Origin of the sequence: Paraburkholderia caledonica NBRC 102488 (genome assembly GCF_000685095.1) — a bacterium.
GTDB classification, from domain to species: Bacteria; Pseudomonadota; Gammaproteobacteria; order Burkholderiales; family Burkholderiaceae; genus Paraburkholderia; species Paraburkholderia caledonica.
Genome location: NZ_BAYE01000001.1, coordinates 170,090 through 227,760 on the forward strand (window position 1 = coordinate 170,090; position 57,671 = coordinate 227,760).

The window sequence follows — 57,671 nt, forward strand, 5'->3', positions numbered from 1 at the left end:
CACGCGAGCCCGATCAACGCAATGCCAAACGCCTGGCCGACCAGCGCCGGCTGCGTTTGCACCAGCAGCAGCGCGTTGTACAACGAAGTCCACGGCGTCAGCAGGAACAGCAGGCCGAACGCGAGCAGCAACAACGCGTCGACGATCAGTACAGCGCGCAGCAATGGCTTCATTGGCGTTTAGTCCACGTGGTAGTTGGGCGCTTCCTTGGTGATTTGCACGTCGTGCACATGCGACTCGCGCAAGCCCGCGCCCGTGATCTGCACGAACTCGGCCTTGTCGTTCATCTCGGCAATCGTGCGGCAACCGCAGTAGCCCATGCTGGCACGCACGCCGCCGATCAGCTGGAACAGGATCGCGTTGACCGAGCCCTTGTAGGCGACGCGGCCTTCGATACCTTCCGGCACCAGCTTGTCGATGTTTGCCGAGTTGTCCTGGAAGTAGCGGTCCGCCGCGCCGTCCTTCATCGCGCCGACCGAACCCATGCCACGGTAGGACTTGTACTGGCGGCCCTGATACAGGAACACGTCGCCCGGTGCTTCTTCGGTGCCGGCGAACATGCTGCCCATCATCACGGCATTTGCGCCCGCTGCGAGCGCCTTGCTGACGTCGCCCGAAAAACGCACGCCGCCGTCTGCGATAACCGGCACGCCGGTGCCCTTCAGCGCTTCGGACACGTTCGAGATCGCCGTGACCTGCGGCACCCCGACGCCCGCGACGATCCGCGTCGTGCAGATCGAGCCTGGGCCGATACCGACCTTCACGCCGTCTGCGCCGTATTCGACGAGCGCCTTGGCTGCCGCCGCGGTGGCGATGTTGCCGCCGATCACCTCGACGTGCGGGAAGTTCTGCTTGACCCAGCGCACGCGCTCGAGCACGCCCTTGCTGTGACCGTGCGCGGTGTCGACGACGATCACATCTACGCCCGCCTGAACCAGCAGTTCGACGCGCTCTTCGTTGTCCGCGCCGACGCCGACCGCCGCGCCCGCGCGCAACTTGCCGTGTTCGTCTTTACAGGCGTCCGGGTGCTCGGTCTGCTTGGTGATGTCTTTCACCGTCATCAGGCCGCGCAGTTCGAATGCGTCGTTGATGACCAACACGCGCTCCAGCCGGTGGCTGTGCATCAGCGCCTTGGCCTCGGCGAGCGAGGTGCCTTCCTTGACGGTCACGAGCCGCTCACGCGGCGTCATGATGTTGCGCACCGGCTCGTCCAGACGCTCTTCGAAGCGCAGGTCGCGATTGGTGACGATGCCGATCAGTTGCGCGCCTTCCACGACCGGGAAACCGGAGATGCCATGCTGTTGCGACAGTGCAATGACGTCGCGCACCTTCATTTGCGGCGGCACCGTGATCGGATCGCGGACGACGCCCGACTCGAAGCGCTTGACCTTGGCCACTTCACGCGCCTGCTCGGCCGCCGTGAGGTTCTTGTGGATGATGCCGACTCCGCCCATTTGCGCCATGGCGATAGCGAGGCGGGCTTCGGTGACCGTGTCCATAGCTGCGGACACGAGCGGCATATTCAGGGAAATATTGCGGGTCAGCCGGGTCTTGAGGCTGGTGTCGCGCGGCAGAACATCGGAGAAGGCCGGGACGAGGAGCACGTCATCGAACGTGAGTGCTGTTTGGATCAGACGCATGGCAAATCCTATAGGCGCAAAAGCGAATTATACGCGATACCTCCCCGCTTTTCACTGCGCGAACAGCAGCTTAGCGAATTTCGGGGGCTTTTTTTCGTGGCTTCGTGCCCGCTATTTCGCTTCGTCTTTCGCCTCGGGTTCGATCGCGTTTCGTTTGCTCGCCTCGAATGCAGAATCAAACAAGACGCGCGCGGCGCCCAACGGCTAATCTGCGGACCATCCCGGTTTTCTTGCAGGAGTAGTCGATGCAGCGCGGTGTCGCATATGGAGTGATAGCTGGAGCCTTGTGGGGCATGGTTTTTCTGGTCCCGCGGGTGCTGCCGGACTTTTCACCGCTTCTGCTGTCCGCCGGCCGGTACACCATGTACGGCGTCGTCTCGCTGGCAGCGGCGCTGCCAATGGCGCGCTCGCTCGTCAAACGCCTGACTCGGGAGGACCTGGTCGCGCTCGTCAAGCTCGCGCTGGCTGGCAATCTGCTGTATTACCTGCTGCTGACTGCCGCTGTGCATCTGGTCGGCATTGCGCCGGCGTCGCTGATTGTCGGCGTGCTGCCCGTCACGGTGACGCTCATGGGCCGCGGCGACCACGGCGCGGTGCCGCTCTCCCGCCTCGGCTGGCCGCTCGCGATGGTGATGGCCGGCATCGCCTGCATCAATATCGACGTCTTCACGGTCGCCGAAGGCACGCCGGTCAGCGCTCTCACCAAAGTGCTCGGACTCGCCTGCGCGGTCGGGGCGCTCGGCTGCTGGACATGGTTCGCGGTCGAAAACGCTCGCTACCTTCAGCGGCAGACGCGTTTCAGCGGCAACGAGTGGTCCGTGTTGTGGGGCGTGGTGACGGGCATGCTCGGCGCCGCGCTCTGGCTTGCGGCCGCCGCGCTGCCGCCGGGCGGCCCGCAAGGCGAACTTGCGTCAGGCCGCTGGCACAGCTTCTGGATGCTCAACCTCGGTCTCGCGATTGGCGCGTCGTGGCTCGGCAACGGGCTGTGGAACGCGGCGTCGAAGCGGCTGCCCCTCACGCTTTCCGGCCAGTTGATCGTATTCGAAACGCTGTTCGCACTGCTCTACGCGTTCATTTACGACGAACGGCTGCCGCGGCCGCTGGAGATCGCCGCGATCCTGTTACTGGTGGCGGGCGTGTGCTGGTCTGTGCGTCAACATGCGGATGACGATTCCGGGGGCGCCACGCCTATCGGGGAAAAGGCGCACGGCTCGGCGCCCTGAAGTGGGCTGTGTGCCTGCGATCCGGCGCCTACCGCGAATCCCTGTTCTGCCAGCGGCGCCCTTCAATGGAGCCCGCCTTTCGGGTTTTTTCGACGCGGCGTTGGCGAGAAACCTTCGGGTCCACCAGCAGCGGCCGGTAGATCTCGACGCGGTCGTGATCGGCCAGCGCCGTATCGAGTGGCTTGAGCTTGCCGAACACGCCGGCCTTCTGCGTGCTCAGATCGATCTGAGGATAACGCTGCAAGATGCCGCTCGCCTCGATTGCCTGCATGAGTGTGGCGCCCGCGGGCAGTTCGACGTCGATCAGCACCTGCTCGGTGGCGAGCGCATAACAGACCTGAACGGACAGACGTTCGCTCATGCCTTGCCGTAGCGCTGATCGGCGCGCTTCACGAACGATTCGACGAAAGTATTGGCGATGTGATTGAACACCGGCCCAATGATCTTCTCGAGAATGATGTTGGTGAATTCGTAGTGCAGCGCGAATTCGATCTTGCAGGCGTCCGCGCGCAACGGCGTGAAGCGCCAGAAACCGGTGAATTTGCGGAACGGGCCGTCAGCGAACTCCATGTCGATACGCGTGGGCCGCTCCATGTTGTTGCGCGTGGCAAAGTGCTGCTTGATACCCTTGAAGTTGATGTCGATCTTCGCCTCCATGCTGGTGTCGTCCCGATGGCGGACCTCCACTCCTCCGCACCAGGGCAGGAAGTTGGGGTAATCGGCGACGTCGGTGACGAGGTCGAACATCTGTTCCGCCGAATGGCGGATCAACACGGTTTTTTGGACATCTGCCATAAATTGAACAGCGCGCGGCGAGGGTGGACGAGCGTGGCGGGCTTTCCTTGCCCCGCTTTGCTAAAATCGTGATTTTAAACGAGTTGGGCACTTTCCATTCATGAGCATTATCGACAACAGAAAAGCCTTCTACGACTATTCGGTCGAAGAACGCTACGAAGCAGGGCTCGTGCTCGAAGGATGGGAGGTCAAGGCCTTGCGCGCCGGCCGTGGGCAGATCAAGGAAGGTTACGTCGTGATCCGTAACAACGAACTGTTCCTGATCGGCACGCATATCAGCCCGCTGCCCGAGGCCTCGACCCACATCACGCCCGATCCGGTCCGCACGCGCAAACTCCTCCTGCATAGCGAGGAAATCAGCAAACTGATCGGCAAGGTCGAGCAGCGCGGCTATACGCTCGTGCCGCTGAACTTCCATTACAAGGGCGGCCGCGTCAAATGCGAAATCGGTCTCGCCAAGGGCAAGAAGCAGCACGACAAGCGCGAAACCGAGAAAAAGCGCGATTGGGAGCGCGAAAAGGCGCGTCTGATGCGCTCGCCGGGCTGAGCTCTTGCACGGTCTGCGTCGTTCGCTTTACGCGACGCGAAAGAACTATCGCGCGGATATGCCGCATCTTACCCCCGAGGCCGCCGCATCTTTTTTCACCTGATCTAACAAAAATGGCCCGCACTGATGCGGGCCATTGTTTTTGCTATGCCATGATCGGAAGGCGCTCACGGCCGACTCGCCCATGCGTCGCTCGGCCCGCTCAGCGCGCGTCCGCCACACCCTTGCCTTTATTCACGATGGCGAGCGCCGACGCGATCATCGAACTCATGTCCGACAGATTGCCCGGCACGATCAACGTGGTTCCCTGCTTCGCCAGATTGCCGAACGCGTTCACGTATTGCTCGGCGACCTTCAGGTTCACCGCCTCCATGCCGCCGTTCGACTGAATCGCAGCGGCAATCTTCTGAATGGCCTGCGAATTTGCGTCCGCAACGGCAAGAATCGCCGCGGCCTGACCTTGCGCCTGGTTGATCGCCGCCTGCCGCTCGCCTTCCGATTTCTGGATCGCCGCTTCGCGCCCGCCCGATGCGATATTGATCTGCTCCTGCTTGCGCCCTTCGGACGCCGCGATCAGCGCGCGCTTCTCACGCTCGGCGGTGATCTGCGCCTGCATCGCGTGAAGAATTTCCTTTGGCGGCGTCAGATCTTTAATCTCGTAGCGTAAGACCTTGACGCCCCAGTTGGCCGCCGCTTCGTCGAGCGCGGAAACAATGCTGTGATTGATGAAATCGCGCTCCTCGAAAGTCTTGTCGAGTTCGAGCTTGCCGATCACCGAGCGCAGCGTGGTCTGCGATAACTGCGTGATCGCAAACACGAAGTTGCTCGACCCATACGACGCCTTCATCGGATCCGTGACCTGGAAATACAGCACGCCATCTACCTGCAACTGCGTATTGTCGCGCGTGATACAGACCTGGCTCGGCACTTCGAGCGGGATCTCCTTGAGAATGTGCTTGTACGCGATCCGGTCGACGAAAGGAAACACGAAGCTCAAACCCGGCGTCAACGTGCTGTGATAGCGGCCAAGGCGCTCGAGCACCCACGCGTGCTGCTGCGGCACGATCTTGATGGTCTGCGCCGCCAGCACGATCACGATGACCAGGAACACCGCCCCGATGATGGTCGAATCCATATCTGCACTCCCGAACCGTTAGTTGGTTTAATTAATTGCTGCGAGCCTACCGGTCAACGTCAAAGATGCGCCGCATTGGGCCGTGCGTGCTGCGCCGCGGCCACCACGAGGCAACTGCCGCGCAACTCTTTGATCTCGTAAATGCGCGCATCGTCCGGCTCTCCGGGCGCGAGTTCGATATCCCATTCCGCGCCGCGATAGCTCACTCGCGCACGACGCTCGTGCCATGCCGGCACGCTCACCGTCTGACCAATGTCGAGATTGACGTCCGGATTCCTGGACGCCTCCTTGCGCGTTCTGCGGCCGAAACGCGAACGCTTCAGCACGAGCACCGCGGCGAGCGCGACGATCGCGGCGACCGCGAACTGCATGTCTGCTGCAGCGCCCGCGATATGCGCGATGGCCGCAGCGACGCAACCGAGCGCGATCATCAGCAAATAGAAAGTGCCGCTGAGCAACTCCAGCACGACCAGCACACCGGCCCCGACCCACCAGAACAGTCCACCTGGCGCCACGTCGACCTCCACAAAACAAAACACCCCGGATCTACCGGGGTGTTTATAGCACGAAGCGGATGCGGATTACCGGCATCGAACGTGCGGTTGAGCCTGCCTTCGCTATGCCTTCGCTGTGCGTTTGATCCGCCGCGCCTTTCGTCATGCGTGCCGCTTACGACGCGGCACGCGCAACGCTTACTTCGTCGACGTTTTTGCCAGCTGTTGCCAGGTCTCGATGATCGTGTCCGGGTTCAGCGAGATCGACTTGATGCCTTCGTCCGTCAGCCATTGAGCAAAGTCCGGATGATCCGAAGGACCCTGACCGCAGATACCGACGTACTTGTCGAGGCGCAGGCATGTTTCGATCGCGCGCTTGAGCATGAACTTGACCGCCGGGTCGCGCTCGTCGAAATCGACGGCCAGCAACTCCATGCCGGAGTCGCGGTCGAGGCCGAGCGTGAGTTGCGTCAGGTCGTTCGAGCCAATCGAGAAACCGTCGAAGAACTGAAGGAATTCCTCCGCCAGAATCGCGTTCGACGGTACTTCGCACATCATGATGAGACGCAAGCCATTCTCGCCGCGCTTCAGGCCGAACTTTTCGAGCAGCCCGACCACGCGCTCGGCCTGCTTGAGCGTACGCACGAACGGCACCATGATCTCGACGTTGTCGAGGCCCATCTCTTCACGCACCTTCTTCAGCGCGACGCATTCCATCTGGAACGCTTCGGCGAAGTCGTCAGCGATGTAGCGCGACGCGCCGCGGAAGCCCAGCATCGGGTTCTCTTCGTCCGGCTCGTAACGCGAACCGCCGATCAGCTTCTTGTACTCGTTCGACTTGAAGTCCGACAGACGCACGATCACGGGCTTCGGATAGAACGCTGCAGCGATCGTCGCGATACCTTCGGTCAGCTTGTCGACGTAGAACGCGCGCGGCGATGCGTGACCGCGAGCGACGCTTTCCACGGCCTTCTTCAGGTCCTGATCGATGTTCGGATATTCGAGAATCGCCTTCGGGTGAACGCCGATGTTGTTGTTGATGATGAACTCGAGCCGCGCGAGACCCACGCCGGCATTCGGCAGTTGCGAGAAGTCGAAAGCCAGTTGCGGGTTGCCGACGTTCATCATGATCTTCACCGGAATTGGCGGCAGGTCGCCGCGCTGCACTTCGGTGATTTCGGTTTCGAGCAGACCGTCGTAGATCTTGCCTTCGTCGCCTTCAGCACACGAGACGGTGACGAGCGAGCCCTCCTTCAGCACGTCGGTCGCGTCGCCGCAGCCCACCACGGCCGGCACGCCCAGTTCGCGCGCGATGATCGCCGCGTGGCAGGTGCGCCCACCCCGGTTCGTAACGATCGCGGATGCGCGCTTCATCACCGGCTCCCAGTTCGGGTCGGTCATGTCGGCGACCAGCACGTCGCCCGGCTGCACACGGTCCATTTCCGACGGATCGTGAATCACGCGCACCGGACCCGCGCCGATCTTCTGGCCGATCGCCCGGCCGGTGGCCAGCACGTTCGATTGTCCCTTCAGCTTGAAGCGCTGCTCCGCCTTGCCGGTCGCCTGGCTCTTCACCGTTTCGGGACGTGCCTGCAGGATAAAGATCTTGCCGTCGCGGCCGTCTTTGCCCCACTCGATGTCCATCGGACGCTCGTAATGCTTTTCGATGATGACCGCGTACTTGGCGAGCTCGATCACGTCTTCGTCGGTAATCGAGAAGCGGTTGCGCTGTTCGTGCGGCACGTCGACAGTCTTCACGCGGCCTTCTTCGCCGGCCTTCGTGAATTCCATCTTGATCAGCTTAGAGCCGATCGAACGGCGGATGATCGGATATTTGCCTTGCGCGAGCGTGGTCTTGTAGACGTAGAACTCGTCCGGATTTACCGCGCCTTGCACGACGGTTTCGCCCAGACCATAGCTCGACGTGATGAAGACCGCGTCTTTGAAGCCGGACTCGGTATCGAGCGTGAACATCACGCCGGCCGCGCCGACGTCCGAGCGCACCATGCGCTGCACACCAGCCGACAACGCGACTTCAGCGTGCGTGAAGCCCTTGTGTACGCGATAGGAAATAGCGCGGTCGTTGTACAGCGACGCGAACACGTGCTTCATGCGATCGAGCACTTCTTCGATGCCGACCACGTTGAGGTAGCTTTCCTGCTGACCCGCGAACGATGCGTCCGGCAAGTCTTCCGCCGTTGCCGACGAACGCACGGCAAAGGAAAGCTCTTCAGGCGAGCTGTTTTGCAAGGTCTCGAAACCTGCGCGAATGTCAGCCTCGAGTTGCGGCTGCAACGGCGCTTCGACGATCCATTGACGGATCTCCTTGCCCGCTTCGGCGAGCGCCTTCACGTCGTCGACGTCGAGCGTCTCGAGACGTTTGGCGATGCGTTCGGTCAGGTTGTTGTGATGCAGGAAGTCGCGGAAAGCCAGCGCCGTCGTGGCGAAACCGGTCGGCACGCGCACGCCTGCTTCAGCGAGCTGACTGATCATCTCGCCTAGCGACGCGTTCTTGCCGCCGACAATCTCCACATCGGTCATCCGCAACTGCTCGAACGGAACTACATATGCCCTATCCTTTGCGACGGTAACTGCGTTAGTCATACAAGCCCCTAAGTGTGAAAGAAATTCACGGCTGTGCAAGTGGGCTCGAACGCGAGACGCCCATTGGAAGCGTGACCTCGCGTCTTGCACAACCTGTTGGAGAAGCAATCGCTTACGGCGCTTGCGTACGGCGCCGATGCAATGCGCTTGTGCAGTGCATCACGCCGGCAACGAAGCCAACGAAGGCGACGAAGAGCGCGAATGCCCGGATTTAGCGATCGATGCGCCGCTTTCCGTGACGTTTGAGGTCCGATAGCGGGGCGTTGAACGACCGTTCGCGGCGAGTTAGGCGCCAATCGCCTGCAATTGCTTATCCAACAGGTTGCCGCTATTCTACCGTGCCGACTCTCGAAATGTGACTGTCGGACGAGAATTGCGCCTCCAACCGCGCCCGGACCGCCTGCGCTGCTCTTTCAATACTCTTCGAAGAGTCTGCAGGTGCGTCCCGGCGCAGTAGCGGTGCCCACGGCGCGTTGTTTGACGCCGCTGCTTTGCGGTCAGCCACCGCGCAGCGAAATCAACGCAGCGATGTTCCATTCGAGCGCTTTTTGCCGCTCACGTTCCCTGCCCCACTGATGCCGCCCACCGTATTCATCGTCTCCGACGGTACCGGGATCACTGCCGAAACCTTCGCGCATTCGATCCTCTCCCAGTTCGACCAGAAATTTCGCCTGGTTCGTGTGCCTTTCGTCGATTCGACGGAAAAGGCGTACGCCACGCTCGAAAAGATCAACGAAGCGATCCAGCAGGACGGCCGCCGTCCGATCGTGTTCACGACGCTTGTAGACAGCGCCTCGAATCAGATCGTCAAGGGCTCGAATGCGCTCGTGCTGGACATGTTCCAGACGTTCGTCGAGCCGCTGGAACAGGAACTGGAACTGAAGTCGAGCCACGCGATGGGGCGCGGCCACCAGAATGCAGACACCGAGGAATACAAGAACCGGATCGAGGCGATCAACTTCTCGCTTGCGCACGACGACGGCCAGTCGAACCGCAATCTCGCCGATGCGGACGTGATACTGGTTGGCGTGTCGCGCAGCGGCAAAACGCCGACAAGCCTGTATCTGGCCATGCAGTACGGCGTGAAAGCGGCCAACTATCCGCTGATTCCGGAAGATTTCGAGCGAGGCAAATTGCCTACGCCGTTATTGGCGCATCGGCAGAAAATGTTTGGATTGTCGATCGATCCTCAGCGGTTATCGGAGATCCGTAACGAGCGCCGGCCGGGCAGCAAATACGCCGCGCCGGAGAATTGCCGTTACGAGATCAACGAAGCCGAGGCGATGATGCGTCGCGAAGGGATCAAGTGGCTGTCGTCCACGCACAAGTCGATCGAAGAGATCGCGACCACGATCCTGCAGGAGATCAAGCTGGATCGTCCGTCTTATTGAGCACGGAAACGCGCAGACGAACGCGCATCGCTGTGCATGTTCGCGGCGCGCTGTTGTCTGCATTGCTCGAAGACGCATACAGCGGCCGCGGCCGCGACATTGAGCGACTCCATGCCGCCGGGCTGCGGAATCGTCACCCGCAATGAGACGGCCTCACGCCAAATTTGCGATACGCCGGCTCCTTCGTTGCCGAAGACCCACGCAAGTTGTCCGCTCAGGTCACAGTCGTAGATCGCCGCCGCGCCGTGCGAGTCGGTGATCACGACAGGCACCGCGAGGCGATCTATCAACGTCTGGGCTTCGACGTCTTCGTGAATCCGCAGCACGAAGTGTGCGCCCATGCCGGAGCGCAACACCTTGGATGACCACGCGTAGGCGGTACCCGGCGCACAGAACACGTGCTGGATACCCGCCGCGGCTGCGCTGCGCAAGATCGAGCCGACGTTGCCTGCGTCCTGCACGCCGTCGAGCACGACGCATGTCTGCGCGACCGTCTCCGGCAGGGGCATGGCGAGCTTTTCCACGAGCAGCAGAATCCCGACGCCGTGCACAACATTCGACAATTGTCCGAACAGCGCGTCCGGCAACGTGACGATGCGCTGTTCGTCGATGCGCGAAACGATCGCCTGAGCTTCGTCGTGACGCAGTGCGCCGTCGGTGACGACGCACATTTCCGGCTGTCCGGCCACATCGAGATAAGCGCTCGAGAGATGGAAACCTTCCAGCAGCGCATGGCCGCTTCGGCGCTGTTGATGCGTCGAACCGGCGAGCGCCTTCAGGCGTTTATAGAGCGGATTGTCCCGCGAGGTGATGGCTTTCACAGGCAGCGAAGACGGTGAGGGTAAGGAAAAAGGTTAGCGGGGGCAAAGCATTACGCTGGATGCAATCCCGCACCGGATGTGGATCGAGCCGCCCGCCAAATCCGCGCGATATTCACGCGCCGCTGTGTTCGCCGAACGCGTCGCGGTCGAGCATTGCGTCGTCCAGCATGCCGTTCGCCAGCATATCCGGCACGACGATGACTTCGCCCGCGGGCAGCGGCACGCCAGTGCCGAATCGCAAATGCGCCTCGCGCACGGGCGCGAACGAGCGCCGGTGATGTTCGCAGGGACCGTGCTCCCGCAACGCCGCGAGGTGTTGCGGCGTGCCGTAGCCCGCATGCGCATTGAAGCCGTACAGGGGATACGTCTGGTGCAATTCCAGCAGCATCCGGTCACGCGTAACCTTGGCAAGAATCGACGCCGCCGAAATGCTTTTCACGAGCGCGTCGCCACCAATCACGGCTTCGCTACGTACGCTCAATGTGGGGCAGCGATTACCGTCGATCTTGACCAGCGTGGGCGTGACGGACAGCCCTTCCACCGCGCGCTTCATCGCCAGCATGGTTGCATGGAGGATGTTTAGCGAATCGATTTCTTCGACGGTTGCCGATGCAATGCAGTATGCAAGCGCGCGGTCGACGATCTTGTCGTACAGCTCGTCACGCTTTTTGGCGCTCAGCGCTTTGGAATCGTCGAGGCCGCGAATCATCGGCTTCGACGGATCGAAAATCACCGCCGCAGCCACGACCGGACCGGCCAGCGGTCCGCGCCCTGCTTCGTCGACGCCGCAAACAATGTCGTCGGGCGTCTCGAAGTTCAAGCCGACCTGCCTCCCGGCCGATCCCGCCGCGCCTGCGACGGCCGCGGTCTTGCGGCGTGGCGCGGGTGCGTCGGTGCGTCCGCTGGTGCGTCCGCTGGTGCGTCCGCTGGTACGTCCGTTCGTCACGGCCGCGCCTTGCGTTTTTCGACAACGCTCGCGACGACTTCCGCCGCACGCTGCGCAGTGTTCTGCTTCAGCACGTGGTGCATCTCCGTAAAGATTTCCGTCAGCGTGCGCCGGTTGGCTTCATCGCGCAACTGTTTCAGCGTGGCTTCGGCCAGCGCCTGCGGTGTCGCGAAATGCTGGAGAATTTCCGGTACCACGAAGCGCCCCGCCAGAATGTTCGGCAAACCGACATACGGCAGATAGCCCTGCCGGCGCATGATCTGGCCGGTCAGCCAAGGCACCTTGTACGAGATGACCATCGGCTTTTTCAGCAGCGCCGCCTCGAGCGTGACGGTGCCGCTTTTCACGAGGATCGCGTCGGCGGCCGTCATGGCGAGTTGCGACTGGCCGTCGGTGATGGTCAGCGCGAGGCCGGGGTGCGAGTCGACCAGCGGGCGCAGCATCTCTCGCAGCGCGGGCGTCGCCGCCGGCATCACGAAGCGAAGACCGGGCTCCTGATGCTGCATCATTTCCATCGCCGCGAAGAACGTCGGCCCGATCAGGTCGATCTCCGAGCGGCGGCTACCCGGCAGCACCGCGATGACAGGACCGCTTTCCGCGATACCGAGCGTCCGGCGCGCGCCGAGCGTGTCGGGTTCGAGCGGAATTTCGTCGGCAAGCGGATGACCCACGTATGAAGCCGCGACGCCCGCTTTTTCAAGCAGCGCTGTTTCGAACGGGAACACGCACAGCATATGGTCGACGGCCTTCGCGATCTTTTTGATGCGCCCGCCGCGCCACGCCCAGATCGACGGGCACACGAAGTGAATCGTCGGAATGCCCGCCTCGCGCAACGGATGCTCGAGCCCGAAGTTGAAGTCAGGCGCGTCGACGCCCACGAACACCGCGGGCGGCTCGGCCAGCAGTTGGCGCTTCAGGTCGTTGCGAACACGCAGGATTTCGGGAATGTGCCGCAGCGCTTCGACATAGCCGCGCACGGACAGCTTTTCCATTGGCCAGTGCGCGTCGAAACCGGTGGCGATCATGCGCGGGCCGCCGATTCCGTAATAGTGCGTGGCGGCGGGCAGGCGGCTCGCGAGGCCGTTCAGCAGCGACGACGCCAGCAGGTCGCCGGACGGCTCGCCGGCCACCATCGCGATGCGTAGCGGACTGGGTTGCAATGCCATCGCTTAGCGGATGATGCCGCGCTGCGACGCTTCGACAAATGCCAGCAGCGTTCGCACCGGCTCATCGCCGTCGCCGCCGGCCGACGCCAGTTCACGCAACTGCACTTTCGCTTCTTCGAGCGACAGGCTGTTCTTGTACAGCAGGCGGTACGCGGAGCGCAGCGCCGAAATTGCGTCCGGCGAGAAACCGCGGCGACGCAGACCTTCGACGTTGATGCCGTGCGGCTCGGCCTTGTTGCCGGCCGCGATCACGAACGGCGGAATGTCCTGCACGAGCGCGGAAGCGCCGCCCAACATGGAATGAGCGCCGATGCGCACGAACTGATGCACGCCCGACATGCCCCCGACGATCGCATGGTCGCCGATCGTCACGTGGCCCGCCATTTGTGCGTTGCTCGACAGAATCACGTTGTTGCCGACGTGGCAGTCGTGCCCGATGTGCACGTACGCCATGATCCAGTTGTCGTCGCCGAGCGTAGTCACGCCCGCGTCCTGCACCGTGCCGGTGTGGATCGTGGTGAACTCGCGGATCGTGTTGCGGTTGCCGATTTCGAGCCGGGTGGGCTCGTCTTTGTACTTCATGTCCTGCGGACGGCCGCCGACCGATGCGTAGTGGCCGATCCGGTTGTCTTCGCCGATCGTGGTGTGGCCTTCGACCACGCTATGCGAACCGACGGTGGTCCGGGCGCCGATCGTCACATGGGCGCCGATCACCGCATACGGTCCGACTTCGACGGATTCGTCGAGTTGAGCGCCCGGTTCGACGATCGCAGTGGGATGAATCCTGCTCATGCGTCCTCGCTTCTGATTCTGTTGCGTTGTCTGGATGGGCTGGGTCGCGCCGGCTGCGTCATGAGGCGCCGGGTGCCCGAACATTGACTCAGGCGTCCTTGTCGGTGTGACGCACCGCGCACATCAGGTCTGCTTCCGCCGCCACCGCGCCGTCCACTTCGGCACGCGCCTTGAACTTCCAGATGCCGCGCATATGCCGCTCGAACGTGCAGTTCAGGATGAGCTGATCGCCAGGCTCCACTACGCGCTTGAAGCGCGCGTTGTCGATACCGACGAACAGGTACAGCGTGTTCGACGGGTCGCTTGGCTCTTCCGAGAACGTGAGGAGCGCCGCCGTTTGTGCGAGCGCTTCGAGGATCAGCACGCCAGGCATGACGGGACGCGTCGGGAAGTGCCCCTGGAAATACGGCTCATTGATCGACACGTTCTTCAACGCTTTGATGCTCTTGTGCGGCTCGAGTTCGAGCACCCGGTCGACCAGCAGGATCGGGTAACGATGTGGCAGCAGCGTGAGAATCTTATGAATGTCGAGATTGATTTTTTCGGTGCTCATGGTGTTTCTGCTCACGCATTGACTGCGCGATGATGACTGCGGATGCTGGTGCAGGTGGGTTGGTAACGCGTGCTGCCGGCGCTCGCCGTGACCTGATTGCCGTGCCACCGGGTCACGGCAACCGTCTTCGCTTCCTGATATTCGCCCGCCATTTTACGCGGTACTGGCGGGCCGCCCGGAAATCTAGCTTTTGTCGCTCTGTGAATTGACCGTCGCGCCCGATGCCAAAGATGCTGGCGTGTTGGCCGGCTTCGCGTCCGGCCGGTCAGCCGAGGCAGTTTCCAGCGCCTTGATACGGTCGCGGAGCTTGTCGATATTGCGCAGCAAAGCCGCACTTTTGTTCCAGTCAGCGTGGTTCACGGCCGGGAATGCGCTCGTGTACATGCCGGGCTTGAGCAGCGACTTCGACACGCCGGACTTTGCAGTGACGATGACATAATCGGCGAGCGTCACGTGCCCGGCAATCCCGACCGCGCCGCCGATCATGCAATGACGGCCGATCGTGGTGCTGCCCGCAATTCCCGCGCAACCGGCGATTACCGTGTAGGCGCCGACCTTGCAGTTGTGGCCGATCTGCACGAGGTTGTCGATCTTCACGCACTCTTCAATGATCGTATCGGCCATTGCGCCACGATCGATCGTGGTGTTCGCGCCGATTTCGACATCCGCTGCAATCGATACGCCGCCAACTTGCGGAATTTTCACCCAGCTACCGGTACGCGCTTCGCCCTCGCCGACGAAATCGGGCGCGAATCCGAACCCGTCGGAGCCGATCACCGCGCCCGCGTGCACGATCACGCGCTCGGCGAGCTTGCAGCCGTGATACACGGCCACATTCGGATACAGATGCGAACCTGCGCCGATGCGCGTACCGCGGCCAATGACGACATTCGCGTCGAGCCGCACGTTTTCGCCGATGACGGCGCCGGCTTCGACCGTAACGTGCGGTCCGATCACCGCGCTCGCGGCGATCTGCGCAGACGGGTCGATCGTCGCGCTCGGATGAATACCGGGCGCGACTTTTGGCGTAGCGAGGTCGATGAAGGTTTGCGCGACGCGCGCGAAGTAAGCGTAAGGATTCGGCGTGACGATGAAGTTACGGGCGCTGCGGGACGTGAGCTTCGCCAGGTCGTCGGCATTGATCAGCACGGCGCCAGCCTGGGTCGTTTCCACTTGCGACAGGTACTTGGGGTTGGCGAGGAACGCCAGCTGGTCCGGACCTGCCTGGTCGAGCGGCGCAAGGCTGCCGACGCGCTGCGAACCGTCTCCTACTACTTCACCGCCGAACCGCTGGACGATGTCCTCGAGCGTAAATGCCATGCCTGTCCTGTCTCCTGCTGTTCAGTGCGTCTTGTCTGAGTCGCCGGTGAGAGCCCCGCCCCGGCTCGCCTTTCGCTGTTCAAGCGCGGCGGCGTACTTCGGTTAGCGTAAAGCTGATCTGCAGCTCACCAGACGGCGCGCGTCGTGCGCGGCGTTTGCATTCAACGCCCCGGCCGAGGCCGCCCTTCAACCGCTGTTTGCAACGCTCCGGCCTGTGCTCTCAGTTGCCCGAGGCCGCGAGAGCCTTAAGCACCTGATCCGTGATGTCGATGCGCGGGCTCACATACACCGCTTCCTGAACGATCAGGTCGTAATGCTGCGCCTCGGCGATCTGCTTGATCACCTTGTTCGCGCGGTCCAGCACCGCCGCCAGTTCCTCATTGCGGCGCTGGTTCAGGTCCTCGCGAAACTCGCGTTGCTTGCGCTGAAAGTCCGTGTCGAGTTGTGACAGATCGCGCTGCTTTTGCGCGCGATCCGCCGACGACATCGACGCACCGCTCTTGTCGAGCGAATCGGACATCGACTTCAGCTTCTGGGCCATGTCCGCGAGATCCTTGTCGCGCTTCGCGAACTCGGCCTCGAGCTTGACCTGGGCCGCCTTTGCCGCAGCCGATTCCCGCAGAATCCGGTCCGAATTCACCGCGGCAATCCTGGCTTCCTGCGCGTGCGCTACGCCGACGCCCAGCGTCATTACCAGCGCCAGCGCGCAAGCCACACGTTTCGAAAACATACCGGTTAGCAAAGTGATCCTCTCGATACTGTTGTTTGGCGAGCTGTCCGCAACGCGGATCAGAACGCCGTTCCGATCTGGAACTGAAACTTCTGATACTGGTCGCCCGTATGCTTGGTAAGCGGGAAGCCCAGGCTCAGCTTGAGCGGTCCGATCGGCGAAATCCATGCGAGGCCGACACCGTAGCCATAACGCAGACCGTTTGCGCCATTCGACGTGGCGGCAGTGCTCGCGTCCGCCCACACGTTACCCGCGTCCAGGAACGTGAATACGCGCAGGGTTCGATCATAGCCGGTGCCCGGCAACGGGAACGTCAACTCGATATTGCCGACGAGCAGCTTCGAGCCGCCGATCGGGTCGCCCGTGCTAGCGTCGCGAGGGCCAAGCGAACTCGGCTCGTAGCCGCGGACTGAACCGATACCGCCCGCGTAGTAGTTCTTGAAAATCGGGTACGGCTTGCCGCCCATGCCCTTGCCGTAGCCGCCCTGGAAGTTGAAACCCAGCACGAAGCCGCGCGAAAACGAGTAATAGTACTGCGCGTTGATGTCGGCCTTGTAATACTGGGTGCCGCCGATCGGCGTGCCGTATTCGGCGTTTGCCTGCGTGAAGTAGCCACGGCTCGGCACCAGCGCGCTATCGCGCGCATCGCGCGACCAGCCGACAGTAAGCGGTACGTTGTTCGACACGCGGCCAAAGTCCTGAACGTATTGCTTATACGACGCAGGCGTGTTCGCGTCGACGTCCAACTGGTTCTGCTCGAGACCCGCGCCGAAGTACACCGTATCCACTTCGGAGAACGGAATACCGAACTTCAGGTCGCCACCAATCGTAACGATCTTGAAGCTCGAATCGGTCGAGTAGTACAGCGGCTGATAGGTACGGTAATAGACGTCGGTAATACGCTTGATGCCGTCGACCGTGAAGTACGGATCGACCTGCGTAACCGTCAACGTCCGGTAGGTTTTCGCGGTATTGACGTTCACCGCGAGGCTCGTGCCCGAGCCGAACACGTTGTCTTGCGAGACGCCGGCCGACAGCACCACCTTGTCGGTCGACGAAAAGCCCGCGCCCAGCGTGATCGCGCCCGTCGGCTTTTCAGCGACCTTGACGTCCACATCGACCTGGTCAGGCGTGCCTTCCACAGGAATGGTGGTCACGTCGACGTCGGTGAAATAGCCGAGACGGTTGATACGGTCTTTCGACAGTGCGAGGCGGTTCGAGTCGAACCACGAGCTTTCGAGCTGACGCATTTCGCGACGCACCACTTCGTCGCGCGTGCGTGTATTTCCGACCACATTGATACGGCGCACATAAACGCGGCGGCTCGGGTCCACCTGCAGCGTCAGGTCGACCTTGTGATTCGACTGGTCGATCTGCGGCTGCGCGTTGACGGTCGCGAACGCGTAACCATATTCGCCCAGTTTGTCGACGATCGACTTCGTGGTGGCCTGCAGCTTTTCGGCCGAAAAGCGATCGCCCGCTTTGATCTTGATGAGCTTGGCGAGTTCCGGCTCGCGGTCGAGCAGATTGCCGGCCAGCTTGATGCTCGAGATCGTGTACGGCTCGCCTTCATGCAGCGTGACCGTCAGATACATGTCCTTCTTGTCCGGCGTGATCGACACCTGTGTCGACTCGATATTGAACTCGAGGTAGCCGCGGTTCAGGTAATACGAGCGGACATTTTCGAGGTCGCCGGTGAGCTTGTCTTTCGCGTACAGGTCGTTCTTCGTGTACCACGAGAACCAGTTCGGCGTGGACAGCTGCATTTCGTCGCGCAACGTGCCCGTGCTGAACGCCTTGTTGCCGATGAAGTTGATCTGGCGAATCTTGGCGCTCGGCCCTTCGGCCACCGAGAACAGCACCGAGACGCGATTGCGGTCGATCGGCGTGATCGTGGTCGTGACCTCGGCTGCATAGTAGCCGCGCGTCAGGTACTGACGCTTCAGTTCCTGTTCGGCCTTGTCGACGAGTGCCTTGTCGTAGTAACGGCCTTGCGACAACCCCACGGCGCGCAGCGCCTTGGTCAGGTTTTCCTTGTCGAATTCGTGAATGCCCGCGAAGTCGATCGTGCCAATGGCCGGACGCTCCAGCACTTGCACGATGACCACATTGCCTTCGGTCGCGATCTTGACGTCGTTGAAGAAGCCCGTTGCGTACAGTGCGCGAATGGCTTCCGATGCCTTGTCGTCGCTGAACGTGTCGCCCTGCTTGATAGGCAGATAGGCGAACACGGTACCAGGTTCGACGCGTTGCAATCCCTCGATCCGGATGTCTTGCACCACGAAGGGCGTGGTTGCGTGGGCGACCAGCCCATGCGCGGCGAATGCCGCGGTTATAACCGTCTTCGGAACAAAGCGATGAGGTTTAAACAACGTGCTTCCCCAGTGTGTATAGCTGCATCAGGTCGGACGGTCGCCATTGTTAGCGCCGCCGGACACTTTAAAAGTGGATTAAACGAGCGAGATCGTTGAACAGTGCAATCGCCGACAAAGCGACGATGCAGGCGAGACCCGCCCTCTGAAAAACGAGTTGCCAGCGATCGGAGACAACTTTACCGGTCACAGCTTCAACCAAATAATATAACAGATGACCCCCGTCCAATACCGGAATTGGTAGCAGGTTCAGTACACCGAGGCTAATACTGACGAGGGCCAGGAACGACAGGAATGCAGAAGGACCGAGACGTGCGCTCTTTCCTGCGTAATCGGCGATCGTCACCGGACCCGACAGATTTTTCAGCGAAGCGTCGCCGACGATCATGCGGCCGAACATCCGCACCGAATAAACCGCCAGGTCCCACGTGCGGCGCGCGCCCAGTTGAAGGCTTTCGAAAGGTCCATAGCGCACGTTGATCGACGGCACCTGGGTCGCCAGTTCGGCCCCGATGCGGCCGACCTGCTGTCCCGTTGCCGAGTCGCGCTGTGCCTGCGGAACAATGGTGATGTCTTCAAGCTTGCCCTGCGCCTCGCCCTGCGTTTGATCCTGCACTTTGCCGCCGGCCGCGCGCTCCACTTGCAGCGTCAAAGGCTTGCCGGCGTGCGATTTTACATACGCGATGAAGGCCGTGGCGTTGTCGGTTGCCATGCCGTTGATCGCGCGCAAACGGTCGCCTGGAACAAGCCCGGCTTTCTGCGCCGCGCTGCCCGGCTGCACACCCGCAACGGTCAGCTTGCCGCCGCCGGGCTCGAAGCCGAGCCGCGACATGAAGTCGTCGTCTACGTCCTTTTCACCGACACCGCGCAGATCGAGTTGGAAGTCCGACGTGCCGCCCGGGCCTTTCGCGCTCAGCACGACACGCTTGTGATCGAAAGCCGCGCCTAGCAACTTCCAGCGCAAGTCCGACCAGGACCGCACCGGCTCCGAGTCGGCAGCGTTCTCCGTGCGCACCGCCACCACCGTCTCGCCACCTTCGAACCCGGCGACGGCAGCCGCCGTGTTCGGCGCGGGCACGGCCAGAATGGCCGCAGGCTCTGTGACGCCGGTGGCGAACACGAGGCCGAACAGCACGACGGCCAGCAGAAAATTGGCGACCGGCCCGGCCGCCACGATCGCGATACGCCGCCACACCGACTGCCGGTTGAACGCATGCGGCAACGCTTCGGCAGGAATCGGCGCGCTGCCGGTCTCACGCTCGTCGAGCATCTTCACATAGCCGCCGAGCGGCAGCGCGGCCACGGTCCACTCGGTGCCGCTCTTAGGACTGACCCACTGGAAGAGCGGCTTGCCGAAGCCGATCGAAAAGCGCAGCACCTTGACGCCGCACAGCCGCGCCACGCTGTAATGCCCATATTCGTGGACGACCACGAGCACGCCAATCGCAACCGCGAAGGCGAGCACTTCGATCAGCAGATTCATAAGCGCCTCACTGGACGGCGCGTTCCGTGCGGCGGGCGGCGTCAGGCAGACGCGCGATGAATTCGGCAGCGGCGCGACGCGCTGCGGCGTCTGCTTCGATCACGTCTTCGAGCGCGTGCGCGCTGCCGTTCGGCAACCCGTTGAGCACCGAGTCGACCACTTGCGCGATCGCCATGAAACCGATCTGGCGCGACAGGAACGCTTCAACAGCAATTTCGTTAGCGGCGTTGAGCGCCGCACTGGCGAGGCCGCCTTCGGCAAGTGCCTTCATCGCGAGAGCCAGACAGGGGAAACGCGCGTAGTCCGGTTTTTCGAACGACAGCGACGCGATTTCCGCGAGGTCCAGTTGCGCGACGCCCGAATCGACACGATCCGGAAAGGCGAGCGCATGAGCGATGGGCGTACGCATGTCCGGGTTGCCGAGTTGCGCGAGCACCGAGCCGTCGGCATACGAAACCAGCGAATGGATCACGCTTTGCGGATGGATCAGCACGTCGATGCGCTCGCCCGGCAAGCCGAACAGCCAATGAGCCTCGATCACTTCGAGGCCTTTGTTCATCATCGTGGCGGAGTCGACCGAAATCTTGCGGCCCATGACCCAGTTAGGGTGCTTGCAGGCTTCTTCGGGCGTGACGCCAGCAAGCGTGGCCGGTTCGCGCGTACGGAACGGGCCGCCCGACGCGGTCAGAATGATCTTGGACACGCCGCCATGCAGCGCGGCTTCGCGCGGCAAGCACTGGAAAATAGCGTTGTGTTCGCTGTCGACCGGCAGCAGAACCGCGCCGTTGTCGTGGACCGCGTCCATGAAGATCGCGCCCGACATGACCAGCGCTTCCTTGTTGGCAAGCAGAATCCGTTTGCCGGCGCGCGCGGCGGCGAGGCTCGGCGCGAGGCCCGCCGCGCCCACGATGGCCGCCACGACCGTGTCGCAGCCACTGGACTTCGACACGTCGACGAGCGCCTGAGCGCCATAAGTCACTTCGGTCTTGCAGCCCGCCTCGCGCAACTTGGCCGCGACGCGCGCTGCCGTGTCGGCGTCGCCGACCACCGCGACTTCCGGCCGAAAACGCAGGCATTGCTCGACGAGTTTGTCGCCGTTGCGGTGTGCGGTGAGCGCATAAACCGAAAAACGCTCCGGATGACGCGCGACGACGTCGAGCGTGCTGTCTCCAATCGAGCCCGTGGAACCGAGCAATGTCAGACGTTTTTGCATATCTCTTTCTCTAGCCGAGCAGCAGCATGGCAAGCGGCAGCACCGGCAACAATGCGTCGATGCGGTCGAGCACGCCACCGTGCCCCGGCAACAGGCCGCTCGAATCTTTCACGCCGGCCTGGCGCTTCATCATGGATTCAAAAAGGTCGCCTACCACGCTGAACACCACCAGCAGGGTCAGCGCAAGCAGCGCACGCAGGGCGCCCCAATGCGCCCACAAGCCGGAATACAGGGTCGGCTCGAACGCATGCAGAACGACCGCCGCCAGCGCGACAATCATGACGACGAGCCAGCCGCCGATCGCGCCCTCCCACGTCTTGCCCGGGCTGATGGCGGGCGCGAGCTTGTGCTTGCCGAACGCCTTCCCCGAGAAGTATGCGCCGATATCGGCGAGCCATACCAATAGCAGCAGCGACAGCACGAACGGCACACCCTGCATGCGCGCGGCGACGAGAGCATGCCAGCACGCGACGAATATCACAATCCCGGCAAGAAACAGGAAGTTACGCCACGCGCCCTGCGCGAGCGTCGGTTTGCGCAGCAGCACGAATGGGCCGGCGATCACCCAGAAAATGGCGGCCGCTTTGTAAAACGGCCGTGCATCGTCGACGCCGATGCCGAGACGCGTGCTGGCCACTAGCGCTACTGCGGCGACCAGCGCGTAAATGACGGGGCCCGCGCCGCCCAGCTTGAGCAGGCGCGCCCACTCCCATGCAGCGAACACGACGACGAACGCAATCAGTGCGCCGAACGCGCCGACCGGCGCGAACAACGTGACGGGCAGGAACACCGCCAGGAGGACGACCGCCGTGATGACACGGGTTTTTAGCATGGAAGCGAATCGACGTTTTGCGATTGCGGCTCGAGTTGAGCACTGGTGCGGCCGAAACGGCGCTCGCGCTCCGCATAAGACGCGATTGCGTGGCCGAGGGCGTCGGCGTCGAAATCCGGCCAGAAGATGTCGGTGAAGTAGAACTCGGTGTAAGCGAGCTGCCACAGCAGGAAATTGCTGACGCGCCGCTCGCCGCCCGTGCGGATGAACAGATCGGGCTCGGGCGCATATGCCATGGACAGATGTTCTGCGAACGATTCCTCGTTCACCTCGACCGCCTTGCCCGCCAGCGCCGACTGCTCGGCCAGCTTGCGGGTGGCCTGCATGATGTCCCAGCGACCGCCGTAATTGGCTGCGATGGTCAGCGTGAGGCGGGTATTGCGCGCGGTCTTGGTCTCGGCGCGCTTGATCAGATCGCGGATGCGCGTATCGAAACGTTCGAGATCGCCGACCACCCGCAAACGGATGCCGTTCGCGTGGAGCTTGCCGATCTCGCGCTCGAGCGCGGTGACGAACAGGCGCATGAGGAACGACACTTCCTCGTTCGGCCGGCGCCAGTTTTCTGAACTGAAGGCAAACAGCGTCAGATATTCGACGCCCTGACGGGCGCACGCCTCGACGGCTGCACGCACAGCGTCGACGCCGCGCGTATGACCGGCCACGCGCGGCAAGCGGCGTTGGGTGGCCCAACGGCCATTGCCGTCCATGATGATCGCGATGTGTCGCGGCACCGCGGCGACATCAGGCACGCGCACGGTTGAACTGGTGTAGGTCATGGCCGTCGGGACAATAACTGCAAATGAAGAAGTGCAAACCTTGGATTTGGTGAGTCCTCCCAGACCTGGCGCTGCATGACCAACATTTAGCGCCAGCCCCTGAAGGGGCAGGAAAACCCGTGCCGGCTCCGTGTCTGGACGGAGCCGAGCAGCATCACACCGTCATGATCTCTGCTTCTTTGGTCACGACGAGCTTGTCGATTTCAGCGACGAATTTGTCCGTCAGCTTCTGAATGTCGTCACCTGCACGGCGCTCGTCGTCTTCCGAAATTTCTTTGTCTTTCACGAGCTTCTTCAGTTGCTCGTTAGCGTCGCGGCGCAAATTGCGGACAGCGATCTTGGCCGTTTCGGCTTCGCTCTTGACCACTTTCGTCAGCTCGCGGCGGCGTTCTTCGGTCAGCGCGGGCATCGGTACGCGAATCACATCGCCCTGCGTGGCCGGGTTCAGACCGAGGTCCGACTCGCGGATCGCCTTTTCGACGACCTGGACCATCTTCTTTTCCCACGGCTGAACGCCGATCGTGCGTGCGTCGATCAGCGTCAGGTTCGCAACCTGAGAAATAGGCACCGGCGAGCCGTAGTAGTCGCACTGGATGTGATCGAGCAGGCCCGTGTGCGCACGACCCGTACGGATTTTCGACAGATCGTTCTTGAACGCGTCGATGGAACGCTGCATCTTTTGCTCAGCGCCCTTCCTGATATCAGCCACAGACATTTTTAAACCTCCGAACCTTCAAAACTGTGCGAGCCGGCCAGCACGCGCGATATGCGGCGGCCCGGGCCCGCGTCGAAGCCCACGTTATGTGAACGAGAGTTTACACGTGGACGAGGGTGCCCTCGTCCTCGCCGAGCACGATACGCTTGAGCGCGCCCGGTTTGACGATCGAAAACACGCGGATCGGCAGCTTCTGGTCGCGGCACAGCGCGAACGCGGTGGCGTCCATGACCTGCAGATTGCGGCCGATTGCCTCGTCGAAGCTGATCGTCGTGTAGCGCGTCGCGCTCGGATCTTTCTTCGGGTCGGCGGAGTAGACGCCGTCCACTTTGGTGGCTTTCAGCACGACTTCAGCGCCGATTTCCGAGCCGCGCAGCGCAGCGGCCGTGTCGGTCGTGAAGAACGGGTTGCCGGTTCCGGCCGCGAAAATCACGACTTTACCTTCTTCGAGCTGGCGAATCGCGCGCGGGCGGATATACGGCTCGACCACCTGGTCCATACGCAGCGCGGACTGCACACGCGCTTCGATGCCTGCATGCCGCATGGCGTCCTGCAGTGCCAGCGCGTTCATCATGGTGGCCAGCATGCCCATGTAGTCGGCCGTGGCGCGGTCCATGCCGGCCGCGCCGCCTGCTACGCCGCGAAAAATGTTGCCGCCGCCGATCACCACGGCCAACTGCGTTCCGAGACGGACCACTTCGGCCACGTCCGCCACCATTCGTTCGATGGTCGCGCGATTGATGCCAAAGGCATCGTCGCCCATCAGAGCTTCACCGGAGAGTTTGAGCAGAACGCGTTTGTAGGCAGTGGGCATAGGGGTATCCAGATCGCGCAGAACAGGGCAACAACAAGGGACTAATGTAGGGGTGAAATGCTGATTCGGGCAAGCGCCGCCAAATTGATCAACACGTGAGGCTCGTCAATGGCGGCTGCACAGCGGGGGTCGACCCGCGCGCAGCCTTGTGGCGCTGCCGACCGCGGCACAGTCTTGCTCTGCCGCGGGGACAACGGTACTAGCTGAAGCTTAGGTGAAGCTTATTGTTGCTTTGCAGCAGCCACTTGAGCGGCGACTTCAGCAGCGAAGTCATCCTGCTTCTTCTCGATGCCTTCGCCGACCACGAACAGCGCGAACTTCTGGACGCTCGCGTTGCCAGCCTTCAGCATCTGTTCGATCGTCTGCTTGTCGTTCTTAACGAACGTCTGGTTCAGCAGCGACACTTCCTTCAGGTACTTCTGCACGCTGCCGTCGACCATCTTCGTGACGATTTCAGCCGGCTTGCCCGATTCCGCGGCCTTCTGCTCAGCGATGCTGCGTTCCTTGGCGATCAGATCCGCCGGCACGTCGTCCGACGACAGCGAGACCGGCTTCATGGCGGCGATGTGCATAGCGACGTCCTTGCCGACCTGCTCGTCTGCGCCCGTGTACTCGACCAGCACGCCGATGCGCGTGCCGTGCAGATACGCAGCCAGCTTGTTCGACGTCTCGAAACGCACGAAACGGCGGATCGACAGGTTTTCACCGATCTTGCCGACCAGCGCGAGACGCACTGCATCGACCGTCTGGCCGTCGAGCGGCAAAGCGGACAGCGCGGCGACGTCAGCCGGGTTTTGCGTTGCGACCAGCTCGGCGATCTTCTTCGAGAAAGCGAGGAAGTCGTCGTTCTTCGAAACGAAGTCGGTTTCGCAGTTCAGTTCGACCAGCGAACCCGCATTGCCGCCAATGAACGAGGCAACCACGCCTTCAGCCGTGACGCGCGATGCAGCCTTGCTCGCCTTGTTGCCCAGCTTCACGCGCAGCAGCTCTTCAGCGCGCGCCATGTCGCCGTCGGCTTCCGTCAGCGCTTTTTTGCATTCCATCATCGGCGCGTCGGTCTTTGCGCGCAGTTCTGCAACCATGCTTGCGGTAATTGCCGCCATCATTTGCTCCTTGAGTTCGATCTGTCACACGCCGCCCGGACTTCGATACCGGCGGCAAGAATTCGTTTCAGCGTTATGCGCGTTTTTTACGGATAACGCGTCGGACACAGCCCCAGCCGGAGACAGCGCCCCACTACGACGTCGCGGCTTAAAAAAAGGGGGCCTGTAGAAAGCCCCCTTTTTTGCCGGACACAGGGCAGCTTTACGCTTCCGCGTTGACCTCGACGAACTCGTCGCCGTCGTCGCCGCGTGCAGCCTGCACCACTTCGTTGACCGCATTGGCGCGGCCTTCGAGGATCGCGTCGGCCACGCCAGCCGCGTACAGAGCGACGGCCTTGCTGGCGTCGTCGTTACCCGGGATCACGTAGTCGATGCCTTCCGGCGAGTGGTTCGTATCGACCACTGCGATGACCGGCACGCCGAGCTTGTTAGCCTCGGTGACGGCGATCTTGTGGTAGCCGACGTCGACCACGAAAATCGCGTCCGGAATGCCGCCCATGTCCTTCACGCCGCCAATCGACTTTTGCAGCTTGGCCATTTCGCGTTCGAACAGCAGCGCTTCCTTCTTGCTCATGCGCTCCGTTTCGCCTGCTTCCAGCGCTGCTTCCATGTCCTTCAGGCGCTTGATCGAAACCTTCAGCGTCTTGAAGTTGGTCAGCATGCCGCCAAGCCAGCGTGCGTTGACGTACGGCATACCCGCGCGCTGCGCTTCCTGAGCGATCGTGTCGCGCGATTGACGCTTCGTGCCGACGAACAGGATTGTGCCGCGGTTCGCTGCCAGTTGACGCGCGTACTTCAGCGCGTCGTTGTACATCGGCAGCGTCTTTTCGAGGTTGATGATGTGAATCTTGTTGCGATGACCGAAAATGAAGGGAGCCATCTTCGGGTTCCAGAAGCGCGTTTGGTGACCGAAGTGGACACCGGCTTCCAGCATTTGACGCATGGTAACTGCCATGAAAATCTCCGCGAGGGTTGGGTCTTAAGCCGGCTGCCGTATCCGCCGCGCTGCCAGGTCAAGTCTTGCCTGGCTACGCGCCGCGGACACCCTGGGTGCGCCGGCTTGCGAATCTGCTGCCCGGTACAACTTTTCCCGTGACTCGGGCAGCCAGCGCCACGGGAAGCGTCGCTCACATCTGGTTGACACTGCTGACTGCCCAGACGGGTAACCAGCAGCGGCAAGAGAAGGACCGACCTAGCCAAAAATTATAGCATGCGACTATCGGCCGACTCAACCTGCCCGGTTGCTCGTCTTCGCTGCCGCCGGTTGCACCCGAACGCTTTCCGCCGCATCGCGCTCCGCCGCAAGGCTATGGATGGCGGGACACCGGTCCCGGCGCAAAAGCCGTCTGGCGACCGCCAAAACGCTGCGGCACCGGGAATATGGTGCGATAATCCCGGGATAAATCGCATTTCAGGCCCGACTCATGGCTATCACGCTAAAAAACGAACACGATATCGCGCAAATGCGCGTCGCCTGCAAGCTGGCGAGCGAAGTGCTCGATTACATCACGCCGTTCGTCACCGCTGGCGTCACCACCGGCGAACTCGACCGCCTGTGTCACGAATACATGCTGAAGGAACAGGGCACGGTCCCCGCGCCGCTGAACTATCAGCCGCCCGGCTATCCGCCCTACCCCAAGGCCACCTGCATTTCTGTCAACGACGTGATCTGCCACGGCATTCCCGGCGATAAGACGCTCAAGAATGGCGACGCGCTGAACATCGACATCACGGTGATCAAGAACGGCTATTTTGGCGATACGAGCCGGATGTTCATCGTGGGCGAGGGTTCGATTCTTGCCAAACGGCTCGTTCAGACCACCTTCGAGTGCATGTGGCTCGGCATCGACCAGGTGCGCCCGGGTGCGCATCTGGGTGACATCGGCTACGCGATCCAGAAGCACGCCGAGGCGCAGGGCTACAGCGTGGTGCGCGAGTATTGCGGCCACGGCATCGGCACGGTGTTCCATGAAGATCCGCAGATTCTCCACTATGGCCGCCCCGGCACGGGGCTCGAACTGCAAGCGGGCATGATTTTCACGATCGAGCCGATGATCAACGCCGGGCGCCGCGACATCCGCACCATGCCTGATCAGTGGACGGTCAAGACTAAAGACCGCAGCCTCTCGGCGCAATGGGAGCACACGGTGCTCGTGACGGAAACCGGCTATGACGTCCTGACCGTCTCCGCCGGCACGCCCGCGCGCCCGCCGGTGGTCGCCGCCACGGCCTGACCGATTTCGCTCCCCGACCTTCAGCCGCCCATGAGTAGTGTTCCAGCCGTCGCCCCGTCCCATGCCAAGTCGCTCAAGGCGGACTACAAAGTGGCCAAAGCCCAGTTGCTGGAACGCTTCAAGACCGCCACCAACGTGGAAGCGTTGATGGCGGCGCTTTCGCGCACCACCGACGACTCGCTGCGCGCCGCCTGGAATACCTGTGAACTGCCCTCGGACCTTGCGCTCCTCGCAGTGGGCGGTTATGGCCGTGGCGAGCTCGCGCCGCACTCCGACATCGACATTCTGGTGCTGCTGCCCGATGCGCCGCTTGAACACCTGGAAGCGCGTATCGAGCGTTTCATCAGCCTTGCGTGGGATCTGGGGCTGGAACTCGGCAGCAGCGTGCGCAGCGTTTCGCAGTGTCTCGAAGAAGCCGCGAACGACGTGACCGTGCGCACGTCGCTGTTGGAAGCGCGGCGCATCACGGGCAGCGCGGCGCTGTTCGACGACTTCGCGAAGCGTTATCGCGAGGCGCTGGATCCGAAAGCGTTTTTCCAGGCCAAAGTGCTGGAAATGCGCCAGCGCCACGCCAAGTTCCAGGACACGCCTTACGCGCTCGAGCCGAACATCAAGGAAAGCCCGGGCGGGCTGCGGGATCTCCAGCTGATCCTATGGATCACGCAGGCGGCCGGTTTTGGCAGCAGTTGGCGCGAACTCGAAGCACGCGGTCTCATTACAGAGCGCGAAGCGCAGGAACTGCGGCGCAACGAAGGTTTCCTGAAGTCGCTGCGCGCCCGGTTGCACGTCACCGCCGGCCGTCGTCAGGATATTCTGGTGTTCGATCTGCAAACGCCGGTGGCGGAAAGTTTCGGCTACAAGCCCACCGCAACCAAGCGCGCAAGCGAACAGCTGATGCGCCGTTATTACTGGGCCGCCAAGGCGGTCACGCAGCTGGCCACCATCCTGATCCAGAACATCGAGGCGCAGCTTTTCCCGAGCACGAGCGGCATTACGCGGGTGCTGTCGGACCGCTTCGTCGAAAAGCAGGGCATGCTCGAGATTGCGAGCGACGATGTGTTTCAGCGCGAGCCGAACGCGATCCTCGAAGCGTTCCTGCTGTACGAACAGACGCCGGGCGTGAAGGGCCTGTCGGCGCGCACGCTGCGCGCCATCTACAACGCGCGCGAGGTGATGGACCAGCACTGGCGGCGCGATCCGGAAAACCGGCGCCTCTTCATGGACATCCTGAAGCAGCCGGCCGGCATCACGCACGCGTTGCGCCTGATGAACCAGACGAGCGTGCTCGGGCGCTATCTGCTCAACTTCCGGCGCATCGTCGGACAGATGCAGCACGACCTGTATCACGTCTACACGGTCGACCAGCACATCCTGATGGTGCTGCGCAATCTGCGGCGCTTCGCGGTCGCCGAACACGCGCATGAGTATCCGTTCTGCAGCCAGTTGATCGTGGGCTTCGACCGGCCATGGGTGCTGTACGTCGCGGCGCTGTTTCACGATATCGCCAAGGGCCGCGGGGGCGACCACTCGACACTCGGCATGGCCGACGCGCGGCGCTTCTGCCGCAATCACGGCATCGAGGGCGAAGATGGCGACCTGGTGGTCTGGCTCGTGCAGCAGCACCTGACCATGAGCCAGGTCGCGCAGAAGCAGGACACGAGCGACCCGGAGGTCATCAAGCGTTTTGCCGAGCTGGTCGGCAACGAGCGCCGTTTGACCGCGCTGTATCTGCTGACCGTGGCCGACATCCGCGGGACCAGTCCAAAAGTCTGGAACACGTGGAAGGGCAAGCTGCTGGAAGACCTGTACCGCGCGACGCTCGCAGTGCTCGGCGGCGCGCGTCCGGACGCACATTCAGAGCTAGAGTCGCGTCAGGAAGAGGCGCTAGCGCTCCTCCGCCTCGAGACGGTGCCGGAAGGCGCGCAGAAAGCGCTGTGGGACAAGCTCGACGTCGGCTACTTTCTACGCCACGACGCGGCGGACATCGCATGGCAAACGCGCGTGCTCTACCGCTACGTCGAGACGCCCACGCCGATCGTTCGCGCCCGCCCTTCGCCGATCGGCGAAGCGCTTCAGGTACTCGTGTATGTGAAGGACCAGCCGGATCTGTTCGCCGGCATTTGTGCGTATTTCGACCGCAACGGCCTGTCGGTGCTCGATGCCCGGGTCAGCACCACGCGTCACGGCTATGCGCTGGATAATTTCCTGGTCGCGCATACCGAAGAAGACGTGCATTATCGCGACATTGCCAATCTCGTCGAGCAGGAACTGACCGCGCGCCTAACTGGCGACGGCACTTGGCTCCCGGGGCCGTCGAAAGGCCGCTTGTCGCGGCTTTCGCGAACTTTCCCTGTTACACCGCGCGTCGATCTTCGGGCCGACGAGCGCGGCCAGTACTACATCCTGTCCGTGTCGGCGAACGACCGGCCAGGCCTTCTTTATTCGATCGCGCGCGTGCTGGCCGAACATCGGGTCGGCGTCGCGTCGGCGCGGATCAACACGCTCGGCGAACGCGTCGAGGACGTGTTTCTGCTGGACGGACACGGTCTGTCGGACAACCGCCTGCAAATTCAGGTCGAGACGGAACTGCTGCGCGCGATTGCAGTGTGAGATTTCATGCGAGACAAATTAACAGCCAAGCACCCGCGGCCGGCTTCGTCCGAACGCGCCCCTGTCCGTAGCGGCAGCACGTCGGGACGTAAGCCGACACGGCCGGCAGGACCGAAATCGTCGATGGCGGACCCGAGCGGCCCGCGAGGCGAAGGCGCGGGCACGTCGTCCGGTGGCAAGCGTCCGGCTGGCGCAGGCGCGCGCGGACCGCGCGCTCCCCGCGCGGAAGGCTCATTCTCGCGCGAACGCGAAGCGGGCGGAGCCGGCGGCGCACGACGTGCGACGTCTGACCGGCCGCCGCGCAGCGAGAGCGCGGGCGCGCCTGCGCGGCGTTTCGAAGGAAGCGGCGAGCGTGGTCCGCGGCGTGAGGGTGGTGAGCGCGCGCCGCGCCGGTTTGAAAATCGCGCGGCTGGCGACGAGCGGGCGCCTCGTGGCGCGGGCGGCGAGCGCAGCGAACGCGCACCGCGTCGGTTTGAAGATCGGACGGGTGGAGGCCAGCGTGCGCCCGGTGGCGCAGGCGGTGAACGCGCACCGCGCCGTTTTGAGGATCGCGCGGGCAGCACCGACCGTGCGCCCCGCCGCTTCGAAGACCGTGCTGGTAACAGCGAGCGGTCGCCCCGTGGCCCGAGTGCCGAACGTGGTGAACGCGCACCGCGCCGTTTCGAAGATCGCACGGGCAGCACTGACCGCCCGCCCCGCCGCTTCGAAGACCGTGCTGGTAACAGCGAGCGGTCGCCCCGTGGCCCGAGTGCCGAACGCGGCGAACGCGCACCGCGCCGTTTCGAAGAACGCACGGGCGGCACTGACCGCCCGCCCCGCCGCTTCGAAGGCAATGCAGACCGCGGCGCCTCGCGCAGCTTCGACGGCGAACGCCGTCCGACCAGCGGCCCGCGGACGGGAGCAGGCCGTCCCGCGGAAGGCGGCCAGCGTGTCGAGCGTCCGACGCGCGGTGAACGCGAGGCTTCCGACCGCCCCCGCTTCGGCGCAGACCGCGGCGCCTCGCAAGACCGCCGCGGCGGCGAGCGCGGACCGCGCAGCGACAGCTCACCTCGACGCACAGAAAGCGAGCGCAGCTTTGCAAAGCCCGTCAAGAGCGGCTACGGCGACCGCGCCGATCGTCCGGCCCGCGCACCTGGTGACGCACGAGTCGAAAGAGGCGAACGCGCACCGGCTCGCCGCGAATTCGGCGACCGCGCCGCCCCGCGCACCGACCATGCGGAACGCCCGGCACGCGGCTTCGACAAAACACCGGCGGCCGAACGACGTTTCACCGACGACCGCCCCGCGCGAGCCAGCAAGTCGCGCGGTGCCGCTCCGGCCGAACATCGCCCGAACGCGGAGGCTGCCCCGCGCACGCCGCGTCGCGATATCGAGGACGCGCCCGGCACCCTGCGCCTCTCCAAGCTCATGTCCGAACTGGGCCTGTGCTCGCGCCGCGAAGCCGACGAATGGATCGAGAAAGGCTGGGTGCTCGTCGACGGCGAGCGGATCGACACGTTAGGCACGAAGGTTCGCCCGGATCAGCGGATCGAGATCGATCCCGCTGCCGAGGCCGTGCAAGCAAGCCAGGTCACGGTGCTGATCCATAAGACTGTCGGCTACGTGTCGGGCCAGGCAGAAGACGGCTACCAGCCGGCCATCACGCTCGTCACGCCGGAGAATCGCTGGGAAGGCGACCGCTCGGACATCCGCTTCTCCGTCGCGCATCTGCGGCAGCTCGCGCCGGCCGGGCGTCTGGACATCGATTCGACAGGCTTGCTGGTGTTGACGCAGGACGGCCGCATCGCCAAGCAGCTGATCGGCGGCCATTCCGACATCGACAAGGAATATCTGGTGCGCGTCGCCTACGGCGAACACACGGTCGACGTCGAAAGTCACTTCCCGCCGGAAAGCCTCGCGCTCTTGTGCCACGGTCTCTCGCTCGACGACGTGCCGCTCAAGCCGGCGCAAGTCAACTGGCAAAACGGCGAGCAGTTGCGCTTCGTGCTGCGCGAAGGAAAGAAGCGCCAGATTCGCCGGATGTGCGAACTGGTCGGCCTCGAGGTGCTTGGCCTGAAACGCGTGCGGATGGGCCGCGTGATGCTTGGCGCGCTACCGCCGGGGCAGTGGCGCTACCTCGCACCGGACGAGTCGTTCTGACGCCATCTGGCAAGCTCAGAGGCTGCGCGGCCGACCGCTTCGTGCGATCTTGAAGCGCATCGAGCGCCGCAGCAGCCCAATAAAAAACCCACGCAGTTGCGTGGGTTTTTTATTATCACCGCGCGGCACCCGCCAACGGTCGCCTCAATCGTCGCTATTCGGATCCATGTCCGGAAACAGCACTTCTGTAAAGCCAAACTTGGCGAAGTCTGTAATCCGCATTGGATACAGCTTGCCGATCAGATGATCGCATTCGTGCTGTACGACGCGCGCATGAAAACCTTCGGCGACGCGGTCGATCGGCGTGCCGTACTGGTCGAAGCCGTGATACTTGATCATCGAAAAGCGGCTGACCGCGCCGCGCAGGCCCGGAACAGACAGGCAACCCTCCCAGCCCTCTTCCATATCCAGCGAAACCGGCGTGATGGTCGGATTGATCAGCACCGTTTCCGGCACCGGCGGCGCGTCCGGATACCGTTCGTTGCTGCCGAACCCGAAGATCACCACCTGCAGGTTGACGCCGATCTGCGGCGCGGCGAGCCCCGCTCCGTTCGCATGGTGCATGGTCTCGAACATGTCTTTCACGAGTTCATGCAATTGCGGCGTGCCGAAGTGATCGACCGGATCGGCAATGCGCAGCAGGCGCGGATCGCCCATCTTGAGAATTTCGCGGATCATAACTGCCCCTCCAGGAGCTTACGCATACCATCTTCGTCGAGTACGGGAATGCCGAGTTCCTCGGCCTTCGCTAACTTGCTGCCTGCTTCGGCCCCCGCCACCACATAGTCTGTTTTCTTGGACACCGAGCCGGCCACTTTCGCGCCGGCCGCTTCGAGCATTTCCTTCGCCTCCTCGCGAGCCAGACTCGGCAAGGTGCCCGTCAATACAACGGTCTTGCCGGCCAGCACGCCCTGCGGCGCCTTCGGCGCGGGCGGCCCTTCAGGCCACGTGACCTTGCCAGGCGCGCGCAGCTGCTCGATCACCGTGCGGTTATGCTCTTCGGCGAAAAACTGGTGAATGGATTCGGCGACGACCGGCCCGACGTCGTTGACCTCCAGCAATGCTTCCACCGAGGCCTCCATGATCGGATCAAGCGAGCCGAAATGCTTCGCCAGATCTTTCGCCGTGGATTCGCCGACATGGCGAATGCCGAGCGCGTAAATAAAACGGGCAAGCGTAGTGTGCTTGGCCTTCTCGAGCGAGTCGAGCAGGTTCTGCGCGGACTTGTCGGCGAAACGGTCGAGCTCTGCGAGCGTCGAGAAGCCCAGGTAGAACAGATCGGCGGGCGTACGCACCAGGTTCTGTTCTACCAGTTGGTCGATGATCTTCTCGCCCAGCCCGTCTATGTCCAATGCGCGCCGTTGCGCGAAATGCCACAGCGCCTGCTTGCGTTGGGCCGGACAGAACAGGCCGCCGGTGCAACGCGCAATCGCCTCGTCGGGCAGCCGCTCGATGTTCGAGCCGCACACCGGACAATGCGTGGGCATCACAAATTCGTGCGCGTCATCCGGGCGACGGTCGATGAGCGCGCTCACCACTTCCGGAATGACATCGCCCGCGCGCCGAACGATCACCGTGTCGCCGATACGGATGTCCTTGCGACGCACTTCGTCTTCGTTATGCAGCGTGGCGTTCGTGACAGTCGCGCCGCCGACGAACACGGGCTCGAGGCGCGCCACTGGCGTGATCGCGCCGGTGCGCCCCACTTGCACGTCGATCGCGACCAGTTTCGTCAACGCTTCCTGCGCCGGGAATTTGTGCGCGAGTGCGAAACGGGGCGCACGCGACACGAAGCCGAGCGCGTCCTGCTCGTCGCGCCGGTTGACCTTGTACACGACGCCGTCGATGTCGTACGGCAGCTTGTCGCGCTTCTCGCCGACCGCATGGAAAAACGCGAGCAGACCTTCGGCGCCCTTCACGACCGCGCGCTCCGCATTGACGGGCAAGCCGAGTTCCTTGTACCAGTCGAGCAGTTCGCTATGTGTGGCCGGCATCTCGACGCCTTCGAGCACGCCGATGCCATACGCGAAGAACGACAGCGGCCTTTGCGCGGTGATTTTCGAATCGAGCTGACGCAAGCTGCCCGCCGCGGCGTTGCGCGGATTGGCAAACTCCTTGTGACCCGCGGCGCGCTGACGTTCGTTCAGACGCTCGAAGTCTCGCTTGAACATCAGCACTTCGCCGCGCACGTCGAGTATGTGCGGCACGCGCTTGCCCTTGAGCTTGAGCGGAATCGAGCGGATCGTGCGGACGTTCTCCGTGACGTTCTCGCCAGTCGTGCCGTCGCCGCGCGTGGCGGCCTGCACAAACACACCGTCGACATAGCGCAGCGAGATCGCGAGGCCGTCGAACTTCAACTCGGCCGCGTAGTCGACCGGCACCGGCGGCTCTTTCGCATTGTTGCCGAGTGCGTCGCCGACGCGCTTGTCGAACGCGAGAATGTCTTCGTCTGCGAAACCGTTGTTCAGTGACAGCATGGGCTGGTCGTGGACGACCGGCTCGAACCCGCTTGCCGCCTCGCCACCGACGCGCTGAGTGGGCGAATCAGGGACGATCAGGTCGGGATGCTGCGCCTCGATGCTCTCCAGTTCCTTGAACAGTTTGTCGTACTCCGCGTCCGGCAAGTCGGGCTGGTCGAGCACGTAGTAGGCGTAATTGGCGCGTTCGAGTTCCGCGCGCAGCCACGCGGCCCGCTCGGCCGGAGCGCTGGTTGCTGGATCTGAGGCGGGAGTTCGAGCCATGCTGTAGGGCGCTTCTTCAGTGAAATTGGACACTGGATTATCGCAGGAAGCGTGCCCCTTTACATCGGCCGAATGGCCAGCTTGCAGACCTGAGCGCGAGTATGCGGAAGTCGGCGGCGTTACTCTTCAAAACGACAACGGCCGCGCATTGCGCGGCCGTTCGAGGCGTTTTTTAAACTCGGCGGGTTATTGACTGAACAGTCGCCGAGTGGCGGGCGATCCTGCCGGAATGCCGGCCTGTTCCAGCTTCGCGTAAAGCGTCATCAACTGCTTTTCGATGGCGAGCAGCGCGGTCTCCGGCAACGGGCGGCGGCCGTCGTCCACCACCCGCCCGCCGATGCGCTCGGCCAGCGACTTCGCGTAGTCGCACATCAGACGGAACGGCAAGATGTCTTCGTCGGCCACCGGCACGTCGAGCACCAGCGTGATCATCTGACCGCCCTTGTACGTGAGGTCGTCGCGCAGGAAGTTCGTGTCGCCGAACTGCAGCATGAACACCGGGCTCTGGCGCGCGTCCAGCTTGACGAAACGCGTGCCGTCGCGCGAAAGCAGCAAGCCGTCTTGCGACGCCACGGCTTGCACGTAGTTGGCCGACCAGGGCGCGCCGTCGGAGAGCACGTTGATCGACAACTGCGCGTCGCACTGCGCGGCGAAACCGTCGAGTTCACGCGCCATCGCGACTGTTTCGAGCATGTCGGGAAATTCCGGCGACGCGTCGATTGCGTCGGCAAACTGCTGTACGCCCGTCACGAACTCGGAGAATTCAAGTTCGTTCAACGCACCGCTGCGATTGGCCAGCTGCGCGGCCGCGCGCAACTCTTCATAACGCGCGCCGTTTTGCAACAACTCCCACGCGCCGCCCTCGAGTTTGCCTTCGATATGTACCGGCTTGCTGCCGGCCCGGCGCAAACGCTGCGCAAGTGGAATCACCTTGTCGCCCGCAACCGGTCCGTTCAGACGAATCGGCACGATGCAGTCGATGCGGCGATCGACGATAGCCGGCGGCGCGGACGAGATCGTCGTGGCAGCGGGCAAAATCGGCTCGATCTGTTCGTCGGCTTCGCGCGACGCGTTGCTCGCGGGTTGTTGACCAGCCGCCGCCGCGTCCTTGCCGGCGTCGGCACCGAGGCTCCCCTTTGCGCCGCCCTCAGCCTCGGCATCATCGCCGTCTGACAGATAGCCGTTCGGTGTGGTCGTCTCTGCCTGAATGTCGGCCGGCGTATCAAGCGGTGCGGCGCCTACCGGCGCGCCAAAAGTCGGTTCGACGCGGGCCGACGCCGTGTCGGCGGATGCCTCTGCGCCCACTACCGGCTCGCGGCGCGTAGTGGGCCGAGCCGGTTCAATGAACGGGCTCTGTTCCTGATGGTCGTCGCGCGCAAAATTTTCCGCGGCGTCCGCGGGCATGGGCCGCGGCATCTTGCGGCGCACCTTGGCGCTCTGCCACGCGTTGTACACCACCACGCCCCCGACCACCACGGCACCCGCGCCGATCAAACCGAGTGTCAACTCGTCCATGCATGCTCCATCAGCAATTCTTTATCTGCGCGTCCTGACGCCCGCCCCACGTATCGCGCGGCGAGTGCCGCAGCGCTGAACGCGGGCGCCCGCGCTTCCTTGATTCAAACGAAAACTTAAACGATATTCTGGGCGAAACCCGCAGCCGTTTCCATGTCGACGGCAACGATGCGCGACACGCCCTGCTCCTGCATCGTCACGCCGATCAGTTGCTGCGCCATTTCCATCGCGATCTTGTTGTGCGAAATGAAAAGGAACTGGGTTTTGTCCGACATCGCGCGTACCAGATTGGCGAAACGTTCGGTGTTGGCGTCGTCTAGTGGCGCATCCACTTCGTCGAGCAGACAGAACGGCGCCGGGTTCAACTGGAACATCGCGAACACGAGCGCGGTTGCAGTCAGCGCTTTTTCGCCGCCCGACAGCAGGTGAATCGTCGAGTTTTTCTTGCCCGGAGGCTGCGCCATCACCTGTACGCCGGCGTCCAGAATCTCGTCGCCCGTCATGATCAGCTTCGCCTGGCCGCCGCCAAAGAGACGCGGGAACAGTTCGCCGAAATGACGGTTCACTTCGTCGAACGTGCCTTGCAAGAGCGTGCGCGTTTCCGCGTCGATCTTGCGGATTGCGTCTTCGAGCGTCTCGATCGCGCTCGTCAAATCGGCCGATTGCGAGTCGAGGAACGACTTGCGCTCGGTGGCCGCCTTGAGTTCGTCGAGCGCGGCCATGTTGACCGGACCGAGCGCGGTGATCGCGTTGTTGATGCGCGTGACTTCGCCCTGCAGATACGACGGCTTCATGTCCGGCGTGAGCTTGGCCTGCAGTTCCGCCTCGTCGACGCCCGCTGCCGCCAGTTGCTCGATGAACTGCTCGCCGTTCAGCCGCGCGGCCTGTTCCTTCAGTTGCAATTCGTTGATGCGGTCGCGCAGCGGTTGCAGCGCGCGCTCGGCGGTGAGACGCGTTTCGTCCGCGGCGCGCAGCTTCGCAGTCAGGTCGTCCAGTTCGAGACGCGCAGCGTGCAGCGCCTCTTCCTTGACCGCGCGAATGTCGAGCGCGTCCTGCAAGCCCGTGTGAGCGGTCTGCTCGTTGATGGTTTCGAGTTCGGCGCGCGCGTCTTCGAGCGACGCCGCGACGCGCTCGCTCTGCTCGTGCGCGACCTGAATGCTGCGCTTCAATTCGTCGATGCGGTTCGCCATGTTGCGCGCGGCGAAGCGTGCGTCGGTCGCGGCGCGGTCAAGGTCGCGTGCCTCGCCGCGTGCAGCGGTAAGCGCTTCGTCGAGCGCCTCGAAAGCCAGTTGATGATCTTCGAAACGCGCCTGCAATTCGGCGAGTTCACCGTCGTAACGCTCGAAGTTCGCTTCGGATTCCGCACGCATCGCGCGCTGCTCTTCGATCTGTGCGTTGATCTCCTCGAGCTCTTCACGAATCTGCGTGCTGCGCTGCGTGTAACGCTCGTGCGCCTGCGTGAGCTTGAGCACGTCGAGTTGCAACGCGTGCACGCGCTGGGTCGCGCGCTCGGCCTGCTGACGCACGTCGGTCAGCGCCTGCGCCGCTTGCGTGTGCGCGGCTTCGGCGCGGATCGCGGCAGCCTTTGCTTCGTCGGCGAGCAGGGCTTGTGCGCGCACCTGACGCGCGAGATTTTCGATTTCCTGCTGACGGGCCAGCATGCCGGCCTGTTCGGAATCGGCCGCATATAGTTGCACGCCGACGCGCGTCACCACGTGCCCGGCCTTCACGACGAACGAGCCGCCCTCGGGCAATTGCGAGCGCATGCTGAGCGCCTGCTGCAGATCGTCGGCGACGAACGCAAGGCCGAGCCAGTCGTTCAACACCGCGCGGATGCCCGCGTCGTCGATACGAACCAGCGACAGCAGCGGCCGAAGCGCGGGCGACGCCGCAACCGGCTGACCGGCGACGGGCGGTGCGTAGAACGCGAGCTTGGCGGGCGGCGCGTCGGTAGCGAACGCCTTGACCCAGTCGAGATTCGATACTTCGAGCGCGGCGAGCCGCTCGCGCAGCACGGCTTCGAGCGCGGCTTCCCAACCGGACTCGACGTGCAGCTTCTTCCACAGTCGCGGCAGGCCGCCGAGCTCGTGCTTTTCGAGCCACGGCTGAATCTTGCCTTCGGTCTGGACGCTTTCCTGCAACTGCTTGAGCGCCGCAAGGCGTGCGTCAAGCTGATGAATCTGCGCGCTTTCCGCCTGCACGCGCTCCTGCGCGGCACGCCTTTCGGCGTCCAGACGCGGCAGGGTTTCTTGCGCATCGGCAAGACGCGTTTGCGCGTCGTGCAGAATCTCTTCGTGTTCCGCGAGTTGCATGCGCAACTCTTCGAGCTGTGCTTCGTCGGGTGCGTCGAGGCCGCCGGCTTCTGCCTTCAGCCGCTCGTGACGCTGTTGCAACTGCTGCAATTGCTGATCGGCATTGCGCTGATGCGCCGCTTCCAGCTTGAGCGCCTGTTCGGTCTGCGCAATGCCGCCGCGCTCCGCATTCAGTTCGGCTTGCGCATCGCGCCAGCGCGCTTCGAGCGCAGGCATTGCGTCGTGCTTCGCGGCGGCTTCTTCTTCGGCGAGCGCGGCCTTTTCTTCGGCGACGGCGAGTTGCTTCTCGGCGTCTTCGAGATCGCCTTGCGCTTTTTCAGCCTGCGATTGCCACTGTTCACGCTGCGCGGTCAGCGCAGCGATTTGCGCCTGGACGCGGTTGCGCGATTCGACGATGAACTTGATTTCGGCTTCGAGCCGGCTCACTTCGGCGTTCGCTTCGTACAGCGCGCCTTGTGCGCCCTGCATCGCGTCGCTCGCCGAGTAATGCGCGACGCGCAGCGTTTCGAGTTGCGCTTCGACTTCGCGCAGCCTGGCGGTTTGCGCTTCGAGGTCGATTTGCGCCTGTTCGATGGCGCGCTGCTGACGTTCCTGCTCGCTGCCCGCCTCGTTCTTGCGCAACAGCCATAACAGGCGTTGCTTCTCTTCGCCGTCGGTTTGCAGTTCCTTGTAGCGCGTGGCGACGACAGCTTGCGCTTCGAGCTTCTCGAGGTTCGTGCCCAGTTCGCGGACGATGTCCTCGACCCGCGTCAGATTCTCACGCGTGTCGTGCAGGCGGTTCTCCGTCTCGCGGCGGCGCTCCTTGTACTTGGAAACGCCCGCGGCTTCTTCGAGAAAGACGCGCAGTTCTTCGGGCTTCGCTTCGATCAGGCGCGCGATCATGCCTTGCCCGATGATCGCGTAGGCGCGCGGGCCGAGACCGGTGCCGAGGAAAATGTCCTGAATGTCGCGGCGACGCGCCGGCAGGTTGTTGATGTAGTAGCTCGACGTGCCGTCGCGCGTGAGCACGCGCTTCACGGCGATCTCGGCATACTGGCCCCACTGTCCGGCGGCACGCCCGTCGGCGTTGTCGAACACGAGTTCGACGCTGGCGCGGCTGCCCGGTTTGCGCGCAGTCGAGCCGTTGAAGATCACGTCCTGCATCGACTCGCCGCGCAGCTCAGAGGCGCGCGATTCGCCGAGCACCCATCGCACGGCGTCGATAATGTTGGACTTGCCGCATCCATTGGGTCCGACCACGCCGACTAGCTGGCCCGGAACCTGGAAATGCGTGGGATCGACGAATGACTTGAATCCAGCGAGTTTGATCGAGGTCAGACGCACGGCGATTTCGCTGTTTGAAAGGGAGAAAAAATAAGTGGCTCACGAAGGCCGCATGAGCCGTCCGCCGCTGCAGCGATGCGGCCCGCGCTCCTTGCCAGCCCTCGAGACATGGGCGCCGGCTGCACGCGCATCGCGCATGCGCCGGCTAATGAGGGGCAATCATACCATCGCGCGTGGGCGGTTCTTGCCGTCCTTATGGTCGTCGCACTCGTGGATGTCGGCCGAGCATGTGCTCGTGGCGCTCGCGGCGCCCGGGTCGTCGCTCGGCTCCTCGCCCGCGTCCTGATTGGCGGGATCGGGCGGCATTGCCTTCGTCCGATGCATCCAGCTCGACAGCGCCGAAGCAAGCACGATGCACACGCCGCCCGCCCATTCGCGCGGGCCGGGCGTCTCGCCGGCAAAGAGCCACGCGGACAGGGCCGTGACCACGAGTTCGAACAGCATGATGATCGACGCCCGGTTGGCCGGCACGCGCGACAGCCCGTATTGCACGAGCATGTTGTTCGATGCGAGCAGGAAACCGAGGCCGAGCACCAGCCAGGCGGCAGTAGCGAGATGTGCGCCGGTGGGCGGCGCGGGCATCGCTTCGAATAGCGACGCGCAAGCGCCAAAAATCGCCGCGCCGCCGAAGATGGTCGCGGTGCGCATCTCCGGCTTCATCTGCGGCAATACACGGCTTGTCTTCAGGATCAGGACGTTGCTCATCGCGAAGCCCATGCCACCCGCGAGGCCCGCCCATTCCGCGAGATTGCCCGGCAGCGGAAGGCCGAGCTGCGGCGACCACAGCATCGTCATTGCGCCGGCCAGCGACAGCGCGGCGAGCCCCGCGCCGGCCCACGTCAGGCGTTCATGCAGGATGAAGTGCGCGAAGACCGCGGTCCATGCAGGTGTCAGATAGAAGAGCAGAAGCACGCGCATCACCTGCCCGTGGATCGATCCCCACACGAAGCCGAGATTCGTGATGCCCGCGGCGAGCGCGAGCGCCGGCAGCAGCCAGTGCCAGCGCACGGTTTTCAGCGCCCGATGGCGCACCAGCAGGACGAACAGGCAACCGGCGCCGCTCGTGAGCGCGCTCGCGGCCGTGCCGGTCACGCCGAGCGATGCGAGCATTCGCAACGGATACCAGATCATTCCCCACACCGACGCGCCCAGCATGATCGCGAGCGTCGGCCAGCCTGTGCGAAGCCAGTTGGTCATGGCGACGCTCTCCGCGAGACGGTGCCAAGGTCGATGCGGGTGACGGTGCTGTTCGTGTCACGGACTGCGGCGTTTTCGCACGTTCGTCGTTCGGACGTCTCCTCGATTGCTGCGTACATTGCTGCTCCTGCCTTGTTTCTGCGCGGACTGTTACGTTCCGCGTCGTTCCCGCTGCAGCGCATTAGCTGCGCCGCCTGGCGGGTGGTGGTGCCTTGGTAATGCCTTGTCTAATGCCAGGCTTGTGCTGATTGATGACTCCTTGGCGCCAGGCCGGCCTCGCCGATGCCCGCTTGCCGCAAGTTTGACCGTGGCCTACGCCCACCCGCGACCCAACGCCAGCCCCCACGCACGCTATAATCCCATGCTCGCCGCCGCTGCCGTTTTCGCGCGGCGCGGCCCAGCGCATGCGCCGTCGTGCATCTTTCCGCGCCCTCTTCGATCAGGCTCGATCCGCCCAGTGAATCCGCTACTCGACTCCCTCCAGCCCTATCCGTTCGAAAAGCTGCGCGCGCTTTTCAAAGACGTCGCGCCGGCCGCCGGCTTCCCGCATATCAGCTTCGGCATTGGCGAGCCGAAACATCCGACGCCCACGTTGATAACCGACGCCGTGATCGCCTCGCTCGGCGGTCTGTCCGCGTATCCGGCCACCGTAGGGTCGCTGCCGTTGCGCGAGTCGATCGCGAAGTGGGTTACGCAGCGCTACGGCCTGCCGCCGGTGGATCCCGCGACCCAGGTGCTGCCGGTCTCGGGTTCGCGCGAGGCGCTGTTTGCGCTCGCACAAACGGTCATCGACCCGAAGCGCAACGCGAAAGGCGAGCCTGCGATCGTACTCTGTCCGAACCCGTTCTACCAAATCTACGAAGGCGCGGCGATTCTCGCGGGCGCAGAGCCCTATTTCGTCAATAGCGACCCGGCGCGCAACTTCGCGTGCGATTACTCGGCGGTGCCGGCCGACGTCTGGGCTCGCACGCAACTGCTGTATGTCTGCTCGCCGGGCAACCCGACCGGCGCGGTGCTGACGCTCGAAGACTGGCGCGAACTCTTCGCGCTGTCGGACCGCCACGGCTTCGTGATCGCCTCCGACGAGTGCTACTCCGAGATCTATTTCGACGAAGCCAACGCGCCGCTCGGCGGCCTCGAAGCGGCGCACAAGCTCGGCCGCGGTTATGACAGACTCATCATGCTGTCGAGCCTGTCGAAGCGCTCGAATGTGCCCGGCATGCGCTCGGGCTTCGTCGCGGGCGACGCGGCGATTCTCAAAGACTTCCTGTTGTACCGGACGTACCACGGCGCGGCGTTGTCGACGGTGTTTCAAAGCGCGAGCATCGCAGCCTGGAACGACGAAGCGCACGTGCGCGAGAACCGCGCGAAATACGTGCAGAAGTTTTCCACCGTCACGCCGATGCTTGCGGCGGTGCTCGACGTGCGCCTGCCCGACGCCGCGTTCTATCTGTGGGCCGACGTCTCGCGCACCGGCCTCACGGACACGGAGTTCGCCCAGCGTCTTTACGCCGACTATAATGTGACGGTTCTGCCGGGCTCGTTCCTCGCGCGCACCGCGCACGGCGTCAATCCCGGCCGCAATTTCGTGCGCCTCGCGCTTGTCGCCGACGTCGACGAATGCACGCAGGGCGCGCAACGCATCGTCGATTTTTGCCGCGGGCTTGCGGGCTGAGTTTGCCGGGTTCCAGGCCGGCTCGTCGTCAGATTCGTCGCGTGGCCTGCCGCTGATTGTTCCTGTTCCGTTTTCCCGGCGAACGCCTTGCGCACCGCCTCCCTTCTTCAGACTTCAACTCTTCAGAAAGCACGCATATGTCGCAACAACTTCAGCAAATCATCGACACCGCCTGGGACAACCGCGCCGAGCTGTCGCCCAAGGCCGCGCCGGCCGACGTGCGTGAAGCCGTCGCCCACGCCATCGAGCAACTGGACAAGGGCGCGCTGCGCGTCGCCGAGAAGAAGGACGGCGACTGGGTCGTCAATCAATGGCTGAAGAAAGCCGTGCTGCTGTCGTTCCGCCTCGAAGACAACGCGCCGATGCCGGCAGGCGGCTACAGCCAGTTCTACGACAAGGTGCCCTCGAAGTTCGCCAACTACACCGCTGAAGACTTCGCCGCCGGCGGCTTTCGCGTCGTGCCGCCCGCCATCGCGCGCCGCGGCTCGTTCATCGCGAAGAACGTCGTGCTGATGCCGTCGTACACCAACATCGGCGCCTATGTCGACGAAGGCTCGATGGTCGACACGTGGGCCACCGTCGGTTCCTGCGCGCAGATCGGCAAGAACGTGCACCTGTCGGGCGGCGTGGGCATCGGCGGCGTGCTGGAGCCGCTGCAGGCAAACCCGGTCATCATCGAAGACAACTGCTTCATCGGCGCGCGTTCGGAAGTGGTGGAAGGCGTGATCGTCGAAGAAAATTCGGTGATTTCGATGGGCGTGTACCTCGGCCAGAGCACCAAGATCTACGACCGCGAAACCGGCGAAGTCACATACGGTCGCATTCCGGCGGGCTCGGTCGTGGTGGCGGGCAACCTGCCGTCAAAGGACGGTTCGCACAGCCTCTATTGCGCCGTGATCGTCAAGAAGGTCGACGCAAAGACACGTGCGAAGGTCGGCTTGAATGAGCTTCTGCGAGGCGACTAATGGCGCGCGGCACCAAGACTGTCGTCTACGGAATTCCGAACTGCGACACCGTGAAGAAGGCGCGTGTGTGGCTCGAAGAGCACGGCGTGGAGTTCGAGTTTCATGACTTCAAGAAAGCCGGCGTGACCGAGCCGCTCGTGCAGGACTGGCTGAAAGACGTCAAGCTCGACGCATTGCTGAACCGCCGCGGCACGACGTGGCGCGGTCTGTCCGACGACATGAAGGCGGCGGCGGACACGCAGCCGGGCGCGATCGCGTTGATGATCCACAAGCCGTCGGTCATCAAGCGGCCCGTGCTGGTGATCAACGGGCGCGTGAAGTCGCTTGGTTTTTCGCCCGAAGAATATGCGGCGCTGTTTGCGTGAGCATGGCGGCGTTCGCGTGAGCGCTGCGCCGCTTGCGCTGCCGCTGCATTGTGTTGCTTGAACGCGGCGTCCCCGCGTTGCGTCAAAGCTGTTGCCGGCTGCGGTGCGTCACCGCCAGCCGGCATTTTTTCATCCCAAAGTGGCTTGTATCGAATCCATGTCCGGCACCCTCGCCCTTACCGAACAACTGATCGCGCGCGCCTCCGTCACGCCCGACGATCAGCATTGCCAGCGCCTCCTGATCGAACGCCTGTCCGCGCTCGGCTTCGAGCACGAAACCATTGAATCCAACGGCGTAACGAACCTGTGGGCCGTCAAACGCGGCGTTGACGGCCGCGCGGGCAAGCTGCTTGCCTTTGCCGGCCACACGGACGTGGTGCCCACCGGCCCGCTGGAGCAATGGCAGTCCGCGCCGTTCGAACCGACGCATCGCGACGGCAAGCTGTACGGTCGCGGCGCAGCCGACATGAAAACCTCGATCGCCGGCTTCGTGGTCGCGAGCGAGGAGTTCGTCGCGGCGCACCCGCGGCATCGCGGCTCGATCGCGTTCCTGATCACGAGCGACGAAGAAGGCCCCGCCACCGACGGCACCGTCAAAGTCGTCGAGGCGCTGCAAGCGCGCGGCGAGCGCATGGACTATTGCATCGTCGGCGAACCGACTTCGAGCACGCAGTTCGGCGACACGGTGAAAAACGGCCGGCGCGGTTCGATGTCGGGCAAGCTCGTCGTCAAGGGCGTGCAAGGCCATATCGCTTATCCGCATCTGGCGAAAAATCCGGTGCATCTGCTCGCGCCCGCGCTGGCGGAACTCGTCGCCGAGCGCTGGGACGACGGCAATGAATACTTCCCTCCCACCACGTGGCAGGTGTCGAATATCCATAGCGGCACCGGCGCCACCAACGTGATTCCCGGCCACGCGGACGTGATGTTCAACTTCCGCTTCTCGACAGCCAGCACCGTGCAAGGCTTGCAGCAACGCGTGCATGCAATCCTGGACCGGCATGGTCTCGAATACGACCTGCAGTGGACCGTGAGCGGCTTGCCATTCCTCACGCCCCACGGCGATCTGTCGAACGCGCTGGCCAAAGCGATCAAGGACGAAACCGGCGTGAGCACCGAACTGTCGACCACCGGCGGCACCTCGGACGGCCGCTTCATCGCGCGGATCTGCCAACAGGTGGTCGAGTTCGGCCCGCTGAACGCCAGCATTCACAAGATCGACGAACATATCGACGTCGCCCACATCGAGCCGCTTAAAAACGTGTACCGCCGCGTGCTCGAACAACTGATCGCTTAACCGGGATATATCCAAGGACTATTGCGATGACGCTGCCCTTTTCCACTGTCCGCGACCTGCTGCGTTTCGCGGTGTCGCGCTTTAACCAGTCCGGGCTCTCGTTCGGGCACGGCTCGGCCAATGCGTACGACGAAGCCGCCTATCTGGTGCTGCACACGCTGCATCTACCGCTCGACCTGCTAGATCCGTTCATGGACGCACGCTTGAGCGCGGCCGAGATCGACGCGGTTCTCAACGTGATCGAGCGTCGCGCCACCGAGCGGGTGCCGGCTGCGTACATTACCCAGGAAGCATGGATGCACGGCTTTCGCTTCTACGTCGACGAACGCGCGATCGTGCCGCGTTCGTTCATCGGCGAGTTGCTGCAGGACGGGCTGCAACCTTACGTTGAAGATCCCGAACAGGTCAGCGCCGTGCTCGAACTTTGCACGGGCTCAGGCTGCCTCGCGATTCTTGCGGCGCACGCGTTTCCGAATGCCGATATCGACGCGGTCGACCTCTCCGCGCCGGCTCTCGAAGTCGCCGCGCGCAACGTGGACGACTACAAGCTCGAAGAGCGCATCGCTCTCTTCGAGGGCGACCTGTATGCGCCGCTCGCCGAGCGCCGCTACGACGTGATCATCAGCAACCCTCCGTATGTAAACGCCGCGTCGATGCAGGAGTTGCCCGCCGAATATAAGCACGAGCCGGAAATGGCACTCGCGGGCGGCAGCGACGGCATGGACATCGTGCGGCGGATCATCGCCGACGCGCGCAACTGGTTGACCGAAGACGGCGTGCTCGTAATCGAAATCGGCAACGAACGTCAGCATGTGGAAGCGGCATTCGGCGGGTTGAATCTCGTGTGGCTGTCGACGAGCGCCGGCGACGACAACGTGTTTCTGATCCAGGCCGCCGACCTGCCAGTCTGAACCGGCAGACACCGGGCCGGAGTCGAGGCTTGGTTGTGAGTCGCAGTGAGTGGTTCCGCTGCTCACTGCGAGTTCATGCAAAGCGGTTGCTTTGATCCTGTAAAACGCTCGACCACAGCGGATGCATGAGCCGTCGGTCACGGTTAGGTCCTCGCTGTGGTTGCGACGCCGTGCAAACGCTTGCCGTAGTTTCAGGCAAACCCAACCCGCCCCCAACCCGCGCGCGTTCGGTAAGATGGGCGCCGTTATCTGGTTAGTTCCTTAGCTTGTTAGCTTAGCTGCCCGTGTTCGTCCAGCGAGCCGTGCAGCGCTTCGCCCATCCCTTCGCTCGCCTATGCAATTCGACCTGCTTCACGTCGGCACGCTGGTGGCCCTCGCCCACATACTCGGCGTGGTCGCGGCATGTCACGCGATTCTCAATACCCGCACGTCACAAGGCGCAATTGCGTGGGCCGTGTCGCTGGTCGCGATGCCGTATCTCACGCTCGTCCCATACCTCTTTCTCGGGCGCAGCAAGTTTGCGGGTTACGCCGACGCCCGCCGCGTCGAAAACGAATTGCTGCGCGCGCACGCGCATCCTCCAGAGTGGGACAGGCTTGCTTCCTCGGCGCAACTCCCCGCGCATGCACTTGGCGGCAGGCTCGTCCACTCGCTCACACGGCTGGGCGGCATGCCGTTTCTGCCGGGCAATTCCGTGCGCACGCTGGTGAACGGCACCGCGACATTCGAAGCGATTTTCCAGGCCATCGAAAACGCACGCCATTACGTGATCGTGCAGTTCTTCATCGTGCGCGACGATGCGCTCGGCGAAATGTTCAAAGACGCACTGATAGCGAAAGCGCAGCAAGGCGTGCGCGTGTATTTCCTCTACGACAGCATCGGCAGCTTCGATCTGCCGCACCGCTATGTCGCGTCGCTGCGCGCGGGCGGCGTGGACACGCATTCGTTCGCCACCAATCGCCGGTTCGTCAACCGGCTGCAACTGAACTTCCGCAACCATCGCAAGATCGTTTCGGTCGACGGCGAACGCGCGTTTGTCGGCGGCCACAATGTCGGCGTGGAATACCTGGGCGGCAAGCCGCCGCTCTCGCCGTGGCGCGACACTCATATCGAGGTGCGCGGCCCGGCAGTCGCCAGCATCCAGTTCGTGTTCACCGAAGACTGGTACTGGGCAACGCAGCAGTTGCCTCAACTCGATCTACCGACGGCGCCGTCCGACCCGGCCAACTCCGCAGATCCGGCAACGGGCCACGACATGCACTGCCTCGTCGTGCCGAGCGGCCCGGCCGACAAGCAGGAAACCTGCTCGCTCTTCTTCGTCGAAGCGATCAATGCCGCGCGCGAGCGCATCTGGATTACGACGCCCTACCTGGTGCCCGACGAAGCCGTGTTCTCGGCGCTGCGGCTTGCAGCGCTGCGCGGTGTGGATGTCCGCATTCTGATTCCCAGCCGGCGCGATCACGTAGTGGTGTTCGAAGCGTCGAAACTGTATGCGTACGATTCGCTGCGCGCGGGCATTCGCATTTTTCGCTACCAGCCGGGTTTTCTGCACCAGAAGGTCGTGCTGATCGACAGCGTGGCCGCGGCGGTCGGCAGCGCCAATCTCGACAACCGTTCGTTTCGCCTGAACTTCGAGATCATGGTGATGACGGTCGACCGCAATTTTGCGAAAGAAGTCGAGACAATGCTGCTCGCCGATTTCACCGAATCTCGAGAGATAGATCGCAACGAGTACCGCCACGCGAGCGCATTACGGCGCGTGCTGATGCATGTGGCCCGACTGTTTTCGCCAATTCTGTGAGCCGTCGCGGCACGCGTCGCGCGGTTACAGCAGTTTTTCGATGTCCTCGACAATCGCCTCGGGCTTGGTCAAAGGCGCGTAGCGCTTGACCACGTTGCCGTCACGGCCGATAAGAAACTTCGTGAAGTTCCACTTGATCGCTTCGAGACCCAGCAGGCCGGGCGCCTCGCCTGTCAAATAGCGGAACAGCGGATGCGCGTTGGCACCGTTCACGTCTACCTTGTCGAACATCGGGAAAGTGACGCCGTAGTTCTTTTCGCAGAAGCTGCCGATTTGCGCCGCGTCGCCCGGCTCCTGCTTGCCGAACTGATTGCATGGGAAGCCCAGCACCGCAAGCCCGCGTGCCGCATAGCCCTCATACAGCTTCTGCAAGCCCGCATATTGCGGCGTGAATCCGCATTCGCTCGCCGTATTGACGATCAGCAAGACCTTGCCTTCGTACTGCCCGAGGCTCACTTCCTCGCCGCCTAGCGTGCGGGCCGAAAAAGAATAAATCGATGTCATGTGCTCTCCCCAGGAAAGCCGTCAGTCTATGCCAAAAGCGCGGCGGATACAGTCGGCCGAATGGCTGATGCCGGCTGAGCGCCCGGTGTCATCCCCGGCAGTCTAAAATAGCGTTTTTCTCAAGCCGGCCTCTTCGTGATCCGCTTTAACCAGTTCAGCCTCGCCCGCGGCACCAAGCCGCTCTTCGACAACACCACGTTCACCCTGAATCCCGGCGAAAAGGCGGGCCTCGTGGGAGCAAACGGCGCTGGCAAGTCGACACTGTTTGCCGTGCTGCTCGGCGAACTGCACGCGGACGGCGGCGATTTTTCGATCCCGCCGACGTGGCAGATCGCGCACGTCGCGCAGGAAACACCCGCTGCGGACAAGACCGCCCTCGCCTATACGCTCGACGGCGACGCGGCGTTGCGTGCAATCGAAGCGCAGATCGCGGCCGCCTCCGCCGCGCACGACGGCGCGGCCGAAGCCAACGCGCATGCAGCCTTTGCGGACGCGGACGGCTACACCGCCCCCGCGCGCGCCGAAGCGCTGCTGCTCGGCCTCGGTTTCACGCTCGACCAGACCCGTGAACCGGTGAGCAGCTTCTCGGGCGGCTGGCGCATGCGGCTCAATCTCGCCCAGGCGCTCATGTGCCGTTCGGATCTGCTGCTGCTCGACGAACCGACCAACCACCTGGATCTCGACGCAATCGTCTGGCTCGAAGACTGGTTGCACCGTTATCCGGGCACCTTGATCGTGATCTCGCACGACCGCGAATTTCTCGATTCGGTCTGCAACGTCACGCTGCATCTCGAACAGCAGCAGATCAAGCGTTACGGCGGCAACTACTCGCAGTTCGAAGTACTGCGCGCGCAGCAGATCGCGTTGCAACAGAGCGCATACGAAAAGCAGCAGCGCACGGTGGAGCATCTGCAGAGCTACATCAACCGCTTCAAGGCACAGGCCACCAAGGCCCGCCAGGCGCAAAGCCGCGTGAAGGCGCTCGAGAAGATGGAACTGATAGCGCCGGCGCACGCCGCGTCGCCGTTCACCTTCGAATTTCGCACGCCCGATTCCGCGCCGAACCCGATGATGGTGATGGAAGACGTGCGCTGCGGCTATCACAGCGAAGAAGGCGTCGAAATTCCGATCGTCGAGCGCGTGATGCTGTCTATTCAGAACGGCCAGCGCATCGGGCTGCTCGGCGCAAACGGCCAGGGCAAGTCCACGCTGATCAAGACGCTGGCCGGCACGCTCGCGCCGCTCGGCGGCCACGTGCGCGAAGGCAAGGGCCTGCGCATCGGCTACTTCGCGCAGCATCAGCTCGAAACGCTGCGCGCGGACGACTCGCCCTTGCAGCACCTCGCGCGCCTTGCGCCGGATACGCGTGAGCAGGAATTGCGCGACTTCCTCGGCAGCTTCAACTTTTCCGGCGAAATGGCGACGTCGAAGATCGCCCCCTTCTCCGGCGGCGAAAAGGCGCGGCTCGCACTCGCGCTGATCATCTGGCAGAAGCCGAACCTGCTCCTGCTCGACGAGCCGACCAACCACCTGGATCTCGAAACACGGCACGCGCTGACCATGGCGCTCGCGCAGTTCGAAGGCACGCTGATCCTCGTGTCGCACGACCGGCATTTGCTGCGCGCCACGACAGATCAGTTCATGCTGGTCGCGAAGCACCGCTTGCAGGAATTCGACGGCGATCTCGACGATTATCGCGACTGGCTGCTGCAACATGCGGCCGAGCAGCGCGCGGCGCTGAAAGCGGGCAATGCGGCGAACGGCGCGTTCAATGGCGACAACGGCGCGGACGGCGGCGTGAATCGCAAGGAACAGCGCCGGCTGGAAGCGGAAACCCGTCAGAAGCTAGCGCACCTGAAAAAGCCGCTGCAAAGCCGTATCACGAAGATCGAGAAAGAGATGGACGCGCTCAACGCGGAAAAGGCGACGCTCGACGCATTCGTCGCCGATCCTGCCAGCTACGAGCCGGCTCAAAAGAGCAAACTGACGGACGCAATTCGCCGTCAGGCAGACGTGAACGCGCGCCTTGAAGCACTCGAAGCCGAATGGCTCGAGACACACGAGGAACTCGAACAAATCGGCTAGCGGGACGCTGTCCGCGATCCGCGCCGGCATCGACGAGAGGTTGGCTTTGTCATCTGCGATGTCCTCCGCTGCATCTTCCGTTTCAGCCGCCGACTCCGCTTCAGACGCGGCGTCCGCCCCGCCGCCGTTAAGAGGTCTGCGCGTGCTCGACCTCACGCGCCTGTTGCCAGGCCCGGTCGCCGCGCTACGGCTTGCCGAACTCGGCGCCGAAGTGCTGAAAATCGAAGCGCCCGGCGCCGGTGACCCGACGCGAACAATGATGCAGTCGTCGAGCGACCGCGTGGCCGGACGGCCCGGCGCGTTTTACCGGCTGGTGAATCGCGGTAAGCGCGAGACGCGGCTCGACCTCAAGTCGGAAGCAGGACGCAATGTGCTGCGAGCGCTCGCGGCGGAAGCGGACGTGTTGATCGAAAGCTTCCGGCCGGGGGTGATGGATCGGCTCGGCGTGGGCTACGCGACGCTACGCGCGGCCAATCCGCGGCTTGTGTACTGCGCGATCAGCGGCTACGGCGCACGCGGCCCGTTCGCCGATCATGCCGGACACGATCTGAATTACATCGGCTACGCGGGCGTTCTCGACCAACTCACCGACCGCGACGGCGCGCCAATCGTGCCGAATTTCCAGATAGCCGATCTGCTCGGCGGCGCGCTCAGCGCGGTCACGCAGATCCTCGCCGCGTTATGGCATGTGTCGCGCGGCGGCGAAGGCCGTTTCGTCGACGTTTCGATGACACACGCCACTCATGCGCACAACGTGATCGCGCAGGTCGCGCTCGCTAATGGCGATTCCGCGGGAAATGCCGCGAGAGATAGCGCGGCCCGCGCCGCCGCGAACACGGCGCGAAACGCAACGGAACAAACAGCGCCAGGCGCGGGCCTGCTGAACGGCGGCGTGCCCTGCTACAACTTGTACCGTACGTTGGACGGCCGCTGGCTCGCGGTGGGCGCGCTGGAGCTGAAGTTCTGGGAAAGCTTGTGCATGGCGCTCGATCGCCCTGAATGGGCCACGCGCCACTGGAGTCTCGGCCAGGCGATCGGCGGGCCGGACGCCGTTGCGCTCACACGGGAACTCGCCGACGTCATCGGAACACGTGCGCTCGATGAATGGGTTGCGTTGCTGGAGCCGCTCGATTGCTGCGTCTCGCCAGTCTTGACGGCGGCCGAAGCGGCCCAGCATCCGCTGTTCACTCCGCAAGCGCACGAAGAGTATGACGAGCATGACGAGCCGGATGAACTCACAAACGGATTCGAAGGCCGGAGCGACGCGCGCCCTAAATCGCGACCGGAGCACGATTGAACCGCAATTCGACACCGGCGCGAAACGCGACTCGAGCGCCGGCAAAGCGCAATCGAAGCCCGAGCCAGGCGCAACGCTCTTCAACACCTCGCGCCAGCCGGCAGCGTCACCGGCGCGCCACCGTCTGCCGCGGCAACGTCTGACGCGGCGTCTTTTCGTCGTCGTAGAGCAGATGTTTGCGGCCTTCCACGTGGCGATTGATGGTGGCGCGCACCTCGGCGGCAGTCGCGTCGCCGGCTACGACGCGGCGCGAAATCTGCCCCGTTCTGTCGATCCACTCGACGATCCGGCAAGTGCCGCCCCACGGCTGGTGAATGGGCGCTGAGACCCGGCAGCCACGCACCTGTATCGGCCCTTCGGCTATGGTTTCATGTGAGTGTTTCAAGGCGCGATCCTTTTTCGGGCATCGGAAGGGATGCAATAGCTTTGCAGCTTAAGGAAAAAGGAAGGGCTTGTTGGTTACAACCAACCTGGAGATATTTACGGCGCATTACGGCGCGCGCGTGGCACACCACGCGCGCTATAGGCGTCTATTCGAGGGTGCGGACCCGGTCGATAGCCTGTTCGATACGTTCGACCGCAACGACCTGTAAGCCTTCTATCGGCTGCTTGGGCGCGTTGGCCTTTGGAATGACGGCGACCGAAAAGCCGAGCTTGGCGGCTTCCTTCAAGCGCTCCTGGCCGCGCGGCGACGGCCGGATTTCGCCGGCAAGACCTACTTCGCCGAATACCACGAGCCCCTTCGGCAACGGCTTGTTGCGCATCGAAGAATGAATCGCGAGCAGCACCGCGAGGTCCGCGGCAGGCTCGGTGATCTTCACGCCGCCCACCGCGTTCAGGAACACATCCTGATCGAAACATGCGATGCCCGCGTGCCGATGCAGCACGGCGAGCAGCATCGCCAGCCGGTTCTGCTCCAGGCCGACGGCGAGGCGCCGTGGATTCGGTGCATTGGCGGAATCCACCAGCGCTTGAACTTCGACCAGCAGCGGCCGCGTGCCTTCCTGCGTGACCAGCACGCACGAGCCCGGCACCGACTGCTCGTGCTGCGACAGAAAGAGCGCCGACGGGTTCGCGACGCCGCGCAAGCCGCGCTCGGTCATTGCGAACACGCCGAGTTCGTTGACCGCGCCAAAGCGGTTCTTGATCGCGCGCACGAGGCGAAACGACGAGTGCGTGTCGCCCTCGAAGTACAACACCGTATCGACTATGTGTTCCAGCACGCGCGGTCCCGCGAGGGCGCCTTCCTTGGTCACGTGGCCAACCATGATGATCGTGGTGCCCGACTGCTTCGCGATGCGTGTCAATTGCGCCGCGCACTCTCGCACTTGCGCGACCGAGCCCGGCGCCGACGTGAGCGCATCGGAATAGACGGTCTGGATCGAGTCGATGACCGCGACGTCGGGCTGCTGCTCCGCAATCGTCGCCTGAATTTTCTCAAGCTGGATTTCGGCAAGCAATTGCAGTTCGCTCGCTTTGGAACCGGACTCCAGCAGCGACAACCGTTGCGCGCGCAACGCAATCTGCGCGGCCGACTCTTCACCGCTGATGTAAAGCGCACGCTTGTCGGCGGCAATTTCGGCGAGCGACTGCAGCAACAGCGTCGATTTGCCGATGCCCGGATCGCCGCCGATCAGCACCACGCCGCCGGGCACGAGGCCGCCGCCGAGCACCCGGTCGAACTCGCCAACGCCAGTGGAAAAGCGCGGCACGTCGGAGGCTTCGATATCGGCGAGACGCCGCACCGGCGCACTCTTCGCGAGCGACTGGAAACGATGGGTGGAAGGTGTTTCGGCGACCGATTCGACGAGTGTGTTCCAGGCCTGACAGGACGGGCACTGGCCCGCCCACTTTGGCGTTTGACCGCCGCATTCACTGCATACGTACAACGTTTTTGCTTTTGCCACGCGTTCTTGCCTGGTTACTGTTGTTTGGCGTACCTGTATCGAGCGCGCCGTTCGATGAAACAGCGCGCTCCGCTATTGCCTCGCGTCAATACGCGTTGCCGGACATTACTCGGCACGCACCGGCACGCGTGGCGCGACTGCGCACATCAGCTCGTAGCCGATCGTGCCGCAGGCGCGCGCAACGTCGTCGATTGGCAGCGACGCGCCCCACAACTCGACGCGCGAGCCCACGTTCGCAGTGGGCACCGGCGTGAGGTCGACGGTGAGCATGTCCATGGACACGCGTCCCACGACCCGCGTGCGCACGCCCTCGACGATCACCGGCGTGCCTTCCGGCGCGACGCGTGGATAACCGTCCGCGTAACCGCACGCCACCACGCCGATGCGCATCGGCCCACGCGCTTTGAAAAGCGAACCGTAGCCGACCGTCTGGCCTTCCGCGATTGTCTGCACGGCGATCAGTTCGGACGTGAGCGTCATGGCGGGCTGCAAGCCGGTGCCTTGGATTGCCGCGGACATGCCCGAAGGCGACGCGCCGTACAGAATGATGCCCGGGCGTACCCAGTCGAAGTGCGATTGCGGATGCCACAGCGTGGCCGCCGAATTGGCAAGGCTGCGCATGCCGGCGATGCCCTGCGCACCGCGCTCGAACGTTTCCATCTGGTGAGACACGCCACGCTCGCTGTCGGCGTCGGAAAAATGGGTCATTAGCGTGATCTGACCGACGCCCTGACAGGCGCGCGCCCGCTCCCACGCCGCACGAAATTTCTCCGGCGTGTAGCCGAGCCGGTTCATGCCGCTATTCATCTTCAACTGGATGTTGACAGGTTTCGAAAGCCGCGCCATTTCCAGCATGCGCAACTGCTCGTCCGAGTGGAGCGCCGTGGTCAGGCTGTAGCGGTCGATGACGTCGATATCCGTCGGACGAAAAAAGCCTTCGAGTAAAAGAATCGGGCCGGCCCAACCCAATTCACGCAACTTCACGGCTTCTTCGAGGTCCAGCAACCCAAAGCCGTCAGTTGCACGCAGACCTGGAAAAGCACGCGCGAGGCCATGGCCGTACGCATTGGCCTTCACGACCGCCCAGATCTTCGATTTAGGCGCATAGCGGCGCGCGACGGCGAGGTTATTGGCGAGGGCGGAGGTGTGAATCGTGGCTGAGAGGGGGCGCGGCATGGAGTATTTTCGTAAAGACGCTTGCGAATCAGCGGCTTACACGGCGTTTTCAACGCGCGGCAGCCCACTGGGCGGTGCGATCAAGGATTCTGCTAGTCTGAATGCAGCTATTTTCATGATATAAAGCCGTGCGCACAACCCATTTCGAACGGCATAAGCCCGGACGCATAACAAACGGCCGGGGCGGACAGACCGCAGCGAGGACAGCATCGCATCAGATGAAAAAAGGTTTTTACACCATCATGGCCGCGCAGTTTTTTTCGTCGCTGGCCGACAATGCGCTTCTGATCGCTGCTATCGCACTGCTGAAAGATCTACACGCCCCGAACTGGATGACGCCGCTGCTCAAGTTGTTCTTTGTGCTGTCGTACGTCGTTCTAGCCGCCTTCGTGGGCGCCTTCGCCGATTCGCGTCCCAAAGGACGCGTAATGTTCATCACGAACACTATCAAGGTGCTCGGCTGCATCACGATGCTGGTCGGCGCGCATCCGCTTCTTGCGTATGGAATCGTGGGTTTTGGCGCGGCTGCGTATTCGCCCGCCAAATACGGGATTCTCACCGAACTGCTGCCGCCTGACAGGCTCGTCGCCGCGAACGGCTGGATCGAAGGCACCACGGTCGGCTCGATCATTCTCGGTACGGTGCTCGGCGGAGCGCTGATCAGTCCGCATATCGCGGCGCCGATCCTGCGGCACCATATCCCCACGGTCAACACGCCCGCTGAAGCGGCGATGCTGGTCATCATGGTGATCTACGTAATCGCTGCGCTCTTCAATCTGCGCATTCCCGACACCGGCGCGCGCTACCCGAAGCAGGAACGCGGCCCGATCAAACTCGTCACCGATTTCGCGGACTGTTTTCTCGTGCTGTGGCGCGACAAGCTCGGGCAGATCTCGCTCGCGGTCACGACGCTGTTCTGGGGCGCGGGCGCCACGCTGCAATTCATCGTGCTGAAGTGGGCGGAAGTGTCGCTCAACATGTCGCTCTCCGAAGCGGCAATCCTGCAGGCGGTGGTGGCCGTCGGCGTCGCGGGCGGCGCGATCTTCGCCGCCTCGCGCGTGCCGCTGAAAAAGTCGCTGTCGGTGCTGCCGGTGGGCATCATGATGGGGCTTGCCGTGATGCTCATGGCCTTCTATACACGCAACCTCTTCCCTGCTCATTGGGGGGTGTACTTCGGCCGGATGCACGTGCCGGGTTATCTGATCGTCGCTTATGTCTTCCTGATGATCGTCGGCGGCCTGTCGGGCTTCTTCGTCGTACCGATGAATGCGCTGCTCCAGCATCGCGGCCACGTGCTGCTGTCGGCGGGTCACTCGATCGCCGTGCAGAACTTCAACGAGAACCTCTCCGTGCTCGTCATGCTGTGTCTGTACGCGGTGCTGGTCTGGCTCGACGTGCCGGTCACGGCGGTCATCGTGCTGTTCGGCACCTTCGTCTGCCTGATGATGTGGCTCGTGATGCGGCGTCACCAGGCGAACCAGCGCGCGTTCGACTCCGTCGCGCTGATCGGCGAAGTCAAGCACTAACGCGTCGGGGCGCGTCCGCTCCTGCCGCCGCCCTCGCGCCTTCACCCTTTCCCGCTTCGCGATGACCCAACCGATTCCCAATGTGCTGACCATCGCCGGTTCCGACTCGGGCGGCGGCGCTGGCATTCAAGCCGATCTGAAGGCTTTCTCGGCGCTCGGCGCTTACGGCGCGAGTGTGATTACCGCGCTCACCGCGCAGAACACGCGCGGAGTCACCGCGATCCACGCGCCGGACGCGGGCTTTATCACCGCGCAACTCGACGCCGTGTTCGACGACATCCGCATCGACGCGGTGAAGATCGGCATGCTCGCCAACGCGTCGATTGTCCGTGCAGTTGCCGACGCGTTGCGCCGGCACAAGCCCACGTACATCGTCCTCGATACGGTGATGATTTCGAAGAGCAACCATGCGTTGCTGCTTCCGGATGCGGTCGCCGCATTGCGCGAAGAACTACTGCCGCTCGCCGATCTGCTGACGCCCAATCTTCCTGAAGCCGCCGCACTGCTCGACGGCGTGCAACCGGCTGCCGACGAAGCCGGCATGGTCGAGCAAGGCGAAGCGCTGCGCGCGCTCGGCGCCCGCGCGGTGCTGATGAAAGGCGGTCATCTGAGCGCGACCGACAGTC

General features: G+C 63.3%; 48 protein-coding genes (2 of these 48 running past the window's edge). 16 read left to right on the forward strand and 32 right to left on the reverse strand.

Features of this window, described 5'->3' with window-relative positions; translation table 11 throughout:
- Window positions 1-173, reverse strand: the start of a protein-coding gene (locus tag BCA01S_RS00835; protein ID WP_027775310.1) for a hypothetical protein. 658 nt of this gene lie to the left of the window's left edge; 173 of the gene's 831 nt are visible here — the first part of the coding sequence; it begins with the start codon at window positions 171-173; the stop codon falls past the left edge of the window.
- Window positions 174-179: 6 nt separating this feature from the next.
- Window positions 180-1,640 (reverse strand): IMP dehydrogenase, encoded by a 1,461-nt coding sequence (gene guaB / locus BCA01S_RS00840; RefSeq protein WP_020065652.1) that lies wholly within the window; start codon window positions 1,638-1,640, stop codon window positions 180-182.
- Window positions 1,641-1,885: 245 nt separating this feature from the next.
- Here guaB and BCA01S_RS00850 point away from each other — a divergent pair, with 245 nt between their 5' ends.
- Window positions 1,886-2,863 (forward strand): DMT family transporter, encoded by a 978-nt coding sequence (locus BCA01S_RS00850; RefSeq protein WP_027775312.1) that lies wholly within the window; start codon window positions 1,886-1,888, stop codon window positions 2,861-2,863.
- Between the two features lie 28 nt (window positions 2,864-2,891).
- Here BCA01S_RS00850 and BCA01S_RS00855 read toward each other — a convergent pair whose 3' ends face one another.
- On the reverse strand, window positions 2,892-3,224 hold the full coding sequence (locus BCA01S_RS00855) for an RnfH family protein (RefSeq protein ID WP_027775313.1): 333 nt from the start codon (window positions 3,222-3,224) through the stop codon (window positions 2,892-2,894).
- Complete coding sequence (locus tag BCA01S_RS00860) at window positions 3,221-3,658, reverse strand: type II toxin-antitoxin system RatA family toxin (RefSeq protein ID WP_027775314.1); 438 nt, start codon at window positions 3,656-3,658, stop codon at window positions 3,221-3,223. Before BCA01S_RS00860 ends, BCA01S_RS00855 begins: the two co-directional genes overlap by 4 nt.
- A gap of 100 nt (window positions 3,659-3,758) precedes the next feature.
- Between BCA01S_RS00860 and smpB the strand changes: the two genes are divergently transcribed.
- The gene (gene smpB / locus BCA01S_RS00865; RefSeq protein WP_020065648.1) at window positions 3,759-4,205 is read left to right on the forward strand and encodes an SsrA-binding protein SmpB; all 447 of its coding nucleotides are present in this window, start codon (window positions 3,759-3,761) and stop codon (window positions 4,203-4,205) included.
- A 202-nt stretch (window positions 4,206-4,407) separates the two neighbouring features.
- On the opposite strand, the gene BCA01S_RS00870 is transcribed toward smpB, so the two are convergent.
- The 3 genes from BCA01S_RS00870 to ppsA all read right to left on the reverse strand — a co-directional run bounded on the left by BCA01S_RS00870 (window position 4,408) and on the right by ppsA (window position 8,438).
- Entirely contained in the window at window positions 4,408-5,340 is a 933-nt protein-coding gene (locus BCA01S_RS00870) for an SPFH domain-containing protein (RefSeq protein ID WP_020065647.1), read from the reverse strand.
- Window positions 5,341-5,399: 59 nt separating this feature from the next.
- Window positions 5,400-5,855, reverse strand: coding sequence for an NfeD family protein (locus BCA01S_RS00875; protein WP_027775315.1), 456 nt, complete (start codon window positions 5,853-5,855; stop codon window positions 5,400-5,402).
- A gap of 177 nt (window positions 5,856-6,032) precedes the next feature.
- A complete protein-coding gene (ppsA, locus tag BCA01S_RS00885) occupies window positions 6,033-8,438 on the reverse strand; it encodes a phosphoenolpyruvate synthase (RefSeq protein ID WP_027775316.1) in 2,406 nt (801 codons plus the stop codon).
- A 575-nt stretch (window positions 8,439-9,013) separates the two neighbouring features.
- Here ppsA and ppsR point away from each other — a divergent pair.
- Entirely contained in the window at window positions 9,014-9,829 is an 816-nt protein-coding gene (gene ppsR / locus BCA01S_RS00895) for a posphoenolpyruvate synthetase regulatory kinase/phosphorylase PpsR (protein WP_013338896.1), read from the forward strand.
- Here the strand turns inward: ppsR and BCA01S_RS00900 are convergent.
- From BCA01S_RS00900 to rpsB, 16 genes are all read right to left on the reverse strand, one after another.
- Window positions 9,823-10,650 carry a TrmH family RNA methyltransferase gene (locus tag BCA01S_RS00900; protein WP_027775317.1) on the reverse strand — a complete coding sequence of 276 codons (828 nt, stop codon included), beginning with the start codon at window positions 10,648-10,650 and terminating at the stop codon, window positions 9,823-9,825. The genes ppsR and BCA01S_RS00900 overlap by 7 nt on opposite strands.
- A gap of 112 nt (window positions 10,651-10,762) precedes the next feature.
- The gene (gene rnhB, locus BCA01S_RS00905) at window positions 10,763-11,596 is read right to left on the reverse strand and encodes a ribonuclease HII (RefSeq protein WP_027775318.1); all 834 of its coding nucleotides are present in this window, start codon (window positions 11,594-11,596) and stop codon (window positions 10,763-10,765) included.
- On the reverse strand, window positions 11,593-12,762 hold the full coding sequence (gene lpxB / locus BCA01S_RS00910; RefSeq protein WP_027775319.1) for a lipid-A-disaccharide synthase: 1,170 nt from the start codon (window positions 12,760-12,762) through the stop codon (window positions 11,593-11,595). Before lpxB ends, rnhB begins: the two co-directional genes overlap by 4 nt.
- Before the next feature lie 3 nt (window positions 12,763-12,765).
- Window positions 12,766-13,554: an acyl-ACP--UDP-N-acetylglucosamine O-acyltransferase gene (gene lpxA, locus BCA01S_RS00915; RefSeq protein WP_027775320.1), complete on the reverse strand. Its 789-nt coding sequence runs from the start codon at window positions 13,552-13,554 to the stop codon at window positions 12,766-12,768.
- 88 nt (window positions 13,555-13,642) lie between these two features.
- Window positions 13,643-14,107 carry a 3-hydroxyacyl-ACP dehydratase FabZ gene (fabZ, locus tag BCA01S_RS00920; RefSeq protein WP_020065638.1) on the reverse strand — a complete coding sequence of 155 codons (465 nt, stop codon included), beginning with the start codon at window positions 14,105-14,107 and terminating at the stop codon, window positions 13,643-13,645.
- Window positions 14,108-14,290: 183 nt separating this feature from the next.
- Window positions 14,291-15,427, reverse strand: a complete 1,137-nt coding sequence (gene lpxD, locus BCA01S_RS00930) for a UDP-3-O-(3-hydroxymyristoyl)glucosamine N-acyltransferase (protein ID WP_027775321.1) — start codon at window positions 15,425-15,427, stop codon at window positions 14,291-14,293.
- 220 nt (window positions 15,428-15,647) lie between these two features.
- Window positions 15,648-16,169, reverse strand: coding sequence for an OmpH/Skp family outer membrane protein (locus BCA01S_RS00935; protein ID WP_027775322.1), 522 nt, complete (start codon window positions 16,167-16,169; stop codon window positions 15,648-15,650).
- Between the two features lie 47 nt (window positions 16,170-16,216).
- Window positions 16,217-18,529 (reverse strand): outer membrane protein assembly factor BamA, encoded by a 2,313-nt coding sequence (gene bamA, locus BCA01S_RS00940; RefSeq protein WP_027775323.1) that lies wholly within the window; start codon window positions 18,527-18,529, stop codon window positions 16,217-16,219.
- Window positions 18,530-18,596: 67 nt separating this feature from the next.
- The gene (rseP, locus tag BCA01S_RS00945) at window positions 18,597-20,012 is read right to left on the reverse strand and encodes an RIP metalloprotease RseP (protein ID WP_027775324.1); all 1,416 of its coding nucleotides are present in this window, start codon (window positions 20,010-20,012) and stop codon (window positions 18,597-18,599) included.
- A gap of 7 nt (window positions 20,013-20,019) precedes the next feature.
- Window positions 20,020-21,225: a 1-deoxy-D-xylulose-5-phosphate reductoisomerase gene (locus BCA01S_RS00950; RefSeq protein ID WP_027775325.1), complete on the reverse strand. Its 1,206-nt coding sequence runs from the start codon at window positions 21,223-21,225 to the stop codon at window positions 20,020-20,022.
- A gap of 10 nt (window positions 21,226-21,235) precedes the next feature.
- Window positions 21,236-22,057: a phosphatidate cytidylyltransferase gene (locus BCA01S_RS00955; RefSeq protein WP_027775326.1), complete on the reverse strand. Its 822-nt coding sequence runs from the start codon at window positions 22,055-22,057 to the stop codon at window positions 21,236-21,238.
- Window positions 22,051-22,833: a polyprenyl diphosphate synthase gene (gene uppS / locus BCA01S_RS00960; RefSeq protein WP_027775327.1), complete on the reverse strand. Its 783-nt coding sequence runs from the start codon at window positions 22,831-22,833 to the stop codon at window positions 22,051-22,053. Before uppS ends, BCA01S_RS00955 begins: the two co-directional genes overlap by 7 nt.
- A gap of 154 nt (window positions 22,834-22,987) precedes the next feature.
- Complete coding sequence (gene frr, locus BCA01S_RS00965) at window positions 22,988-23,548, reverse strand: ribosome recycling factor (RefSeq protein ID WP_027775328.1); 561 nt, start codon at window positions 23,546-23,548, stop codon at window positions 22,988-22,990.
- Window positions 23,549-23,648: 100 nt separating this feature from the next.
- A complete protein-coding gene (pyrH, locus tag BCA01S_RS00970) occupies window positions 23,649-24,362 on the reverse strand; it encodes a UMP kinase (RefSeq protein WP_006048674.1) in 714 nt (237 codons plus the stop codon).
- Window positions 24,363-24,583: 221 nt separating this feature from the next.
- Window positions 24,584-25,465 (reverse strand): translation elongation factor Ts, encoded by an 882-nt coding sequence (gene tsf / locus BCA01S_RS00975; protein WP_027775329.1) that lies wholly within the window; start codon window positions 25,463-25,465, stop codon window positions 24,584-24,586.
- 202 nt (window positions 25,466-25,667) lie between these two features.
- Complete coding sequence (gene rpsB / locus BCA01S_RS00980; RefSeq protein WP_006048672.1) at window positions 25,668-26,420, reverse strand: 30S ribosomal protein S2; 753 nt, start codon at window positions 26,418-26,420, stop codon at window positions 25,668-25,670.
- Window positions 26,421-26,889: 469 nt separating this feature from the next.
- On the opposite strand from rpsB, the gene map reads away from it, so the two are divergent.
- From map to BCA01S_RS36695, 3 genes are all read left to right on the forward strand, one after another.
- Window positions 26,890-27,699 (forward strand): type I methionyl aminopeptidase, encoded by an 810-nt coding sequence (gene map, locus BCA01S_RS00985; RefSeq protein WP_027775330.1) that lies wholly within the window; start codon window positions 26,890-26,892, stop codon window positions 27,697-27,699.
- Window positions 27,700-27,729: 30 nt separating this feature from the next.
- Window positions 27,730-30,309: a [protein-PII] uridylyltransferase gene (locus tag BCA01S_RS00990; RefSeq protein ID WP_027775331.1), complete on the forward strand. Its 2,580-nt coding sequence runs from the start codon at window positions 27,730-27,732 to the stop codon at window positions 30,307-30,309.
- Window positions 30,310-30,432: 123 nt separating this feature from the next.
- On the forward strand, window positions 30,433-32,448 hold the full coding sequence (locus tag BCA01S_RS36695) for a pseudouridine synthase (RefSeq protein WP_063831968.1): 2,016 nt from the start codon (window positions 30,433-30,435) through the stop codon (window positions 32,446-32,448).
- 144 nt (window positions 32,449-32,592) lie between these two features.
- Here BCA01S_RS36695 and def read toward each other — a convergent pair whose 3' ends face one another.
- The 5 genes from def to BCA01S_RS01020 all read right to left on the reverse strand — a co-directional run bounded on the left by def (window position 32,593) and on the right by BCA01S_RS01020 (window position 41,536).
- Window positions 32,593-33,126: a peptide deformylase gene (gene def / locus BCA01S_RS01000; RefSeq protein ID WP_027775333.1), complete on the reverse strand. Its 534-nt coding sequence runs from the start codon at window positions 33,124-33,126 to the stop codon at window positions 32,593-32,595.
- Entirely contained in the window at window positions 33,123-35,189 is a 2,067-nt protein-coding gene (gene ligA, locus BCA01S_RS01005) for an NAD-dependent DNA ligase LigA (RefSeq protein ID WP_027775334.1), read from the reverse strand. The genes def and ligA overlap by 4 nt, the downstream gene beginning before the upstream one ends.
- Window positions 35,190-35,375: 186 nt before the next feature.
- Window positions 35,376-36,704: a cell division protein ZipA C-terminal FtsZ-binding domain-containing protein gene (locus tag BCA01S_RS01010; RefSeq protein ID WP_027775335.1), complete on the reverse strand. Its 1,329-nt coding sequence runs from the start codon at window positions 36,702-36,704 to the stop codon at window positions 35,376-35,378.
- Window positions 36,705-36,820: 116 nt separating this feature from the next.
- Window positions 36,821-40,339, reverse strand: coding sequence for a chromosome segregation protein SMC (gene smc / locus BCA01S_RS01015; protein ID WP_027775336.1), 3,519 nt, complete (start codon window positions 40,337-40,339; stop codon window positions 36,821-36,823).
- A 159-nt stretch (window positions 40,340-40,498) separates the two neighbouring features.
- Window positions 40,499-41,536, reverse strand: coding sequence for a DMT family transporter (locus BCA01S_RS01020; RefSeq protein ID WP_027775337.1), 1,038 nt, complete (start codon window positions 41,534-41,536; stop codon window positions 40,499-40,501).
- Between the two features lie 457 nt (window positions 41,537-41,993).
- Between BCA01S_RS01020 and dapC the strand changes: the two genes are divergently transcribed.
- The 6 genes from dapC (at window position 41,994) to cls (ending at window position 48,550) form a co-directional block, all read left to right on the forward strand.
- On the forward strand, window positions 41,994-43,211 hold the full coding sequence (gene dapC, locus BCA01S_RS01030) for a succinyldiaminopimelate transaminase (protein WP_027775339.1): 1,218 nt from the start codon (window positions 41,994-41,996) through the stop codon (window positions 43,209-43,211).
- 137 nt (window positions 43,212-43,348) lie between these two features.
- Window positions 43,349-44,176 carry a 2,3,4,5-tetrahydropyridine-2,6-dicarboxylate N-succinyltransferase gene (gene dapD, locus BCA01S_RS01035; RefSeq protein WP_027775340.1) on the forward strand — a complete coding sequence of 276 codons (828 nt, stop codon included), beginning with the start codon at window positions 43,349-43,351 and terminating at the stop codon, window positions 44,174-44,176.
- On the forward strand, window positions 44,176-44,541 hold the full coding sequence (locus BCA01S_RS01040; RefSeq protein WP_027775341.1) for an ArsC family reductase: 366 nt from the start codon (window positions 44,176-44,178) through the stop codon (window positions 44,539-44,541). Before dapD ends, BCA01S_RS01040 begins: the two co-directional genes overlap by 1 nt.
- Window positions 44,542-44,698: 157 nt before the next feature.
- Window positions 44,699-45,838, forward strand: coding sequence for a succinyl-diaminopimelate desuccinylase (dapE, locus tag BCA01S_RS01045; protein ID WP_027775342.1), 1,140 nt, complete (start codon window positions 44,699-44,701; stop codon window positions 45,836-45,838).
- Between the two features lie 26 nt (window positions 45,839-45,864).
- Window positions 45,865-46,749, forward strand: coding sequence for a 50S ribosomal protein L3 N(5)-glutamine methyltransferase (gene prmB, locus BCA01S_RS01050; protein ID WP_027775343.1), 885 nt, complete (start codon window positions 45,865-45,867; stop codon window positions 46,747-46,749).
- 334 nt (window positions 46,750-47,083) lie between these two features.
- Entirely contained in the window at window positions 47,084-48,550 is a 1,467-nt protein-coding gene (gene cls / locus BCA01S_RS01055) for a cardiolipin synthase (protein WP_027775344.1), read from the forward strand.
- Between the two features lie 24 nt (window positions 48,551-48,574).
- Here the strand turns inward: cls and BCA01S_RS01060 are convergent, their stop codons facing one another.
- Window positions 48,575-49,054 (reverse strand): glutathione peroxidase, encoded by a 480-nt coding sequence (locus BCA01S_RS01060; protein ID WP_020065613.1) that lies wholly within the window; start codon window positions 49,052-49,054, stop codon window positions 48,575-48,577.
- 135 nt (window positions 49,055-49,189) lie between these two features.
- On the opposite strand from BCA01S_RS01060, the gene BCA01S_RS01065 reads away from it, so the two are divergent.
- Both BCA01S_RS01065 and BCA01S_RS34305 read left to right on the forward strand, forming a co-directional pair.
- A complete protein-coding gene (locus tag BCA01S_RS01065; protein ID WP_027775345.1) occupies window positions 49,190-51,139 on the forward strand; it encodes an ATP-binding cassette domain-containing protein in 1,950 nt (649 codons plus the stop codon).
- Between the two features lie 142 nt (window positions 51,140-51,281).
- Window positions 51,282-52,436 carry a CaiB/BaiF CoA transferase family protein gene (locus BCA01S_RS34305; protein WP_042317752.1) on the forward strand — a complete coding sequence of 385 codons (1,155 nt, stop codon included), beginning with the start codon at window positions 51,282-51,284 and terminating at the stop codon, window positions 52,434-52,436.
- A gap of 106 nt (window positions 52,437-52,542) precedes the next feature.
- On the opposite strand, the gene BCA01S_RS36795 is transcribed toward BCA01S_RS34305, so the two are convergent.
- From BCA01S_RS36795 to alr, 3 genes are all read right to left on the reverse strand, one after another.
- On the reverse strand, window positions 52,543-52,821 hold the full coding sequence (locus BCA01S_RS36795; protein WP_020065610.1) for a DUF2866 domain-containing protein: 279 nt from the start codon (window positions 52,819-52,821) through the stop codon (window positions 52,543-52,545).
- Between the two features lie 145 nt (window positions 52,822-52,966).
- On the reverse strand, window positions 52,967-54,343 hold the full coding sequence (radA, locus tag BCA01S_RS01080; RefSeq protein ID WP_027775347.1) for a DNA repair protein RadA: 1,377 nt from the start codon (window positions 54,341-54,343) through the stop codon (window positions 52,967-52,969).
- 105 nt (window positions 54,344-54,448) lie between these two features.
- Window positions 54,449-55,519 carry an alanine racemase gene (alr, locus tag BCA01S_RS01085; protein ID WP_027775348.1) on the reverse strand — a complete coding sequence of 357 codons (1,071 nt, stop codon included), beginning with the start codon at window positions 55,517-55,519 and terminating at the stop codon, window positions 54,449-54,451.
- 218 nt (window positions 55,520-55,737) lie between these two features.
- Between alr and lplT the strand changes: the two genes are divergently transcribed.
- Window positions 55,738-57,045: a lysophospholipid transporter LplT gene (gene lplT, locus BCA01S_RS01090; RefSeq protein ID WP_027775349.1), complete on the forward strand. Its 1,308-nt coding sequence runs from the start codon at window positions 55,738-55,740 to the stop codon at window positions 57,043-57,045.
- Window positions 57,046-57,106: 61 nt separating this feature from the next.
- Window positions 57,107-57,671, forward strand: partial view of a bifunctional hydroxymethylpyrimidine kinase/phosphomethylpyrimidine kinase gene (thiD, locus tag BCA01S_RS01095; RefSeq protein WP_027775350.1) — the 5' portion only. 245 nt of this gene lie beyond the right edge of the window; only the first 565 of its 810 coding nucleotides appear in the window; the start codon lies at window positions 57,107-57,109; the stop codon falls past the right edge of the window.

What these genes read in the sequence shown, in the direction of transcription:
- guaB (WP_020065652.1), bottom strand. Translation starts at nt 1,640, where the DNA reads ATGCGTCTGATCCAAACAGCACTCACGTTCGATGACGTGCTCCTCGTC.
- BCA01S_RS00850 (WP_027775312.1), top strand. Translation starts at nt 1,886, where the DNA reads ATGCAGCGCGGTGTCGCATATGGAGTGATAGCTGGAGCCTTGTGGGGC.
- BCA01S_RS00855 (WP_027775313.1), bottom strand. Translation starts at nt 3,224, where the DNA reads ATGAGCGAACGTCTGTCCGTTCAGGTCTGTTATGCGCTCGCCACCGAG.
- BCA01S_RS00860 (WP_027775314.1), bottom strand. Translation starts at nt 3,658, where the DNA reads ATGGCAGATGTCCAAAAAACCGTGTTGATCCGCCATTCGGCGGAACAG.
- smpB (WP_020065648.1), top strand. Translation starts at nt 3,759, where the DNA reads ATGAGCATTATCGACAACAGAAAAGCCTTCTACGACTATTCGGTCGAA.
- BCA01S_RS00870 (WP_020065647.1), bottom strand. Translation starts at nt 5,340, where the DNA reads ATGGATTCGACCATCATCGGGGCGGTGTTCCTGGTCATCGTGATCGTG.
- ppsA (WP_027775316.1), bottom strand. Translation starts at nt 8,438, where the DNA reads ATGACTAACGCAGTTACCGTCGCAAAGGATAGGGCATATGTAGTTCCG.
- ppsR (WP_013338896.1), top strand. Translation starts at nt 9,014, where the DNA reads ATGCCGCCCACCGTATTCATCGTCTCCGACGGTACCGGGATCACTGCC.
- lpxB (WP_027775319.1), bottom strand. Translation starts at nt 12,762, where the DNA reads ATGGCATTGCAACCCAGTCCGCTACGCATCGCGATGGTGGCCGGCGAG.
- lpxA (WP_027775320.1), bottom strand. Translation starts at nt 13,554, where the DNA reads ATGAGCAGGATTCATCCCACTGCGATCGTCGAACCGGGCGCTCAACTC.
- fabZ (WP_020065638.1), bottom strand. Translation starts at nt 14,107, where the DNA reads ATGAGCACCGAAAAAATCAATCTCGACATTCATAAGATTCTCACGCTG.
- lpxD (WP_027775321.1), bottom strand. Translation starts at nt 15,427, where the DNA reads ATGGCATTTACGCTCGAGGACATCGTCCAGCGGTTCGGCGGTGAAGTA.
- rseP (WP_027775324.1), bottom strand. Translation starts at nt 20,012, where the DNA reads ATGAATCTGCTGATCGAAGTGCTCGCCTTCGCGGTTGCGATTGGCGTG.
- BCA01S_RS00950 (WP_027775325.1), bottom strand. Translation starts at nt 21,225, where the DNA reads ATGCAAAAACGTCTGACATTGCTCGGTTCCACGGGCTCGATTGGAGAC.
- BCA01S_RS00955 (WP_027775326.1), bottom strand. Translation starts at nt 22,057, where the DNA reads ATGCTAAAAACCCGTGTCATCACGGCGGTCGTCCTCCTGGCGGTGTTC.
- uppS (WP_027775327.1), bottom strand. Translation starts at nt 22,833, where the DNA reads ATGACCTACACCAGTTCAACCGTGCGCGTGCCTGATGTCGCCGCGGTG.
- frr (WP_027775328.1), bottom strand. Translation starts at nt 23,548, where the DNA reads ATGTCTGTGGCTGATATCAGGAAGGGCGCTGAGCAAAAGATGCAGCGT.
- pyrH (WP_006048674.1), bottom strand. Translation starts at nt 24,362, where the DNA reads ATGCCCACTGCCTACAAACGCGTTCTGCTCAAACTCTCCGGTGAAGCT.
- tsf (WP_027775329.1), bottom strand. Translation starts at nt 25,465, where the DNA reads ATGGCGGCAATTACCGCAAGCATGGTTGCAGAACTGCGCGCAAAGACC.
- rpsB (WP_006048672.1), bottom strand. Translation starts at nt 26,420, where the DNA reads ATGGCAGTTACCATGCGTCAAATGCTGGAAGCCGGTGTCCACTTCGGT.
- map (WP_027775330.1), top strand. Translation starts at nt 26,890, where the DNA reads ATGGCTATCACGCTAAAAAACGAACACGATATCGCGCAAATGCGCGTC.
- BCA01S_RS00990 (WP_027775331.1), top strand. Translation starts at nt 27,730, where the DNA reads ATGAGTAGTGTTCCAGCCGTCGCCCCGTCCCATGCCAAGTCGCTCAAG.
- BCA01S_RS36695 (WP_063831968.1), top strand. Translation starts at nt 30,433, where the DNA reads ATGGCGGACCCGAGCGGCCCGCGAGGCGAAGGCGCGGGCACGTCGTCC.
- def (WP_027775333.1), bottom strand. Translation starts at nt 33,126, where the DNA reads ATGATCCGCGAAATTCTCAAGATGGGCGATCCGCGCCTGCTGCGCATT.
- ligA (WP_027775334.1), bottom strand. Translation starts at nt 35,189, where the DNA reads ATGGCTCGAACTCCCGCCTCAGATCCAGCAACCAGCGCTCCGGCCGAG.
- BCA01S_RS01010 (WP_027775335.1), bottom strand. Translation starts at nt 36,704, where the DNA reads ATGGACGAGTTGACACTCGGTTTGATCGGCGCGGGTGCCGTGGTGGTC.
- BCA01S_RS01020 (WP_027775337.1), bottom strand. Translation starts at nt 41,536, where the DNA reads ATGACCAACTGGCTTCGCACAGGCTGGCCGACGCTCGCGATCATGCTG.
- dapD (WP_027775340.1), top strand. Translation starts at nt 43,349, where the DNA reads ATGTCGCAACAACTTCAGCAAATCATCGACACCGCCTGGGACAACCGC.
- BCA01S_RS01040 (WP_027775341.1), top strand. Translation starts at nt 44,176, where the DNA reads ATGGCGCGCGGCACCAAGACTGTCGTCTACGGAATTCCGAACTGCGAC.
- dapE (WP_027775342.1), top strand. Translation starts at nt 44,699, where the DNA reads ATGTCCGGCACCCTCGCCCTTACCGAACAACTGATCGCGCGCGCCTCC.
- prmB (WP_027775343.1), top strand. Translation starts at nt 45,865, where the DNA reads ATGACGCTGCCCTTTTCCACTGTCCGCGACCTGCTGCGTTTCGCGGTG.
- cls (WP_027775344.1), top strand. Translation starts at nt 47,084, where the DNA reads ATGCAATTCGACCTGCTTCACGTCGGCACGCTGGTGGCCCTCGCCCAC.
- BCA01S_RS01060 (WP_020065613.1), bottom strand. Translation starts at nt 49,054, where the DNA reads ATGACATCGATTTATTCTTTTTCGGCCCGCACGCTAGGCGGCGAGGAA.
- alr (WP_027775348.1), bottom strand. Translation starts at nt 55,519, where the DNA reads ATGCCGCGCCCCCTCTCAGCCACGATTCACACCTCCGCCCTCGCCAAT.
- lplT (WP_027775349.1), top strand. Translation starts at nt 55,738, where the DNA reads ATGAAAAAAGGTTTTTACACCATCATGGCCGCGCAGTTTTTTTCGTCG.